Consider the following 57,052-nt stretch of genomic DNA (forward strand, 5'->3'; position numbering starts at 1 on the left):
GCTGCTGCCGAAGTAACCGGCACCGGTCTGCCTGATCACAAAGGCCCGCAGTCCCCCCGGCTGCGGGCCTTTTTTGCGCCCTGACCTAGGCGTCCGGCATCCATGAGGCCCGGCGTTTTGAAAAGAACGCATCGATGCCCTCTGCCGCTTCTTCGCTTTCCCAACGCGCAGCAAGGGCCGCAACAGTCCGGTCAATCAGCTCATCATCGATTTCCGGCCCGAGTGTACGCGCAAGATTCTTGGCCGCCGCCACGGCACCGGGTGCGCAGGAAAGATAGGGGGTAACCTCTGCCTCCACTGCATCTGCCAGGCTCCCGGCCGGAACACAGCGCGCCAGGATACCGAGGCCGACGGCTTCCGGCGCACCAAAGACACGGGCCGACATAAACACGCGTCGGGCGCGCCCTTCTCCCATACGGGCCAGCACATAGGGCCCGATGGTCGCCGGGATCAGCCCCAGGCGCGTCTCTGTCAGACCCAGCTTGGCCGTCTCCACGCCGATGGCCACGTCACAGACGCAGGCCATACCGACGCCCCCACCGAATGCATTGCCCTGCAGCGCACCTATCAGAGGCTTTGGCAGCGTGTTCAGCGCCTGGAGCATTACTGCCAGTCTGCGCGCCTCTGCCGAACGTGTCGCTGCATCCATCGACATCTGATCGCGCATCCAGCCCAGATCGCCACCGGCACAGAACGACGCCCCTGCCCCGGTCAGAACCACGACACGAACATCATCATCCGCACCCAGCGCGGCGGCGGCATCGGTCAGTTCACCGATCATCTGTGCCGACAGCGCATTGTGTTTTTCCGGCCGGTTCAGGGTCAGGGTTGCCACGCCACGCGCATCGGTGGTGATCTCAATCGTCTGCGGCATATGCCTCACTCCGACAGAATGGCATCTTTGGGCTGGCCGCGCATCGCCCGTGCCATGTCAGCCGCCGTTTCGATCGCATCAATGTCCAGCCCGGTTTCATAGCCCAGCGCTGCGAGATGGCGCGCGACACTTTCACTCGCAACGTTGCCCGCAGCCCCTGGCGCAAAGGGGCACCCCCCAAGACCGCCGGCAGCAGCATCAAAAACCCGAAGCCCCAGGCTCAGTGACGCGTCTATATTTTCCATCGCCCGGCCGCGCGTGTCGTGATAATGCCCCGCCAGACGGCCCGCCGGGACAACATCACGTACCGCCAGGAGCATCCGCGCAATGGTATCCGGGGTGCCTGCACCGGTTGTATCGCCCAGGCTCACCTCATAGCAGCCCATCGCAAATAGCTGATCAGCCACCCGGGCGACATCCTGCGGGGCCACCGGCCCGTCATAGGGGCATTCCACAACGCAGGACACATAGCCCCGGACGGGCAGATCAATGTGCCGCGCTTCTTCGAGAATGGGGGCAAAGCGTTCAATGCTTTCTGCAATCGTCGCGTTGATATTTGCCTTTGAAAACCCCTCGGACGCCGATGCAAAGACGGCAATCTCGTCAGCCCCTGCATCCCGGGCGTCGCTGTAGCCGCGCATATTCGGTGTGAGTGCGGCATAACGGACGCCGGGTGCCCTTTTTATACCTGCAAACACTTCGGCCGATCCGGCCATCTGCGGCACCTTCGAGGGCGACACAAAGGCCCCCGCCTCGATACGCGCGAACCCGGCCGCAGTCAGCTGATTGACCAGCGCCACCTTTTCGGCAACGGGGATTTCACGTTCCTCATTCTGCAGACCATCACGTGGTCCGACCTCGAATATCTCGCATGGTCCAAGGCTCATCGTCTCGTCTCCCCCTCTGGCCGCAGCCCGTCATCTGACAGGCCAGGGCGCATAAAAATCCTTCGCATAGATACCATCACCTGATGGCAGAGACGCGCGAAAACTCTCTCGGTCCGTCACCCGGTCATACCATGCGCTCAGCGCGGGGTGATCGTCGGTAAGGACAAAATGCCTGGCCATATAGACAGCCTGCGCCACCGAGATATCCGCCGCCGAAAACCCGCCTGTTAACAGGTAGTCCCGCGCACCCAGCGGATCATCCAGACGCGCCTCGATCGCATCATAGCATTTCCCGAGGCGCGCGGCTTCCAGTTTCATCACAACCGGGCTGCGCATGTGGTCCTCGTAGAGCGCCACATGCTGCTGGGTCAGCGCTGCAGTGTGCTGGCTCACCGTTTCGGCAAAATTCATCCACACAAGCCAGGGCATCCGCTCAGGCGTACCCGGCATGCGCCCCAAACGCTCCGGGCTGAACCGCTCACACAGGTATTCTGCGATCGCGCCCGTCTCAAACATCCGTTCTCCGTCGATTTCAAGCGCGGGAACGCGACCAGCAGGGGAAAGGTTCAGAAACTCGGGCGCGCGCAGGGTCCGGTCAAAGGGATAGCTGCGCAGCTGAAATGGTATGTCCAGTTCGTGCAACAGCCACAGGCTGCGCATCGACCGGGTCTGCGGACAATGGTGCAGCGTGATCATTCCGTTTCCTCTTCGGGGGCCAGACGGATCAGCGCGGCGCCTGCCTCGACCTGATCACCCGCGCTTACAAGCACCTCTGCAACAACACCATCGCGAGCGGCCAGCAACGCGTGTTCCATCTTCATGGCTTCCAGCACTGCCAGCCGGTCTCCCTTGCGCACCTCCTGTCCCGCCTCGGCGGTCACGGCGCGGACAACGCCCGGCATCGGCGCATCGATCAGATTGCCATCCCCGGCAGCACTGCTGTCTCGCTGCAGAGGGTCTGTCCATGCATAGGTGATCCCGAAGGCATCAAATACAGTAACCATATCCGGGCCTACGAAAGCAGGCGGCACGGTCCTGCCACCGGCCATCCAGCGACCACCCCTGCGCTCCAGCCTGATAAACTCGTCATCAGCGCGCCAGGTCTGTTCCAGCGGCCCGGTCACCGTGACCTCCAGAGAAAGCTCTTCGCCATTGCGCGTCAGCGTCACCCGTCGCCGCAGAGGGGCCCAGAGCGCAAAACCCGCATCCGCTGGTAAATCGACGATCTCCAGCACCGCCATACCTGCTGCAATGCGGTGCAGTGCTGTCTCTTCAGGTGGCGCTGTCAACGCCCTGAGGTCCCTTTCGATCAGGCCCGTGTCTACCTCGCCTGCCGCAAATCCATCATGGCGCGCCAGCGCGCCCAGGAACGCCAGATTTGTGACCGTGCCTGCAACCTGTGTCAGCGCCAGACCCTGTGCCAGCTGCGCGAGCGCTGCAGCGCGCGTGGGGCCGTGCACAATGACCTTGGCGATCATAGGATCATACCAGGGGCTGATCACATCGCCGCTGCGGACACCGCTGTCGGCCCGGACCGCCGGAGGGAAAGAAAGATGCCTCAGCGTGCCGGTCGCAGGCAGAAACCCGGCCGGAACATCCTCGGCATAGAGCCGCGCCTCGAAAGCGTGCCCAGAGAGGTTCAGATCTTCCTGACGTGCCGGCAGGGCCTCGCCAGAGGCGACACGCAGCTGCCATTCCACCAGATCAACACCCGTGACAGCCTCGGTCACCGGATGCTCCACCTGAAGGCGTGTGTTCATTTCCATGAACCAGAACCCGTCAGGCCGCAGACCGTCCGAGCCATCGACGATAAACTCGACCGTTCCTGCGCCGCTGTAGCCGATGGCCTCGGCCGCACGCACCGCGGCGGCCCCCATCGCTTCGCGCACGTCCGGGGTCATGCCCGGCGCCGGGGCCTCCTCGATCACTTTCTGATGGCGGCGCTGCAGCGAACAGTCGCGTTCAAACAGATGCACCGCGCGCATCCCGTCGCCAAAGACCTGCACTTCGATATGACGCGGCGAGGTGACAAATTTCTCGACCAGCACATCCGCATTGCCAAAGGCACCCCGCGCCTCGGCACGCGCCGAGGCCAGCGCATCGGCAAAACCCGCCGCGTCCTCCACCAGCCGCATACCCTTGCCGCCGCCACCCGCCACGGCCTTGATCAGCACCGGATAACCAATCTTTTCCGCCTCGCGCGCCAGCAAAGCATCGTCCTGATCGGCACCGTGATATCCCGGCACGACCGGCACTCCGGCTTCGACCATCAGCGCTTTGGCCGCATCTTTGAGACCCATGGCTCGTATGGCCCTCGCAGACGGTCCGATAAATGCCAGACCCGCGGCCTCAACCGCCTGCACAAAATCGGGGTTTTCGCTCAGAAATCCATAGCCGGGATGAATGGCCTGCGCGCCGGTGTCCAGTGCGGCCCGGATAACAGCCTCGCCACGCAGATAGCTGTCCGCAGGCGCCGACCCACCAATGTGCACCGCTTCGTCTGCCATCTCCACATGTTTCGCCCCGACATCCGCATCAGAGTAAACCGCGACGGTCCCGACACCGAGGCGCCTTGCTGTTTCAATCACACGGCAGGCAATTTCACCACGGTTGGCGATCAGAATTCTCTCAAACATCCCGCGTCCTCCGAACCTTCGCGGCCTCAGCCGCAGATGCCGGCTTTTTCAGGTCCCGGATGCTGCGATGAGCACGGGCAACGATCGGGTGCAAACTCCGGAAATCCAGCGCCATCATTACATCCGAAAGACGCCGAAACGCGTCTCCTCAATCGGTGCGTTCAGCGCCGCCGAGAGCGAAAGCGCCAGCACATCGCGCGAGCGGCGCGGATCGATGATGCCGTCATCCCAGAGCCGCGCCGAGGCATAAAGCGGATGGCTCTGCTCTTCGAACTGATCGATGGTCGGCTGGCGGAAAGCCGCTTCCGCCTCTTCGCTCCAGGCCTCTCCCTTGCGCTCCATAGCTTCACGCCGGACTGTCGCCAGCACGCCTGCCGCCTGCGGACCGCCCATCACCGATATGCGGCTGTTGGGCCATGTCCACATGAACCGCGGACTATATGCGCGCCCGGCCATTCCGTAATTTCCTGCACCGAACGAGCCGCCCACAAGCATGGTAATTTTCGGCACGCTGGTCGAGGCTACAGCCGTGACCATTTTGGCGCCGTGCCGGGCGATCCCCTCATTGGAATATTTCCGCCCCACCATAAATCCTGTGATATTCTGCAGGAAAATCAGCGGGATACGGCGCTGGGAACAGAGCTCGACAAAATGCGTGCCCTTCTGCGCCGATTCAGAGAACAGTACGCCGTTGTTGGCCACGATACCCACCGGGCAGCCCCTGATATGCGCAAATCCAGTCACCAGTGTCTCACCGAACCGCGCCTTGAACTCGTCAAAGCGCGAGCCGTCGATCAGGCGCGCGATGACCTCGCGGATGTCATAGGGCGTGCGCAGATCCGCCGGCACCACCCCCAGCAGCTCAGCCGGGTCGTAAGCAGGATCCTCGGGCGTGGCCCAGTTAACCGTCTGTGGCTTTTGGTGATTGAGCGCGCGCACAGCCTGTCGGGCCAGCGCCAGCGCATGGGTATCATCCTCTGCCAGGTAGTCCGCCACCCCGCTCAGTCGGGTGTGCACATCACCGCCACCAAGGTCCTCGGCGCTGACGACCTCGCCCGTGGCTTCCTTGACCAGCGGCGGGCCTGCCAAAAAAATAGTACCTTGATTTTTAACAATAATTGATACATCCGACATGGCCGGGACATAGGCCCCACCTGCAGTACAGGACCCCATAACAACCGCGATCTGCGCAATACCCGCAGCACTCATCCGCGCCTGATTGTAAAAGATACGCCCAAAGTGATCGCGGTCGGGAAACACTTCGTCCTGGTTGGGCAGGTTCGCCCCACCGCTGTCCACCAGATAGATACAGGGGAGCCTGTTTTCGGCGGCAATTTCCTGGGCGCGCAGGTGCTTTTTCACGGTCAGCGGATAATAGGTGCCGCCTTTTACAGTGGCGTCATTGCACACCACCATGACGTCTACGCCCGCAACCCGGCCCACGCCGGCGATCACGCCAGCACAGGGTGCGTCGCCGCCATACAGACCGTGCGCCGCTGTCGCACCAATCTCAAGGAAGGGGCTGCCCGGGTCCAGCAGTTCCGACACCCGGTCGCGTGGCAGCAGTTTGCCACGGCTTACGTGCCTCGCACGCGACCGCTCTCCGCCGCCGAGAGCCGCGGCCGAGGCGGCGGCGGAGACCTCTTCCAGCGCGGCCAGGTGCGCTTTTTCATTGGCCAGAAAACTCTCGGATGTGGTCAGAACAGAGGATGACAGCTTCATGTTCTGGGCTCCTCAGTCCCGACGGACCGCCCGTCGTCAGGCAGGCGCCTGCCGAACCTGTCCGCAGAATACCGGTAGGCGGGCCCATCCGGGCGGGCACATATAACCGTAATCCACACGCCGTCGCCCGAGCCTGGACGGGCCAGACAATCGGTCCGCTGTGCGCCGGCCCCGGCGGTGCTGAGATATTCCGCTGCAAAGGTTTCGATCACATCCGTCTCCGTGATTGTCGCAGCGATCCAGCCCATCCGGAACCCCCAGCCCGCAAAGGCAACCGCGAGGCAGGCCAGCGGCGCAAACCAGAGCCACCGGGGCACCGGGTCAGCTCCTGCCCCATATCATGTCATTGCCGCCATCAGCTCGCGGCCTACCAGCATCCGGCGGATTTCAGAGGTACCCGCGCCAATCTCCATCAGCTTGGCATCCCGGAAAAGACGGCTGACCGGGCTGTCACTCAGAAAACCCGCGCCGCCCATGGCCTGTACGGCCTGATGGGCCTGTTTCATGGCTTCTTCTGATGCATAGAGACAGCAGGCGGCCGCGTCCTGGCGGGTCACATCCCCCCGGTCGCAGGCTTTGGCCACCTCGTACACATACGCCCGGGCAGAATTCATTGCCGTATACATGTCGGCGATCTTGCCCTGCATCAGCTGAAAGCTCCCGATCGGCTGACCGAACTGTTTGCGCTCTGCCATGTACGGCATGATCGCATCGAGGCAGGCCGCCATGATACCGGTGCCGATGCCAGCCAGCACCACACGCTCATAGTCCAGGCCCGACATCAGAACGGCAACACCGCGGCCCTCTTCGCCCAGCACATTCTCGAAAGGAACCTCGACGTCATCAAAAATCAGCTCAGCCGTATTCGATCCGCGCATCCCAAGCTTGTCAAAATGCGGACTTGTCGAGAAACCGGTCATCTGCTTTTCGATCAGGAAGGCGGTTATCCCTCTGGACCCGCCGTCCGGATCGGTTTTGGCGTAGACAACGAGCGTGTCAGCATCCGGCCCGTTGGTGATCCAGTATTTGTTGCCGTTCAGACGGTAGTGATCATTGCGTTTCTCGGCCCGCAGTTTCATCGAAACCACGTCAGATCCCGCACCAGCCTCTGACATTGCCAGCGCGCCGACGTTCCGGCCCGAAATCAGCCCGGGCAGATATTTTTCTTTCTGCTCGTGGGTGCCGTTCAGCTTGATCTGGTTCACACACAGATTGGAATGTGCGCCATATGACAGAGATACAGAGGCACTGGCCCGCGCGATTTCCTCAATCGCGACGGTATGTGCCAGATACGACATCCCCGCACCGCCGTACTCTTCATCAACGGTGATCCCGAGAAGGCCCAGATCGCCCATCTCTGTCCAGAGCTCAGCCGGAAAGCTGTTGGAACTGTCGATGTCGGCCGCCATCGGCGCCACGCGGTCCTGCGCCCAGCGATGCACCATTTCGCGCAGCGCATTGACGTCCTCGCCCAGATCAAACTGCATCGTTGCGTTGAACATGCGGCACGGCTCCCTTCCTGCGGCTTCTGTTACCGAAATTTATTGAACACTTGTTCATATACTAAATGCAAGCGCGCAGATGGGTCAAGCCGCAGCGCAGCAAGCCCGGGCGCAATGTTGAGACCGGATACAGAGGCATCCGACAGGTATGGCACCAGATCGGTCCGACCCGAAGGGCTCAGGCCGCATCCTGCCAGACCGCGCCAACTTCTGACCGGATGATCCGGGCGATCAGATCGCAGTCTTCCAGAGAAAAGGTGAGTGGCACCCGCATATCAACAACGCCGGCAAGCACGCGGTCGCTGGCTGGCATCGGCTGCGATGGTGCGTAACGCCAGCTGTCGTACCGGCTGGTGAATGCCTGAGGTTCGGGCGCCCCGAACCACTTGAGCTCGACGCCGCGCGCCGCGCAGCGCGCGATCACTTCCTTTACGGCCTCGCCCGACCAGTCCAGCAGCAGAAACTGTATCGAAGAGCCCACGATCGTTTCATCAGCAGGACGCTCGATCACGGTCAGGCCCGGCGTGCCACGCAGGCCCGTCTCGAGCCTGTAGTAGCGTTCATTCCAGCGCCGGCACTGTGTCGGCAGGTCGGCCAGCTGCGGGCGCAGAATGGCGGCGCGCAGGTTGTCCATCCGGCCCGAAATGTTGGGCGTTTCATAGCGGATGTTTTCGAAGGCTTCCTTCGGAGGGGCCGCAAGATGGCGCTCGTACAGCATGTAGGAGCCAGACATGATCACAGCGCGGGCCGCGAGTTCTGCATCATCAGTGACCAGAAAACCGCCCTCGCCCGAATTTATATGTTTGTAGGTCTGGCAGGAATAGCACCCGGCCGCACCGACCCGCCCTGACGGCACATCTTTCCACGCGGCTCCCATCGTGTGGGCGCAGTCCTCTATGACGGAAATGCCAGCAGCATCACAGATCTGCATCAGCCGGTCCATATCACAGATATGCCCGCGCATGTGGCTGAGAAGCAGGTAAGACGCCTGTCCGGATTTTTCCAACAGGTCATCGAGATCAATCGTCAGGTCCTCGGTCACACCCACGAAAACCGGCACCGCCCCAACGGCAGCAATCGCCCCCGGAACCGGTGCCAGCGTAAATGCATTCGACAGAACCCTGTCACCCGGCACCACACCGGCGGCGCGCAGCGCTGTTGCCATTGCGTATCCGCCCGAGGCAACAGCCACGCAGTATCTGGCGCCGACCAGTGCGGCAAATTCCTGTTCCAGCAAGGCGGTCTGACTGAGCTCACCGGGCACGGTGTTGTACCGGTGCAGCCGTCCGTGGCGCATAACCTCGACAGCCGCGTCGATACCTGCCTCGGGGATCGGCTCCTGCTGGGTAAAACTGCCTTTGAAAACGTCTGTCATCTGAGCCTCCGCGCGCTACCGGAACTGTGGGGGGAAGAATGCCGGCCGGTCAAGACAGCAAACGCGACGCCAGCGCCGGCAGATCAGAATACCGCTCAAGCAGCGCTTCCGGCTCAAGCGCCGCCATGTCCTCGCCCGCCGGACCAAAGGTCACAAGAACGCTGGGCACACCCGCTGCGCGCGCCGTATTCCGGTCTGTATCGGAATCGCCGATCAGAATGCAGCGCGCCGGGTCACCACCTGCGCGCCGTGCGGCCTCGAACAGGGGTTCGGGGTCAGGTTTGCGAACAGGCAGCGTGTCGGCACCGACGAGGGAGGCAAAAGCATCACGCACCCCCAGACGCTGCATCAGCGTCTCGGCCAGCCCCTCGGGTTTGTTGGTGCAGATACCGACCCCGAAACCCATGGCGCCAAGCTCTGCCACAGCGTCCATCGCACCGGGATACATCTGTGTGTAAACATCAATCGCGCCGGCATACGCCTCGAGCAGAACGGGATAATAACGGTCAATCGTCGCCTCGTCTTCACCGCGCCCCAGCCGCTCCATGCCAAGACGAAGCATCGCCCGCCCGCCCCGCAGGGCAGTTCCCGCGTCTGTCGCCGGGTTCAGCAGGTCGCCCGCGCCCATATCGCGGAAACACACATTGGCTGCTGCAATCAGATCTCCGCTTGTATCCGCGAGCGTCCCGTCGAGATCGAAAATAACTGTTTTCATTCATCTATCCTTGTGCTCCGCGACGGGTCCCCGGCGAAAAGGCGCACACTATGTTGCAACACGCAACCATCTTTGATCCTGGCGCGCTTGCGCCGCGCGTTTCAGCGGATAAACAGGCGCCAGACAGAATACAAAGAGAAACCGCATGAAAACTGCTCTGATCATCCTCGCCGCGGGCAAGGGCACAAGGATGAATTCCGACCTGCCGAAAGTTCTGCACCCGCTCGCGGCCGCACCGTTGCTGGCCCACGCAATGCGTGCAGGCGCGGCACTTGAGCCGGAACGTACGGTCGTGGTCGCCGGCCACGGCGCAGCACTGGTTCGCAAGGCGGCGCTGGAGTATGACGCGACGGTGAGTGTCGTGGAGCAGACTGAACAGCTGGGCACAGCGCATGCCGCGGCACAGGCCCGCGATGCACTCGCTGGTTTTGATGGTACCGCCATCGTCCTGTTCGGAGACACGCCCTTTGTTCGGCCCGAAACGCTCAGGGCAATGACCGATGCCCGGGCGCAGGGCAATGACGTGGTCATACTGGGTTTCGAAGCCGCCGACCCGGGTCGCTACGGGCGGCTGGTCATGTCGGGCGGCAGCCTGGAGCGGATTGTTGAATACAAGGACGCCTCAGAGGCGGAACGCCGGATCAGCCTGTGCAACAGCGGTGTTCTGGCCTGCGATGCCACACTCCTCTTCGAGCTCATTGACGCCACAGGAAACGACAACGCCTCGGGCGAGTACTATCTGACAGATGTCGTCGGTCTTGCCCGCGCGCGTGGCTTGTCCGCAACTGCCGTAACCTGCGACGAATCCGAAACACTCGGCATCAACACCCGCGCGGAACTGGCAGGTGCCGAGGCCGCGTTTCAGACCCGCGCGCGCGCCGCAGCCTTTGAGAACGGCGTCACGATGCCCGCGCCGGATACAGTACACTTTGCAATCGACACGGAAATAGGCCGCGATACGGTCATTGAGCCGAACGTTGTTTTCGGTCCCGGCGTCACGGTGGAAAGCGGTGCCTGCATCCGGGCTTTCTCGCACCTTGAGGGGTGCCATGTTGCGCGCGGCGGCACCGTTGGTCCCTACGCACGACTGCGCCCGGGCGCAGAACTGGCAGAGGACGTGCGCATCGGAAACTTTGTCGAGGTCAAGAACGCGCAGATCGGATGTGGCACCAAGGTAAATCACCTGAGTTACATCGGTGATGCGACGCTTGGCTCCGCCACAAACGTAGGCGCAGGCACGATCACCTGTAATTATGACGGCGTGATGAAGCATCACACCCACATCGGGAACAATGTCTTTATCGGATCGAACACGATGCTTGTGGCACCGGTACATGTGGGCGATCACGCGATGACCGGCAGTGGATCGGTCATTACATCTGACGTCGAACCCGAGGCGCTGGCGCTGGCGCGCGCGCCGCAGGTCGAAAAACCCGGCATGGCAACAAAATTGTTGCAGATGTTAAAGGCCAGAAAGGCCCAACAACAAAGAGGCAGCTGAAAATGTGTGGTATTGTAGGGGTCCTTGGGGGACATGAAGTCGCGCCGATCCTCGTTGAGGCGCTGAAAAGGCTCGAGTATCGCGGCTATGACAGCGCCGGTATCGCGACCGTCAGCGATGGCGTACTGGACCGCCGCCGCGCGGTTGGCAAACTGATCAATCTGTCGGATCTGCTGGTTCATAACCCGCTGTCGGGAAAGTCCGGTATCGGCCATACCCGCTGGGCCACACACGGCGAGCCCTCGGTTACGAACGCGCATCCGCACCAGTCGGGCCCGGTTGCCGTTGTGCACAACGGGATCATCGAGAATTTCCGGGAACTCAGAGCGGAACTGGCAGATCACGGTCTGCAATGTGTGTCTGAAACAGACACCGAAACCGTGAGCCTTCTGGCGCAATACTACCTCGGTCAGGGTCTCAGCCCGTCGGACGCAGCACACCGCACACTGGACCGGCTCGAAGGGGCCTTTGCCCTCGCCTTTCTCTTCTCGGGGGAGGATGATCTGATGATCGGCGCCCGCAAGGGGTCGCCGCTGGCCATCGGTCATGGCGACGGCGAAATGTATCTCGGCTCTGACGCTATTGCGCTGGCCCCGATGACAGACCGGATCACCTATCTGGAAGAGGGAGACCGGGTCTTTCTGACGCGCACGTCCCTGCAGATTACAGACAGCGCCGGGAACCCGGTCGAGCGGCCCGTACAGACCATTCAGGCGGATGCGACGCGTATCGACAAGGCAGGCCACAAGCATTTCATGTCCAAGGAAATCGCTGAACAGCCTTCGGTCATTGCCGGGGCGCTGAGCCACTATATCGCATCAGACGGCAGCATCAGCCTGCCCGGCGGCGGGATGGATTTCACAAAAACCGACCGGCTGACACTGGTGGCCTGCGGCACGGCCTATCTCGCCTGTCTGTCTGCCAAGCACTGGTTCGAGGAACTGGCCCGTCTGCCTGTGGACGTCGATGTGGCCTCGGAATTCCGCTACCGCGAACCCCCGATCCCGGCCAATACAGCCGCACTTTTTGTCAGCCAGTCGGGAGAGACAGCCGACACACTTGCTGCACTGCGGTTCTGCCAGGGCAAGGTGTCAAAAATCCTGTCAGTGGTCAATGTACCCGAGAGCTCGATCGCACGGGAAAGCGACGTTGTGCTGCCGATCTATGCGGGCGTCGAGGTTGGTGTGGCCTCGACCAAAGCGTTCACCTGCCAGCTGGTTGTCCTGCTGCTGATGGCCCTCAAAGCCGCCCAGGACCGGGGCACAATCGACGCGAAAACCTTCAAAGAACATATCGCTGCACTGCGCGGCGTGCCGGGTATCATCAGCCAGGCGCTTGAGATTGAGGCTGAAACCCGGCGCACTGCCGAGGACATCTCTGAAGCCCGGGATGTACTTTTCCTGGGGCGCGGTCAGATGTTCCCACTGGCGATGGAAGGCGCGTTGAAACTTAAGGAAATCAGCTACATACACGCCGAGGGCTACGCTTCGGGAGAACTGAAGCACGGCCCTATCGCGCTGGTTGACCAGTACGTCCCGGTTGTTGTGATGGCCCCCCGCGACAGGCTGTTCGACAAAACGGTCAGCAATATGCAGGAGGTTATGGCGCGCAAGGGGCGTGTGATCCTGATCTCTGACCGCAAAGGCATCGAGGAAGCTGGCGAAGGAACCTTTGCCACCATCGAACTGCCAACAGTGCCGGAGCTGGTGACGCCAATTCTCTATGCGATCCCTGCGCAGTTGCTTGCCTATCATACGGCCGTCGCAAAGGGCACGGATGTGGACCAGCCGCGAAACCTCGCGAAGTCCGTCACAGTGGAATAAAAGCGCGGCGGTCAGCCGCCGCGGCGTACTGAAAGTGTCACCAGAGCGGTCAGCGGCACCTCCAGAGCGCGCATGGCCGCGAGTGAAATCCGGCTGCCTGCCGTGTCGGGTCCGCCTATCGGGATGAGCGTTACCGCCACAGACGTACCCGAAGCAGTGCTGGTCACGACGCCCGGCGTTTCGGCAGCAACCAGAGGCGTTTTCAGCCAGAACCCCTGCTCCGCAGGAGCGCCAAGCGAAGCGACGGTCTGTCCGAGGACAGCTCCCGACCTGGACACCCGACGCGCGGCAGCCCTTTCCGCCTCTGAGGTGCGGTCAATACTGTCAGCAGTCTGTGCGCCGCCGGCAGGAATCGGTCCACCCGAAGCGGCCCCGTTGGCACCCGGGTTTTCCGTCTGCGGCTGATCCGTCAGACCGCTGCCCCCCAATTCGAGATTGATCCTCTGTTCAAGCGTGCGCAATTCAGCACAGCCGGCCACCAGAGACATCATCATCAGACACGCCAGAGCCCGTTCCGGGCGAAGAGTGAAAATCGTTCGCTGCATGAACTGTTCATACCGTCCTGTCACAAGGCCCACAATGCGGAATACCCTTGCCGCCGGTTAACGCAGCCCTTACCACTTAGGCTATGAGTGCACCGCTGATCGATCCCTTCGCACGCGCGATTACCTACCTGCGTGTTTCCGTCACCGACAGGTGTGATTTCCGCTGCGTCTACTGCATGTCGGAAAACATGACATTCCTGCCGAAAAAGGAACTGCTCACGCTCGAAGAGCTGGACCGGATGTGTTCCACCTTTGTGAGCCTCGGCGTGGAAAAGCTGCGGATTACAGGCGGTGAGCCGCTGGTGCGCAAAGGCATCATGACCTTCTTTGAAAGCATGTCGCGCCACCTCGACAGCGGGCAGCTCAAAGAGCTGACACTGACGACAAACGGCAGTCAGCTGGAACGCTTTGCCAAGGATCTCTATGCCGCCGGGGTACGGCGCGTGAATGTATCGCTGGATACGCTGGACGAACAGAAGTTTGCTGATATCACGCGCTGGGGTCGCCTGCCCCAGGTGCTGCGCGGCATTGATGCTGCCCAGTCAGCGGGCCTGCGGGTCAAGCTGAATGCCGTCGCGCTCAGGGGTTTCAACGAACCGGAGCTGCCATTCATTACCGAATGGTGCGCCGAACGTGATATGGATCTGACTTGGATCGAGGTCATGCCGATGGGAGACATCGGCAACGAGGACCGGCTGGGACAGTACTGGTCTCTGAAAGACGTGCGCGCGCGCTACGCAGAGCACTATACGGTGACGGATCTTGCCGAACGCACCGGCGGGCCCGCGCGCTATGTGCGCCTTGAAGAGACCGGGCAGAAGATCGGCTTTATCACACCGCTGAGCCACAATTTCTGCGAAAGCTGCAACCGGGTACGCATCACCTGCACCGGTGAGATTTACATGTGTCTGGGCCAGGAGGACATGGCAGACCTGCGCGCTCCTCTCCGGGCACACCCCGATGACAATGGTCCTCTCGAAGAGGCGATCCGCGCTGCGATCGCCCTGAAACCAAAGGGGCATGATTTCGACTATTCGCGCCAGCGGGCCGATGGCCGGATGTCCCGCCACATGAGCCATACCGGCGGCTGAACCGGCACATGCGCACCCCATTGCTTTTCAGAGTATACGTGGCCGCCACCGCGTTGCTGACACCGTTTGTGGCATGGTTTGAAGTACGCAGACTGCGCCGCGCCGGCTTCCCGGCCATGCGCGCCCACGAAAAGCTGGGTAATGCCAGTGCTCCACGTACAGGCAGCGGACCACTGATATGGTTTCACACAGCATCAGTGGGTGAAAGCCCATCGGTTCTGTCGCTGATCCACAGCATGGGCCGGATGCTGCCGCGCGCGCAGTTCCTGATCACATCAGGCACACCTGCGTCTGCCCGTGTCGTGTCAGAACGCATGCCACCACGATCTGTGCACCAGTTCTCTCCGGTTGACGCGTCAGGACCGGTGCGGCGATTTCTGGCGCACTGGCGGCCATCTGCTGCCATTTTCGCAGAAAGCGAGCTGCAGCCGCTGATGCTGTGCAGGACCCGGGCGCGCGGCACGGCCATGGCGCTGGTAAATGCCGGGTTGAGCAGCAACTCCGCAAAATTCTGGTCCGGACGCCCGGAAACGGCGGCCTTTATTCTGGACGTATTCGATCTGATCCTCACCCGGGATGATGAAATGGCGGGGAAGATGGTGGACATGAATGCGCCGGTCGAGCGGGTCGCACGGGGGATCGACTTCAGGTTCCTTTCTGATCCGCTGCCCAGTGATCCGGCAGTCACAGCCCGGATACGGGCAGCCCTCAGGGGCAGGCCCGTCTGGGTTGCCGCGTCCACTCACCGCGGAGAAGAAGAGATAATCCTCGCCGCCCATCAGGCATTGCTGAAGCAGCATCCGGACCTGATGCTGATCCTCGTACCACACGATCATAAACGTTCAGACGACATCGCCGCACAGATCACATCTGCAGGCATTGCATTCGCAACCCACTCCAGGAACGAAAAACCCGGTGATGGTCACAGCGCCTATCTGGCGGATACGCCGGGTGAGACAGGCAGCTGGTACGCACTGACGGAAATCGTATTCCTGGGAGGCTCACTGGTGCCTGAGGGCGGGACGAACCCGTTTGAAGTCGCCCAGGCGGGTGCCGCGGTTCTCTCAGGGCGCCATGTCACAGAATTTGAAGAGGTTTTCGCCGATATGACCACACGCGGCGCCGCTGTTTTCACAACGGACGCCGAAGACCTGGCTGGCGAAGTTCACGAAATGCTCAGCAACACACCCTACCGGGCCCAGGCGGTGTCAGCCGCCGAAGACTTTGTACGTGGCCGGCAGGATCAGCTGGATCAGATTGCCCGCAGGCTCATCCGTGCTCTTGATCTGGAGCAGACGCACTGACGCAGGCCACCAGTGCTCCGCTGTTTGCGCACCACCGCATTCCGGGTTCCGAAAACTCTCCGTTTCCGCCACCGGCCACCAGACTGAAAGTGAAATCAGCGCGTCAGGCAGCCGGCATCCGCTGCTCTACAATCTCTGCCCACCAGCTGCATCCGGCGGGAATCGCGTCGTCGTTGAAATTGTATTCCGGGTGATGCAGGCGTGCGCTCGGGCCGTTGCCCATCAGAATATATGCTCCGGGGCGTTCCTCGAGCATAAAGGCAAAGTCCTCGCCGCCCATCACCAGTTCTGCGTCTGCACAGTCGCCTGAAACACGCCGGGCGACATCGGCGGCGAACTCGGTCTGCTCGGGATGGTTCACGGTTACCGGATAATTGCGCACATAATTGATACGGCCTGTGGCTCCGAAGTTTTCGGAAATGCCTTCGACCAGTTTTGTCAGACGCGTCTCGACCAGATCGCGCACGTCTTTGCTCATGGTGCGCGCTGTTCCTTTCATTGTCACTTTCTGGGGGATGACATTGAAGGCGTTGGACGAGGTTTCAAAGGATGTGATCGACATGACCAGCTGTTCAACAGGATCGGTGTTCCTGCTGGCAATCGACTGAGCGGCGACGACAATATGGCTGGCCACGACGGTCGGGTCGATCGTCTGGTGCGGGAATGCGGCGTGTCCGCCCCTGCCCACTATTTCGATCTCGAAAATATCTGTGGCGGCAAAGAACGGCCCGGTCCGGATGGCAAACTGCCCGGTCTCCATACCCGGCCAGTTGTGCATCCCATAGACTTCCTGGATACCAAAGCGTTCCATCATACCGTCTTCACACATTTCGCGGCCACCGCCGCCACCCTCTTCAGCCGGCTGAAAGATGACTGCAACCGACCCGTTGAAATTGCGCGTCTCGGCCAGATACTGCGCGGCCCCCAGCAGCATCGCCGTGTGGCCGTCGTGCCCGCAGGCGTGCATCTTCCCCGGCTCGCGGGAAACATAATCGACACCCGTCTGTTCGGTTATCGGCAGTGCATCCATATCTGCGCGCAGACCGACAACTTTGCCGGAAGTGTCCGATTTCCCGCGGATCACCCCGACCACACCGGTGCGGCCAATGCCGGTCACGACCTCATCACACCCAAAGGCCCGCAGTTTTTCCGCCACCAGCGCCGCTGTCCGGTGCGTATCAAACAGCAGTTCCGGGTGTTCGTGCATGTCCCGGCGCCAGGCAGTGATATCCTGGTGCAGTTCGGCAAAACGGTTCTTTACAGGCATGATATCGGCTCCAGCGGGTTCTGGCCGGGCAGTTCCCGGCGCTTCTCCGTACGGTTGTATTATACCTGACCCGGGCTGCAAGAGCCGCTGTCCTGAAGGGCTTCACAAATGATTGCAATGGCCGCACAGGGCATCACAGGGCCGGTCCGAGCTCCATCCGGCTGCCATCACTGAACCGCGCGAACCTGAACCGTGACAGATTGTGATCCACATGCGCGCCTGTTGCCAGAGCCGCCAGAATGCGCCCCATGGCCGGACCAATACCAAATCCATGCCCGCTCATGCCTGTACCGACAACCAGCCCCGGCAGCATCTCAATGCGGTCAACAACCGGAACAACATCAGGCATAGTATCGATCATACCGGCCCAGGCATGCGTCAGGTCAAATGCCGGCAGGTCGGGAAACAGGGCGGCGAAGCTCGTCTGCAGCTCGCGGAGTTTACGGGCGTTCGGAGACGGGTTCAGAATGCGGCAGTCCTCAAACGGGCTGCGATCACCGCCATCCCAGCGCCGCGCAGTCCCCCAGGCATCCGGATAGCCACGTGGCGCACCGGGCAGAAAACGCGTGCCCAGTGGATCAGCCTTCAGTTGCCGCAGAAATTTCGGAAAGGCACGAAAGGCATCCCATCCCAGAAAGAGTTCGTGAAAACCGCCCGCAGCAAGCGTATAGCCGCCATCCTGCCGGTACCTGAATGCGAGCCCCCTGTCTGCCACGCCGCCTGGCGTCACCTGCGGCAGTGCGCCTGTCGATGCCACTGTTGAGCGAACGGAGAGCTGTGGCAGCGACACACCGTGGTTTCTCAGGAAAAGCGACGACCACGCGCCGCCTGCAAGGATCACCGAGGAGGCACGGACAGCACCGGCCTCGGTGACGACGCCGCTTACCCGGCCCGCAGAAACATCCAGGCAGCGCACCGCACAATTCTCGCGCAGCACAGCGCCCTCCCGCACTGCAATGCCTGCCAGGGCGGGAACCGCCTTCCATGGCTCGGCGCGCATATCCGACGCCGTGTGAAGCGCACCGGCATATTGTCGGGCCATGCCTGGGACAAGTGCGGCTGTCTCCGATGCCGTCAGGATACGGGTATCCACTCCGTTGTCGCGTGCGTGCGGCAACCAGGCCTCGTATTTTGCAAGTTCTTCACTGGTCCGCGCCAGATAGGTCACACCGCCCGTTTTCAGGCCGATGTTCTCATTGGTTTCCCCGGACAGTTCGCGCCACAGGCGGCCGGCTTCTACCATGACAGGCAACTCATCCGGGTCACGCCCCTGCTGCCGGATCCAGCCCCAGTTGCGTCCTGACTGCTCGGCCGCGATGCGCCCTTTTTCCAGCAGGACCACATGATGACCGGCGCGGGCCAGAAAAAGAGCGGCCGAAACCCCTATGACACCGCCACCTATAACGACAACATCCGTACTTTCCGGCAGATCAGCCTGAAACGTGAGGGGCGAGGTCACTGTGATCGGAATACCGGGCATACAGCCTTTATCGCTCAGTCACAGAGCGTCCCGATCAGACGTTCCATAAAACGATGACCCGCCTGAAACTGTTCCTTGGTGATGAATTCGTTGGGCTGATGCGCCTGTGCAATATCGCCGGGCCCGCATATGACAGCCGAATATCCCGCTTCCTGAAACTGGCCGGCCTCTGTGCCATAGCTGACGACGTGGCTCGCATTATCGCCGGTAATACGGCGGACCAGTTCCTCTGCCGCGCCCGCCTCTTCAGGTGCCAGTGCCGGAACGTCAAAGCGGGGCGTCACATGAATGCGTGTCTCGGGCACAACTGCCTGCATCATCGCCTCGACCTCTGCCACGCGGTCGCGGTAGCGTTTTTCCCATATCGCCTTGTCCTCGCCGGGCACAACGCGAAAATCCATTGCAAAGCGGCAGTCCTTGGCGGTGATATTGTGCGCGGTACCGCCCTGGATCATGCCGACATGGGCGGTTGTGTACGGCGGATCAAACGCACTTGCCAGCACACCGGGTTCGGCATCGCGGTTGGCTGCATTGATGTCATTGGCCCAGTCAATCAGCTTTGCCCCGTACATTACCGCATTTACGCCCCGGTCGAGAATGGAGCTGTGCACCTCAAAACCCTGCACATGCGTGTCAAAGCCGGTACCGCCCTTGTGGCCCGAAACAGCCTGCATCATCGAGGGTTCGCCAACAATCACGGCGGCGCCTTTCGGCAGGACAGGCTGCATCGCCTCGATCATCGGGGGCGCACCGGTGCATCCGATTTCCTCGTCAAAACTCAGTGCAAGCTGCAGGGGTCGTTTCAACGGCGCATATTGTGCTTCGACCAGAGCCCAGACCGCCAGGGCATCAAATCCCTTCATGTCGCAGGTGCCGCGCCCTGCATAGCGGTCTTCAAATTCCACCACTTCAAAAGGGTCGGTGTCCCAGGGCTGACCCTCCACAGGAACAACATCCGTATGGCCGGACAGAACGATTGCCCCTTCTTCCCAGGGGCCCACATGCGCGAAAAGCGCGGCCTTCGGCTCGTCGGGTTTGTTGTAGCGGTGAGACGTGATCCCATGGCTGCCGAGGTATTCCTCGACCCAGTCGATCAGAGGCAGATTGGTATCCCGGCTCACAGTGGGGAAGCTCACCAGTTTCTGCATGATCTCCAGCGGTGACAGACGATCGGTCATACGGTCAGTACCCGCTGTCGGTTTCCAGGACAAAATGGCCCGGCTCAACTTCGCTGTACACCGATGGTTCGGGCACATAGCCCGCCGGATGGATCGGAGAGGGAATGGGCTTGAAGTTCAGGTCACTCTCGTCTTTGCGCTGGCGCGGGTCTGCAATGGGCACCGCCTTCATGAGTGCCTGAGTATAGGGGTGTCGCGGATTTTCAAAGACGCTCGAACGCGGGCCCAGCTCGACGATACGACCAAGATACATCACGCCAACGTGGTGACTGACCCGTTCGACAACGGCCATATCGTGGCTGATGAACAGAAACGACAGGCCCAGTTCAGCCTGCAGCTCCATCATCAGGTTGAGCACCTGCGCCTGAACTGAAACATCCAGCGCCGAGACGGCCTCGTCTGCGATGATGAGCTTTGGGTTCAGCGCCAGGGCGCGCGCGATGGCAACACGCTGGCGCTGTCCTCCGGACAGTTCGTGCGGAAAGCGGCGCATAAAGCTGCGCGGCAGTTCAACGCGGTCAAAGAGCATCGCCACCCGGTCTGTAACGTCCTGCCCGGTCAGCGTGCCAAAGTTATGGATCGGTTCCGCCACCTGTTCGGCCAGCTGCATCTGGGGATTGAGCGATGCGAAGGGATCCTGAAAGATCATCTGCATATCCAGACGCGCCCGGCGCAGACCTTTCTGATCCAGTGCCATAACGTCCGTGCCGTCCAGGTTCACTTCGCCGGAAAGCGGATCCACCAGCCGCAACACCGAGCGTCCGGCGGAGGATTTGCCGCAACCGGATTCGCCCACCAGGCTGAGGGTCTGGCCCCTGTTGATCGTAAACGAAAGGTCCTCGACCGCGTGTACATTCGCAACGGTGCGGCGGAAGAAACCGCCTTTGACCGGAAAACGTGTTGTCAGGTTTTTTACGGTCAGCAGAACCTCGTCCGTACCCGGTATGGGCAGGATTTCGGACTGATCGCGGCCCAGCAGTTTCATCGGTTCGGGCGCGGATTTCCCGCGCATCTCGCCCAGTTTGGGCACGGCAGCCAGCAGCGCCTTAGTATAAGGATGCTGCGGGTTTTCGAATATCGTGGCGACCGGGCCTTCCTCGACTTTGTTGCCGCGGAACATTACGACGACGCGATCCGCCATCTGTGCAACGACCGCCATATCATGGGTGATGAACATCACCGCCGTCCCGGTTTCCCGCTTGAGCCGGTCCATCAGCGCCAGAATTTCGGCCTGGATCGTCACATCAAGCGCGGTCGTCGGCTCATCCGCGATCAGCAGGCGCGGCTTGCACGCGAGCGCCATGGCGATCACTACACGCTGCCGCATACCACCTGACAACTCATGCGGATATTGCTTCAGACGCCGCTCAGGTTCCGGAATCCGGACCTCACGCAACAGTTCCAGCGCCCGCGCCTCGGCTTCGGTCCTGTTCATGTTCTTGTGCAGGCGCAGACCTTCGGTCAGCTGACGGCCCACCGTAAAGACAGGGTTCAGCGCCGTCATCGGTTCCTGAAAGATCATCCCGATTTCATTGCCGCGGATTGTCCGCATCAGTTCGGGGTCAGTGCCTGCCAGATCAATCGTCCCGCCGCTGCTGCGGTCAAAGAGAAGCTCGCCGCCGGCAATCTCGCCACCACCGAATTCCACAAGCCGCATAAGAGACAGAGAGGACACCGATTTGCCGGACCCGCTCTCGCCCACCACGCAGACCGTTTCGCCTGGATTGATCTCGAAAGAAACGTCCTCAACGCCGACGACGGGGCCGTCCTTGGTCTGGAACTCCACACGGAGACCCCTGATTTCGGCGATGGGCCGGGGCTCTCTGCCCGGCTGTGTCTGATCCAGCATACATGACCCTGTTGTTCCCTGCAGCGACGCTAAGGCCATGCAGCAGGCACTGTCAAACCCTGGCTGCGTCTTTCCATCACGTCAGCCATCACAAGGCTTGCTTTTTCCGCAAAACATGCTTCGATGAGGCCACGCATCCGGGGGGATCGGCTGAATTTCTGCACGACATGGCAGACTTAGCTCCCGTAACCCGCTGGAAATGATAGCGAAAAACAGCAGCTTGATCACCCGGGCTGTTCAAACGGCATTTAAATGTCCAACACGGAGTAAAACATGAAACTCAGAACCTTACTGATGGGCGCCATCGCGACCACAGCCCTCGCACCGGCAGTCCTCGCGGATGGCCATAAAGGCGAGCGGGGCCGCGACGGCGAGGTCAAGATCATCTACTGGCAGGCGCCCTCGATCCTGAACCCGTATCTGTCGGGTGGCACCAAGGATCTCGAGTCGGCCTCGCTGGTGATCGAACCTCTTGGACGATACGACGAAAACGGCGCGCTCGTGCCCTTCCTTGCCGAAGCCATCCCGACCGTGGAAAACGGCGGTGTTGCCGCTGATCTGACATCGATCACATGGAAGCTCAAAGAAGGCCTTCTGTGGTCAGACGGCAGCGCCGTGACCTCGGCAGATGTGAAATTCACAGCGGACTACTGCATGCATCCCGAAGGCGGTTGCGCCCAGGGCGCCAAGTTCGACGGTGTTGAAAACGTCGAGATCGTCGATGACCTGACAGTGAAAGTCACCTTCAACCAGCCACAGCCCAATCCTTACGGGCCGTTCATGGGTGGGCAGTCACCGATTATTCAGGCCGCACAGTTTGCCGATTGCTTGGGCGCAAAAGCACCTGAGTGTACCGAAGCAAACTTCAACCCCATTGGCACAGGCCCGTTCGTGGTCACTGACTTCCGTCCGAATGACGTGATCCAGATGGTTGCCAACGAAAATTTCCGCGAACCGGGCAAGCCTGCTTTTGCGTCACTGACGTTCAAAGGCGGCGGCGATGCGACAGCAGCCGGCCGGTCCGTGATGGAAACAGGCGAGTACGACTATGCCTGGAACATGCAGCTGGCACCCGACGTTCTGGCGAAGATGGCCGAAGGTGGCAAAGGCACACCGATCGCAGCCTTTGGTACGCTGGTGGAGCGTCTGGAAATGAACCTGACGAACCCGTCGCCGGATCTGCCTGCCGAGACACGCTCGACAGTTGCCGAACCTCATCCGTTCCTGTCTGACATCAACGTGCGCAAGGCACTTTCGATGGCAATTGACCGCCCGCTGCTGGTCGAAATCGGGTACGGCCAGGCCGGTCGCCCGACATGTAACCTCGTACCCGCGCCTGCGCTTTATGCCTCTGACAACACTGAATGCCTGACACAGGACATTGATGGCGCGAACGCTCTGCTTGACGAAGCCGGCTGGGTCGACAGCGATGGCGACGGCGTGCGTGACAAGGATGGCGTGAAACTGTCAATCCTGTATCAGACATCCACAAACGCTGTGCGCCAGGACTTTCAGGCTCTGATCAAAGAGTGGTGGAGCATGATCGGTGTCGAAACCGAACTGCGTAACCTGGACGCATCTGTGTTCTTCGGCGGTGACCCGGGCTCACCCGACACTTTCCAGAAGTTCTATGCGGACGTGGAAATGTACGCCAACAACTTTGACGGTACGGACCCGCAGGCCTATCTCTCGGCCTATCGCTGCGGCAACGAACCCAAGCCTTCCAGCCAGTGGCAGGGTGAGAACATCAACCGCTTCTGCGACCCTGAATATGACGCCCTGCTCGACGAGCTGGCACGGACAGGCGAGCTGGACAAGCGCGGCGAGATCGCCAAAAAGCTGAACGATATGCTGACAAAAGACAGCTACACAATCGTTCCGCTGGTGGACCGTGGCCGTGTGTCTGCAGCCTCTAACACACTGGGTGGTGTGATCCTGAACACCTGGGATTCCGAGCTGTGGAACGTGGCTGACTGGTACCGCATCGGAAACTGATGAAACTGAGGCAGGGCGCGGGCATTCCGCGCCCTGACCTTTTTCAGCCGGGGAATATGCCAGTGTGCATCCGGCGGCATCGGAACAATAATAAAAACCTCCCGACAAGGCGGAGCGCATGCTGACTTTCACCATCCGCAGACTGGTTCTCTCGATCCCGACACTGCTGTTTATCAGCCTTGTCATTTTTCTCCTGCTGCAACTGGCGCCGGGCGATCCGATGGCGCAGGTGCCGCTCACTGTCCCTCCTGAAGTCAAACAGAAGATGCGTGAGGCGCTTGGTCTCGGCGCTCCCATCCACGTCCAGTACTGGAAATGGCTGGTTCAGTTTTTCTGGGTGGAACCACAGGTGCTTGTGGATCACTGGTTCGGCACGGCATTCTCCGAGGGCAAGCTGAGGGTCATTTCCTGGCAGACGCGTTCGCCTGTGATGGACATCGTTATCCAGCGTATGCCGCAGACGCTCTGGGTTGTCGGCATGTCCTACATCGTCGGCATCCTGATCGCCCTGCCCATCGGAATTTACTCTGCCTACCGGCAGTATTCCCTCTTTGACCAGGCCGGCACATTCATCTCGATGATCGGCTTTTCAATCCCGCCCTTTTTCTCTGGCGTTCTGGTGATCGTGATCTTCTCGGTCAATCTGGGATGGTTCCCGTCAATCTATGACACCACACACGTGGTCACCGACTGGGCCAGTTTCAAAATCCAGCTGCAGCAGATGATCATGCCGGTGATGGTGCTGGCGCTCCAGACAACAGCGCAGATCAGCCGTTTCATGCGGGCCTCAATGCTCGATAATCTCAACCAGGACTATGTGCGCACCGCCCGCGCCAAAGGTCTGAAAGAAAGCGTCGTTGTACTGGTACATGTCCTGCGCAACTCGATGATCCCGATTGTTACCGTCATCGCCTTGGGCATCCCGTCGATCTTCGGCGGTGCCATCATTACCGAAACACTGTTCAAGGTGAACGGCATCGGTCAACTGCTGCTGACGGCACTGTTTGCCAATGACCTGCCAATGGTCATGACACTGACCTTCATCTTTGCCATCCTGATCGTGGTCTTCAACCTGATCGCTGACGTGCTTTACGGCATTCTGGACCCGAGGATCCGCTATGACTGATCAGAACGCTGAAATCGAGACATTCGGCGCGCTTCAGGACAAGGAGCCGCAGAAGGAACCGCAAAGCCAGTGGCGCGAGGTCTGGGACCAGTTCCGCAAGCACAAGGGTGCGATGATCGGCGGCGGCTTTTTGCTGGCGATCACGCTTTTCGTGCTGATCGGTCCCTGGGTCTGGCAGATCGATGCCAAGAAGCTGGACATCCGCAACAAGGACCTGCGCCCGATCTATACGGCGCTCTGGGACAGCGATGCCAGGGTGCTCTGGGCGCGACCCCTGGGGACGGACAACCTCGGGCGCGATATCATGGCAACGCTCATTGCAGGGGGACGTGCCTCGCTGGCCGTCGGCTGGACGGCCATGATCCTGTCGCTGTTTATCGGGACGGCCGTTGGCGTCTGTGCGGGCTACTTCAAGCGCCTGGATGGCGTTCTGATGCGGATCACCGACCTTTTCCTCTCGCTGCCGATCCTGCCTCTGCTGCTCGTCGCGGTGACGCTGTTTCGTCAACCTCTGCGCGCGGCGTTCGGGCCCGAAGGAGGCATGTTCATCCTGATCGTCGGCGTCATCGGTATCACGTCCTGGATGCCCACGGCCCGTATTGTGCGTGGCGAAATTCTCGCCCTCAAGGAACGGGAGTTTATCCTCGCTGCACGGTCGATCGGGACAACACCGTTCCTGATTATCCGGCGCCACCTGCTGCCGAACGTCGTGTCACCCATCATGGTCTCCGCGACGCTTGGTCTTGCGACAGCGATTATCACCGAAAGCGCGCTGAGCTTTCTGGGCGTGGGCTTCCCGTCGGACTTCCCGACCTGGGGCAAACTGCTTTCAGACGCGGTGCCACGGATGGAAGAGTTCCCGGAACGCGTCATGTTGCCGGGTATTCTGATCTCGCTCACGGTTCTGTCGGTGAACTACCTGGGTGACGGTCTCCGCGACGCACTCGATCCCCGGATACGCGGCAGATAAGCCGCGCGTCCGGTCCGGATCCCGCCGGTTCTGACAGCATGCCAAATCAGCCTGATGTACCGGGCCTGGGACGGCGGGCGGGGCGCATTTGGCGAAAGCCAAACAGCGTCGTCCGGCCGTCTGCACAGCGCAAAACCGGAACACCCGCGCAGGCTTCCGAAAAGCGCGGGCGTTATTCGACGCTCGCTCTGAGCCGGCGGATAAGCCACCAGACCAGCAATACTACAGGAACCGTTACCAGCGCCGTCAGCATACCTTTGCTGAGCCCTGTGGCCTGTGTGAGGGGGTACAGAAGGTATCCGGCCAGCGAAACCGCGTAGTAGCTGATCGCCACAACGGACAGGCCCTCAACTGTGCGTTGCAGCCGCAACTGCAGATCCGATCTGCGGTCCATACTTTCCAGCAGCGCCTGGTTCTGTGCGGACCTTTCCACATCAACCCGTGTTCTGAGCAGATTGGACGCACGGATAGACCGGCTCGACATGGCATCAAGCCGGCGTTCTGCTGACGTCACTGTCCGCATCGCCGGTGCGTACCGCCGCATCATGAATTCGGCAAAATGCTGGCGGCTGCGAAACCGTACCTCACGCAGCGCTTCAATGCGCTGATTGACCAGTGCCTCATAGGCCCCGGTCGCGCCGAAACGGAACGAGGACTGCGCCGACAGGGTTTCAAGCTCTGCTGATATACTCAGCAGGGAATTCAGCGTCTCCTCGGCACTGGCCGTCTCGCTGGTCATATCGCTCATCAGCCCGGTCAGTTTCGTGTCGAGATCGTTCAGCTTTGGCTGCAGCGCCCGCACCCGCGCGAACCCGAGCATCGACATCGATTTATATGTCTCAATCTCGCACAGACGCTGAACGATCCGCCCGATGCGCCGTCTGCCCGTGCCGGCATCCGCAAAGACAGCAAACCGCAGATGTCCGTTCACATCGATGCGGAAATCACCCGCCACGGTCGCTGCGTTGTCGAGTACGTTGGACACAGCGAGGCTCTCGGAAACAAACCAGCCAGAGACCGCACGCTCGATTTCTGTTTCATCGTCCGGTCGCGGTACGATGTGCAGCATAGCAGACGTCACGCGCTGGCCGGGTGCCTTGTCCAGCCAGTCTGCCGGAAAAACGTCAAAGGACGCAGGATCAAAAGCCCGCTCTGCGCCCTCTTCAAGAAACGCGGTGTAGGTGACAAACTCGGTATGCTGCTCCCATTTGATCCAGTGCTTGCCGATCTGGCCATAGTAGTGGGTCGCACCGGGCTGGGGGTGCGGCGCCCCATGCCGGTCCAGCAGGTCGGTCAGGTGCTGCAGATCCTGCGCCCGGTCACGACTGACGGCGTCATTCGGTTGCTTGATAGCCACATAGACTGCCGAACACGGGGCTTCCATGGATGGAAACGGCCGGGCATGCAGTTCGTTTGCAAGCTTATAGCGTAACGGGTGGTCTGTGATCGGTGACATGGGCAAGCTCCGTATAGAAAGAGGGATAGCGCCAGCCCTCACAAAGTCAACGAAATTCGCCAATCAGATCAAATGCTTAACTGAATGCAACGGTATACCGGCGCCGTCATGGCGGGCGCATTCAGGCAGGTCGCTGTCACAGCAGACCAAACAGGAGCATCCGGGAACAAAAAACGCGCCGCATTTCTGCGGCGCGCTTTGGCTGAAAATCTGTCCGGGGATCAGTCGATCATGGGCAGCAGTTTATCCAGGCTCGCCTTGGCGTCGCCATAGAACATCCGCGTATTGTCCTTGAAGAACAGCGGGTTTTCGATGCCCGAGTACCCGGTACCCTGCCCGCGTTTGGACACGAACACCTGCTTGGCTTTCCAGCATTCCAGCACCGGCATACCGGCAATCGGGCTGTTGGGGTCATCCTGCGCGGCCGGGTTCACGATGTCATTGGAGCCAATCACAATAGCAACATCCGTCTCAGGGAAGTCGTCGTTGATCTCATCCATTTCCATCACGATGTCATAAGGCACCTTGGCCTCGGCCAGCAGCACGTTCATATGGCCGGGCAGACGCCCCGCAACCGGGTGGATGGCAAAACGTACGTTTTTGCCTTTGGCACGCAGTTTGCGGACCAGTTCGGCCACGCCCTGTTGTGCCTGAGCAACCGCCATGCCGTATCCCGGGATGATGATGACGCTGTCGGCCTCGTTGAGCGCCGCAGCGACGCCGTCTGCCTCAATCGCGATCTGTTCGCCCTCAACAGCCATCTGCTCTCCTGCTGGGCCGCCAAAGCCGCCGAGGATCACCGAGACAAAGGACCGGTTCATCGCCTTACACATGATGTAGGACAGGATCGCACCTGACGAGCCCACAAGCGCGCCAACAACGATCAGCAGATCGTTGCCGAGGCTGAAACCGATGGCCGCTGCCGCCCAGCCCGAATAGCTGTTGAGCATAGACACCACGACGGGCATGTCTGCGCCACCGATCCCCATGATCAGATGATACCCGATAAACAGCGCCAGCAGCGTCAGCAGCACCAGTGTCCAGCTGCCCGATCCGCCCAGATACATCGCGGCAAAGAGCAGCGAGAATCCCGCAGCAGCGATGTTCAGGAGGTGTCCGCCCGGCAGTTTCGTCGCCGAGGAATCCACGCGGCCGGCCAGTTTACCATAGGCAATCACCGACCCGGTGAACGTGACTGCACCGATCCAGATGCCCAGCACCAGCTCGACCTTGAGAATATTGATCTCCACAGTGGTCTTTTTCGCGATCAGCTGACCAAAAGAGGACAGCCCGTCATAGACTTCCCTGGGCAGACCAATGGCTGTATACCCGTCTGCAGCAACGGCCCCAAGCTCGAGCAGGTTCTGCTCGAACAGGTCAGACATATTGTTGATCATAATATCCGCGTTAAAGCCGACAAAGACCGCCGCCAGGCCCACAAGGCTGTGCATGATGGCCACAAGCTCTGGCATCTGCGTCATCTGAACTTTTGTGGCCAGCTGATAGCCGACAGCCGCACCCAGCGCGATCAGGATGACCGAGACGATCCCAAGGCCCTGCCCCGGGCCGATCAGCGTGGCCAGAACGGCAATTGCCATACCGGCGATGCCGTACCAGACCGCGCGTTTTGCGCTTTCCTGCCCGGACAGGCCACCAAGACTGAGGATGAAGAGAACAGCCGCTACCGCGTAGGCGGCGATCGTAAATCCGAATTCCATTGTCCCCAACCCCTTATGATTTCTGGAACATGGCGAGCATGCGCCGTGTCACGAGGAAGCCGCCAAAGATATTCACCGACGCCATAAAGACCGCCAGTGCTGCGAGCAGCGTGATCAGCAGCGAACTTGACCCGATCTGGATCAGCGCGCCGAGGATGATGATCGAGGAGATCGCGTTGGTCACCGCCATCAGCGGCGTGTGCAGTGAATGCGCCACATTCCAGATCACCTGGAAGCCGATGAACACGGACAGAATAAACACGATAAAGTGCTGCATAAAGCTCGCGGGGGCCACAAGGCCGACCGCCAGCAACAACCCACCACCGACAGCCAGCAAACCGACCTGGTTGCGTGTCTGCGTCTGGAATTCCGCGATTTCCTTTGCCCGTTTCTCTTCCGCCGTCAGCTCTTTGGGCGCTTCCTTTTTGGGAGCAGCTGCAATCGCTGCGACCTTCGGGGGCGGCGGTGGAAAGGTTACCTCTTTGGCATGCGCGATGGTCGCACCGCGGATTACGTCGTCTTCCATGTCGTGGTTGATGACGCCGTCTTTTTCCGGTGTCAGGTCCGACATCAGATGGCGGATGTTCGTGGCATAGAGGCTGGACGCCTGGGTCGCCATCCGGCTGGGGAAATCTGTATAACCGATGATTGTAACGCCGTTATCGGTGACAATTTTCTCGTCAGCCACTGTCAGTTTGCAGTTGCCACCTTTTTCAGCAGCAAGGTCGACAATCACCGATCCGGGCTTCATGGATTTCACCATATCCTCGGTCCAGAGCTCCGGTGCTTCACGGTTCGGGATCAGTGCTGTGGTGATCACAATGTCCACTTCGGGTGCAAGTTCGCGGAATTTCGCGAGCTGTGCCTCACGGAATTCCGGTGAGGAAACAGAAGCATAGCCACCCGTGCTTGCGCCATCCTGCTGCTCTTCCTCGAAATCAAGATAGACGAACTCGGCGCCCATGGATTCGACCTGTTCAGCCACTTCGGGCCGCACGTCAAAGGCATAGGTAATCGCGCCCAGCGAGGTGGATGTTCCGATGGCCGCGAGACCCGCGACCCCTGCCCCGACGACCAGAACCTTTGCCGGCGGCACCTTGCCTGCCGCTGTAATCTGCCCGGTGAAGAAGCGTCCAAAGTTGTTGCCCGCCTCGATGACTGCCCGGTATCCGGCGATATTCGCCATGGACGACAGCGCATCCATCTTTTGCGCCCGGCTGATCCGCGGGATCATTTCCATCGCGATGACCGTGGCACCCTTTTTGGCTGCCGCTTTCATTTTCGCCTCGTCAGCGACAGGGCTGAAGAACGAGATCAGGGTCTGGCCATCCCGCAGACGCTTCATCTCGGCATCTGAAGGCGCCCGCACCTTGGCCACAACATCCGCCGCTTTCCAGAGCGCCGCCGCAGTTTTGACCACCTCGACGCCGGCCGCCCTGTAATCGGCATCAGCAAAACCGGCAAGCGCGCCTGCGCCTGTCTCGATGACGCATTCATGGCCGAGTTTCTGAAGTTGCGTGGCGCTGTCCGGCGTCATGGCGACGCGGGCTTCACCCTCAAAGCTCTCTTTTGGTGTCCCGATCTTCAATGGAAGCTCCCCCGTTAATTTACGTTTTGAGCAAAATGGTGCACAGAGTTGCGATGTCCACTACCGTTTCGGGACGCAAGGTACAAGCATGCGAAACTCTGTGAACGCTCACAGATGCTCAGAAATCAGACCCATCTGCGTGTTTTTTCAGCGTATCTGGCAAAATCGGCACGGAACTTCCGGCGAAGCCGGTCTTCTTCGGGCACGATAAAGCGCCGTTCCAGAATCCAGACCAGCACCGGCACCAGCACCAGCGAGAGGATCGCATCCCAGTACAGGCACAGCCCGGCCAGGATCATCACATCCGCCAGATAAATCGGGTTTCTGGACCGTTTGAAAATACCACTTTGTATCAGCGTCTCCGCTTCCTGGTGGGGGATGATCGTCGTGCGGTGTTTGCGGAATTCCATCGCTGCCAGCAGCGCCAGGACAATTCCGCCCCCCACCAGCAGCCCGGCAAGCAGCATGGTGACCGGATGCGCAAGGCTCAGGCCCAGCGTCAGGATATGCCCCTGCCACCATGCACAGGCGGCAAAAGCAACCAGCCAGACCGGCGGCAGGTCGAACCATTTCATGATGCGTCAACACCCATGGGCTGCCAGAGTTCGATCGGGTTACCATCAGGATCATGCAGTCTGGCGAACCGGCCATTCGGATACTCTGTTTTGTCGATCTCCACAGAAATGCCCGCCTCCTGCAGCTGCGCGGCCATCGCATCAAGATCATCGACACGGAAATTGATCATAAAAGCCTGGTCGCGCCGGCCAAAGTATTCTGTATCCGCCGCAAAGGGCGCAAAGACTGTCGGGCCTTCCGCCTGAGACCAGACCTGCTGGTCATAGTCCCGCGGCACGGGGTTTATGCCGAGATGGGTTTCATACCACGCCGCCAGTTCATCCGGATTCCCGGACCGGAAAAAGACGCCGCCAATACCTGTCACCTGTGCCATAGATCTCGCTTCCACCTTCTTTGTCGCACAGCTGTCGCGCTGGCTCAACATCCGCCTTGCCCGCAGAGCCCGTGACAGCCCATAGTTCATCAGACAGTCAGGGAGAATCCGATGACGCTCAGGGGAAAACATGCGCTGGTCACCGGCGGCGGCACCGGTATCGGCCTCGCGATTGCCCGCACACTGGCTGAAAACGGCTGCGCCGTGACCATTACCGGGCGGCGCCAGTCCGTTCTTGACCAGGTGTCAGGCCAGGGTATCACCGGCATGGCGATGGACGTACGCGACGAGGCCGATGTGACCGGCAAAATCGCTGCCGCCGTCGAGGCGCACGGCCCCGTTCAGATCTGTGTTGCGAATGCCGGTATTGCCGAGGGGCGTGCCCTGCACAAGACGGACATGGAATTCTGGCGGAACATGATGTCCACCAATCTGGATGGCGCCTTTCTGACGATCCGCGAAAGCCTTGGCTCCATGCGTACAACGGACTGGGGCCGCGTGATCGCGGTGTCGTCCATCGCAGGTGTGCGCGGTCTGCAGGGGGCGTCGTGCTATACCGCCAGCAAACACGGGCTGATCGGTCTGATACGCGCCCTCAGCGAGGATTACGCGGGCAGGCCCTATACCTTTAACGCTCTCTGTCCCGCTTATGTGGATACCCCTATTGTGACCCGCAACACGGCATCGATTGCAGAAAGGGCCGGTGTGTCCGAGGACAAAGCACTGGCGATGATGGTTTCTGCCAACCGCCACGGCCGGCTGATCGCACCCGAAGAGGTCGCCGCTGCGGCGCTCTGGCTGGTGTCGGAAGGATCTCAGAGCGTGAACGGCCAGGCGATCGAAATCGCAGGCGGTCAGATCTGATCAGGCTCAGGCGACCTGCGCTGCCCGCGGCGTTCCACTTTCGGCCCAGGCATGCACCGCTTCGCCAAAAGCCGCGAAAAGCGGTCGGGACACCGGGTCTTCTGCTGCGCGGTACTCGGGGTGCCATTGCACAGAGAGCGTGAATCCGGGGGCACCGTCAATATAGATGGCCTCAGGTGTGCCATCGGGTGCTGTTCCGTCAATGACGACGCGGGGCCCGGATGTTTTGATCCCCTGACCGTGCAGGGTGTTGGTCATCACCTCGGGTGCGCCCATCAGCCGGTGAAACACGCCGTCATGCGTGAAACTTACGGCATGACGGTGCTCAAACTTTTCCTCAATCGTTCCGTCCGGCGGCATCCGGTGGTTCATCCGCCCGGGCAGATCGCGGATTTCGGGATAGAGTGACCCGCCCATCGCGACGTTGACCTCCTGGAACCCCCGGCAAACGCCCAGAAATGGCAGGCCACGCTCCACACAGGCCCGGATCAGCGGCAGTGCCACCGCATCGCGGCTGCGGTCAAATTCGCCGTGCGCTGATGTGGGGTCCTCGCCGTACTCCTCGGGATGGACATTCGGGCGACCCCCGGTAAACAGAAACCCATCACACCGCGCCATGAGATCCTCGACTGTCACAAATCGCGGATCCGTAGGTATCAGCATCGGCAGGCACCCGGACACTTCCGAAATTGCCTCCGAGTTCATCGTTCCGCCCGCATGCACGGGGTACTGGTCATTCATCAGGTAGTAATTACCGATTATACCAACAACGGGTCGCGCCATCCATGGTCCCTTTTCCTGTTTCCGCGTTTATAGGACAGAAAAGTTACGGAAAACAGACACGCGGACGCGCAAGCCACTGTGCACAGATGCAAAAGCCGCTTTTATCGGCGCTGTTTCACGCCTCGCCGGTCAGACCGGCCGCTTCTATGCCTGCCAGTCCGGCAATGACATCATTGTCCGAAGTATCACCGGTCACACCAACGGCGCCGATTATGGCGCCTTTTCGGTCGCGCAGCAGGATACCGCCCGGCACCGGAACGACACTGCCCCCGAACACACCATTCATCGCGTTGAGGAAATACGCCTGGTTTTCCGCGCGTGCCATCTGCGCCGACCCCGGGATGCCGAGCATGATCGACCCATAGGCCTTGCCATGTGCAATCCCGAAACGTCCCGGCGACGCGCCATCCTCGCGCTCAAACGCCTGTAGATGGCCGCCGGCATCAAGCACAACAACCGACAGAGGTTTGAACTCCATCTCCCGGCCTTTTTCCAGTGTCTTGCGGATGATTGTCCGCGCTTTTCTCAGTGAAATACCCATCGTCCCGTCCCTGTTTTATTCTGGCCACAAAATTCCCCCGAAGGGTCCCGGGGAGCAGGCAGCCCCCCGGGCTTTTTGTCCGTTACTGTGCCGCTTTCAGCTCAAGCCGCCGCGCATGCAGGACCGGTTCGGTATACCCCGAAGGCTGCTCGCGCCCTTTGAACACCAGATCGCAGGCCGCCTGAAATGCAATACCGTCATAACCTGGCGCCATCGGCACATAAGAGGTGTCTCCGGCATTCTGTTCATCCACAACAGCTGCCATTTTGCGCATGGCGGCCATCACCTGCTGGCCATCCACCACCCCGTGGTGCAGCCAGTTGGCAATATGCTGCGCCGAGATGCGGCATGTCGCACGGTCTTCCATAAGGCCCACATCGTTCATGTCGGGCACCTTTGAGCAACCCACACCCTGATCAACCCAGCGCACCACATAACCCAGTATACCCTGCGCATTGTTTTCAACCTCGCGGATTTTCTGTGCATCGGTCCATTTCTGATATTCTGCCAGCGGGATGTTCAGCACTGTGTCCACATAAGCCCGGCGCCCGCCCGCCCGCAGCTTCTGCTGAACAGCAAACACATCAACCCTGTGGTAATGCAGCGCATGAAGCGTCGCCGCCGTCGGGCTTGGCACCCACGCACAGTTGGCACCGGATTTCGGATGTTCGATCTTCTGCTCCAGCATTGCGGCCATCATGTCAGGCATGGCCCACATGCCCTTGCCGATCTGCGCCTTTCCGCTCAGGCCACACTCGAGCCCGATGTCCACGTTCTGGTTTTCATAGGCCCCGATCCACGCCTTGCGCTTGATAAAGTCCTTGCGGCTGAAAGGACCGGCCTCCATCGAGGTATGGATCTCGTCGCCTGTCCGGTCAAGAAACCCTGTATTGATAAACGCCACGCGTGATTTTGCGGCGCGGATACATTCCTTGAGGTTGACGCTTGTGCGACGCTCTTCGTCCATGATCCCCAGTTTGACCGTGTACTGCGGCAGCCCGAGAACCTGTTCCACATGTGTGAACGTCCGGTCCGCAAACGCCACTTCTTCCGGACCGTGCATTTTGGGTTTTACCACATAGACCGACCCGGTCAGCGAGTTACCACCCTCACGCGCCAGATCATGCATCGCGATCAGCGTGGTGACCATGGCATCCATCAGCCCCTCAAAGATCTCTTTGCCGTCCCGGTCCAGAATTGCGGGATTGGTCATCAGGTGCCCGACGTTGCGCACCAGCATGAGCGCGCGCCCCTTGAGCACCACTTCGGACCCGTCCGGCGCTGTTACGATGCGATCCTCATTCAGACGACGGGTCAGCTGCCGCCCGCCCTTCTCAAAGCTCTCTTCCAGATCGCCCCGCATCAGTCCGAGCCAGTTCGAGTAGGCCTGTACCTTGTCCTCGGCGTCCACACAGGCCACGGAGTCCTCACAGTCCATAATGGCTGAAACCGCGCTTTCGAGCTGAACATCCGCGAGCCCGGCCTGATCCCGGCTGCCGATCACATGCGTGCGGTCAAAGACCAGCTGCACATGCAGGCCGTTGTTGCGCAGCATCACAGTGTCAGGTGCCTTGGGGTGGCCCGTGTAGCCCACAAATTTGTCAGGGTGCTGCAGCGGCTGATCGTCCACCAGAAGCGCACCACCGGAAACGTAGTACCGGTGTGCGTCCGCATGGCTCAAGCTGCTGATCGGAAAGGCCTCGTCCAGAAACACACGGGCCCGGGCAACCACACGCGCGCCGTGGCCCTGGTCATAGCCACCGGGGGCGGGCAAAGTGCCCATCGCATCCGTACCGTAAAATCCGTCATAAAGACTGCCCCAGCGGGCATTTGCGGCATTCAGGGCATAGCGCGCATTTGTGATGGGAACGACAAGCTGTGGGCCGGGAACACTGGCGATCTCTGCGTCCACATTCGCAGTTTCAATTTCGAAGGCGTCGCCTTCCGGCAACAGATAACCGATCTCACGCAGAAATGCACAATAGGCGTTGTGATCATGCGCCTGCCCGGCGCGGTCCCGGTGCCACCCGTCGATCTGTGCCTGAATGGCATCGCGCTTTTTCAGAAGTTCCGCATTTTCCGGACCGAAGTCATGCGCAAGAGCCGACAGACCCTCCCAGAAGGTTTCTGCCTCAACACCGGTGCCGGGCAGCGCCGCAGTCTCGATAAAGGCTGCCAGCTCTGAACTGACCTGCAGCCCGCTGCGGTTCACACGATCTGTCATTCTGTCTCCGTCCGCTCTTTGTATACGATAGCATCCAGCGATCTAGGACAGCCACAGCGTCCGGGCAACCGGAGAATGACGAAAACAGATATGTTTCGGATACTGAGCAACCGCAGGGCATTAACCTGCCGGGGGCTTCCCCCGGAAGTTACGGTCAGCGCGGCGCGCCACTGTTTTCCGGATCCTTCGGGTGCCGGTTGCGGTTTCGGCGACAGGTGTCAGAGCAATAGCGGACCTCTTCCCACACTTTTTCCCACTTCTTGCGCCACGAGAACGGTCTGCCGCAGACCGCACAGGTTTTCTGTGGCAGATCACTTTTCCGGCGCATGCCCATCAGCCGGAAGTGTCCGATACGGCTGCCGGCGATGCGGTTTCGCTACCGCTGTCTCCGGACAGCGCAACAAATGCCACACCGGCTGCAATCAGAAGGCCGATCCAGACACCGCGCAGCATCGGGATGTGGCGGGTTTTCTGGCGTTCAATATTCGTGTCGGGCGCAGACATAAGTCCTCCGTTTACTGATGAAATGTCCGGCAGCACCTTGCAGCGGACTTGTTGCCACCCTAACGTCCCGCTGCGATATCCGTTCCATTCCAGAAGACAGGTTCCCATGCGCGACGCTGCTCCCGACACGATTTATCTCAAAGATTACAGCCCCTTCGGCTATAATGTCAAAGAAGTCGCTCTGACTTTTTTCCTGCATCCGAACCGGACGCGCGTCACGAGCAGGATCATTTTCGAACCTCGTCCCGGTGAAGATCCTGCCTTTTTTCTGCACGGCGAAAACCTGGAGCTGGTTTCTGCCAAGATCAACGGAAAGGCGGTGACGCCGGATGTGACCGCAGAAGGCCTGACATGCGCCGTGCCCGGGGAAGCCTTTGTCTGGGAGGCGGAGGTAGCTATTGACCCGGCCAATAACACCGCACTCGAAGGCCTCTACATGTCAAACGGCATGTACTGCACGCAATGCGAAGCCGAAGGGTTTCGCAAGATCACCTACTATCCGGACCGGCCGGATGTCATGAGCATCTTTACGGTCCGGATACACGGCCCGCATCCGGTCCTGCTGTCAAACGGCAATCCGGTCACGCAGTCAGAGAACTTCGCGGAATGGCATGACCCCTGGCCCAAGCCAGCGTACCTGTTTGCCCTCGTTGCGGGCGAACTGATCAGTCACCCCGGCACCTTTACCACCCGGTCCGGTCGCGAGGTCGCGCTGAACCTCTGGGTGCGCCCCGGCGACGAGGGCAAATGTGCCTTTGGGATGCAGGCCCTCAAAGACAGCATGAAATGGGACGAGGATGTTTACAGCCGCGAATACGACCTGGATATCTTTAACATCGTCGCTGTCGATGATTTCAACATGGGCGCGATGGAGAACAAGGGTCTGAACATATTCAACTCCTCCGCCGTTCTGGCCTCTCCCGAGACCTCGACAGACGGCAATTTCGAACGCATCGAGGCGATCATTGCGCATGAGTATTTCCACAACTGGACGGGCAACCGGATCACCTGTCGTGACTGGTTCCAGCTCTGCCTCAAAGAGGGTCTGACTGTTTACCGCGACAGTCAGTTCACCTCTGATATGCGTTCGGCGCCGGTGAAACGTATCGGCGATGTCATCGACCTGCGCGGGCGTCAGTTTGCCGAGGATCAGGGCCCGCTGGCCCACCCCGTTCGCCCCGAAAGTTTCCAGGAAATCAACAACTTCTATACAGCGACTGTCTATGAAAAAGGCGCCGAGGTTATTGGTATGCTGCGCGCGCTTGTCGGTGCGGAGGCTTACGACAGGGCAGTGCAGCTTTATTTCGACCGGCACGACGGTCAGGCCTGCACGATCGAAGACTGGCTGAAGGCGTTCGAGGACACCACAGGCCGGGACCTGAGCCAGTTTTCCAGATGGTACAGCCAGGCGGGCACCCCGGAAGTCACGGCAGAGGAGAGCTGGGACGCAGGGACCTACACGCTGACCTTCACGCAGACCCTCGCGCCATCCGCTACAACGCCGGACCCGCAACCCCAGGTGATACCGATTGCCACGGGTCTGCTGGATCAGGACGGGGCCGAGTTGGTGCCGACAATAATTCTGGAACTCACTGAAAAAACGCAGAGTTTCTCATTTGAGGGTCTGGCGGAACAGCCTGTACCGTCGGTGCTGCGCGGCTTTTCCGCGCCGGTCGTTCTGAAAAGCAACTTCCCGCAAACACGCCGCGCATTTTTGCTGGCACATGATACTGACCCGTTCAATCGCTGGGAGGCAGGTCGTGATATTGCGCGCGAAAGCCTGCTCAACACGATCCGCACCGGTGCCGCCCCTGATCCGGACTATCTCAATGGTATCCGCACTGTGCTGAGCGATGAGACCCTCGACCCCGCTTACCGCGCCCTGATGCTGGGACTGCCGGGCCAGAATGATCTGGCGACGACGCTGCACAATGAAGGCACAACGCCTGATCCCGATGCGATCTGGTCAGCCACAGATGCGCTGAGGGCCGCGCAGGCGATGCACATGGCTGACCTTCTGCCGGTCCTGGTGGAAGCGCATCAGGTGACGGAGCCCTACCGCCCGGATGCCACGCAATCCGGCAGGCGCGCGCTGGCAAACGGCATGCTGGGTCTGTTGTCGCGGCTCGATGGCGGCGCCCGCGCGGCGCAGCAGTTTGAAACGGCTGACAATATGACCCAGCAGCTTGCCGCACTGGGCGCCCTGCTGCGGACAGGCAACGGCGGTGATGCGCTGGAAGCCTTTGAAAACCAGTGGAAAGATGACCGCCTTGTGATGGACAAATGGTTTGGCCTTCAGGTTGTCATGTCCGATCCGGACAAAACCGGCGAAACGGCCAGCAAGCTGACCGTGCATCCGGATTTTAACTGGAAGAACCCCAACCGTTTCCGGGCAGTGTTCGGTTCGCTGGCGATGCACCATGCAGGTTTCCACGCCGCAGATGGCACCGGATACAAACTGCTTGCGGACTGGCTGATCCGCCTTGATCCGGTGAACCCGCAGACAACTGCCCGGATGTGTTCGGCTTTTCAGACCTGGAAACGCTATGACGGCGGGCGCCAGGCGATAATCGCCGGCGAACTGGACCGGATCCTCGCAACAGATGGTCTGTCCCGTGACACAGGCGAAATGCTGACAAGAATCAGAGGAACTGCATGATGAAACCCGTTTTGCTTATCACCGGAGGCTCCAGCGGCATTGGCGCCGCCTGCGCCGAAATCGCAGCGGACCGCGGATACGACATCGCACTGAACTACCGCAGCAGCCAACAGGCAGCCGAAGCGGTTGCAGATACCTGCCGGGTAGCGGGCGCGGATGTTCTGCTCTGCCAGGGCGATGTAGCGGATCCCGCAGCAATTGCGGCAATCTATGCGCAGATCGACGACCATTTCGGCCGGCTGAACGCTGTCATTAACAATGCCGGCATTGTCGATCAGACGGCGCGTCTGGTGGATATGGATCACGGTCGCCTCGAGCGCATGTTCCAGGTCAATGTGATCGGCGCGATGCTGGTCGCGAAAGAGGCGGTCCTGCGGATGCAGGCGGCCGGTCAGGGCGGCGTCATCGTGAATATTTCGTCTGCCGCGGCCCGCCTCGGATCAGGCAACCAATACGTGGACTACGCCGCCTCAAAGGCAGCAATTGACTGTTTTACCAAAGGTTTGTCCGACGAAGTTGCCGCGGACAACATCCGGATCATGGCAATCCGCCCGGGCCTGATCGAGACCGGATTGCACGCCAAGGGCGGCGAACCCGGGCGTGCCGACCGCCTGGCGCATATGGTGCCGATGAAACGCAAGGGGTCCGCCGAAGAAGTCGCCCTCGCGATTATGTGGCTTGTGTCAGACGAGGCCAGCTATGTCACCGGCTCCACCCTGGACGTCACGGGTGGCCGCTGAGCCCTTTCGTTTCGAGCGACAGGGTCGCAACCGGACCGGTCTTGCCGTCGTTGCAGCAATCTGGATCGCCCTGATCGCGGCAACTGTGGTTCTGGACGCCGCACCCTGGCTCATGGCGGTCCTGGCCCTTTTTACCCTGCCCGCCGCCTGGGAGATCGTCAGAAATCCGCTCGCGACACTGACGCTTGATGGGCGCGGCATGCGCTGGCAATCCGGACGGCGCTCCGCAGATGTCGCGCTTGCAGAGCTGGAGCGCGTCCGTCTTGATACCCGTCTGGACTTTTCCGTTCGGGTCACTCTGATCCTGACCAATGGCGCAAGGGTGCGTCTGCCCTACGAATGCACGCCGCCCCACAAAAGCTTCGAAGAGACACTGAACCAGCGCGGCATCGCAACCGAACGGCACCATTTCTCGCTGATCGGCTGACAAGCTGGTCTGTCGCCGCCGGCTGCGACGGCGTTATTCAGTCGTGCAATAGGGCTGTTGTTTCAGCCATGCAGACATCTCGCTGGTTCTGGACTCTTTGCGCAACGGGCCCCAGTCAGCGGCCACCCCGCGCCAGCGTGAATCGCGTGCATCAATCACGCCGTCCCGCGGCACGGTGACGGCCATGATGCGGATCGCACAGCTGAGGTTTTCAGTGCCGCTCTTCAGTGCCTCGCCGGAACCTGCACGACAGTCATATCCACGGGCGGTCGCAGGAGAGATCTGAAGCAGACCGAACCACTTGCCGTTGCTGCTGACTGCCCGCGGCTTCCATGTGCTTTCATATCGTGCCAGCGACGACAAAAAACCGATCCAGAATGCCTCGCGGTCTTCTGTGTCCGCCTCCGGGTAGGCAGGGCACCAGTCTGCAATGTCTGCTGGTACAGTCGACACCAGCGGCTGCCCGTGCGTTCGCAGAGCATCCAGTGCTGCGGCATTCCACGCCTCCCTCTGCTCTTTGTGTGACCACATCATCGGCGGCAGGCCTTCGTCCTCTTCGACGGGCTCAACGTCAGAGCAGGCGGAAATACTCAGGAGAGCGGAAAGCGACACAGCAAGTAATAATTTCATGGTGCCAGTCTTTGCCGACCGCCCCGCGCAGCGCAAGAGCACAACCAAGCCGAGCGCATTTTCGCCGACAATAACCGCCTTATGCCCCGCATCGTTTACTGATGCAGAACAGTACAGATTGTTGCCGGGTCCTCTGCGCTGAAATACCGGGATATCTCCGCTGCAACGCCTTGTTTCAGTCGGAATGCAGCGTCATGCTGTGGCTGTGTAAAGTTTCCGGAATGAGTAAATGTCGATCCTGTCCCTGTTTCCCGGGCACCGTGTACGCAAGGCCAGTCCGGCCAGCCGTGCTCAGCAGCCTGACCCTGTATCTCCTCTCACGACCGTTCTGCGACGGCGTGACCGGACGCCTGAGGCAAAGACGCCACCTGCCGGCACAACGGACGAACATCCGCTGCAGATCCCCTGCCCGATGCCCTCCGACGAAGACCGAATACGCGACCTGCACCAGCAGCGCGGCCAGTTTCTGGCACGACAGGACCGGTGGCAGGAACTGGCGGACGCCATGCGCACTGCGGATGCAGCACGGGATATGACACCGGGCGGCATGCCTGTCGCAGACCTGCTCAGCTTCGGCGCCCGCGCGGATGTTGTACTGGCCGTCGAACACGCGCTGACCGACAGCCGGCAGGCAGACAATCCAGCGCTGTTGTCGGGGATCGAAGCGCTGGAAGAGATGCTGGCCGAGGATCCCACCTGCCCATGGCGCGCAGCAACGGTCGCTATGGCGCATGTGGATACCGGCTGGTTCTGGCGTGGTACGGGCTGGCAGTCACAGGTGCCCGACCGTAACCTCGAGGCCTTTTCAGCACATTTTGACCGGGCACGCGACATCCTGGACCCTTTTTCTTCGATGCTGACAACCTCGCCACTGCTGAGTTCTGCACATTGCGCGCTTCACGGTCTCGGGGGGCGGCATATCGACATTCTGTCGCGTGATTTCGAACGGCTGATCGATCTGAACCCGATGAACCCCGGGCCACTGCGGTCACTCGGCAACTACTCGTCACCGCGCTGGTTCGGTTCCGGCCAGGTTCTGGAACTCGAAGCGCGGCGCACAGCAGCACGACTGCTCCGGCACTGGGGTGCGGGAGGATACACCTGGGTGATGATGGATGCGCTGGCAGGCGATGATACAGTCTGCGCGCAGCTCGACACCGATTTCTTCATTGAAGGTCTGGGCGATATCCTGGACCGCCGCCCGGATCAGTATACCGCCAACCTGCTGGCGGCCTGGTGCGTAAACACCATCGGGCGTCATCCGGGGCAGGACGAAACGGCCAATGCAGTGCGCCGGAAAATCGCGGCCTGCGCGGGCTGGATTGTGCGCCATCACATGACTGAACTGCATCCGCTGATCTGGGCCCATGCCGCGCGCGGATTTGACAACAACCTGCACGTGGGTTCAGCGCGACGCTTCGCCGCTTCGGGCCGGGAAGATGCACTGAAACTGTTGCGGCATGTCTTTCGCCATGAGATTAATCAGGGAATGCAGATAATATTCACCGCTGAAGGACCTGTTACGAAACAGGGTTAACCACGGCAGGGCAAATAAGGAGAATAAGATGCCGACTATTCCCGCAGATGCCGCGCACTGGGATTCAGGCGACTGGATTGAGTGGCACCGTACGGCCGAGTCTGTGCAAGCCGCCCCCTGCTCTGCGGCCGGTGATACCGAAGCGCGGCTGATGGCGCTCGAAGTCAGTCTTCTGCGCTGCGCGCGTGTGTACTTTCATATGACACAGGAACATCTGCCCGTTTATGACGCAATCGGCCGCGTGCATGGAGCGCTGAACTTTGATGTGCCGCTTGACGGCAGCCGCGGTGAAAACGTCCTGACCGTGGTCCTGCCGCCGATGGGGCCGGACAATGTTGTCACCGTCGACCTGAGCCATCCGTTTGACGCCCTGCTGGTGGTACGTATACGGGATAACTTTACCTCAGACGGCCGGATCTGCGCCCGCAGCGCCCTGAAGGTTTCCCCCGGGGCCGGAACTCTCGAGGTCAGCTGGGCCGCACTGCCGGAAGTTCACTGAAAGCGCGGGACTTGCGGCCCTTCCCCGGCTGGCCTAAGACGCTTTCACGTGTGAACTGAACTGCGGGAACACTCCATCATGCTCGATCTGACCTATGAAACGCCAAAGCCCAGAGTAATTGCCGGGGCAAAAGACGACTGGGAACTGGTGATCGGCATGGAGGTCCACGCACAGGTCACATCGAACGCCAAACTCTTCTCGCCCGCTTCGACCACTTTCGGCGCAGAACCCAACAACAACGTGTCCTTTGTCGATGCGGCCATGCCCGGCATGCTGCCAACAATCAACGAATATTGTGTCGAGCAGGCGGTCCGCACCGGCCTGGGGCTGAAAGCTGCGATCAACCTGACGAGTGCGTTTGACCGCAAAAATTATTTCTACCCCGATCTGCCGCAGGGCTACCAGATTTCCCAGCTCTACCACCCGATCGTCGGCGAAGGCGAAGTGCTGGTGGAAATGGGTGACGGAACAGCCCGGCTGGTGCGCGTCGAGCGTATCCACCTGGAACAGGATGCCGGCAAGTCTATCCACGATATGGACCCGAATATGTCCTTTGTGGACCTGAACCGCACGGGCGTTGCGCTCATGGAAATTGTATCGCGCCCCGACATCCGCGGACCGGAGGAAGCGGCAGCCTATCTGGCCAAACTGCGCCAGATCCTGCGCTATCTGGGAACCTGCGACGGCAATATGCAGTCAGGCTCGATGCGCGCCGACGTGAACGTATCCGTGTGCCGCCCGGGTCAGTACGAAAAGTACCAGGCGACACAGGATTTCAGCCACCTCGGCACCCGTTGCGAAATCAAGAACATGAACTCCATGCGGTTCATTCAGCAGGCCATCGAAGTCGAGGCGCGCCGCCAGATTGCGATTGTCGAAGCAGGTGGTGAGATTGAACAGGAAACGCGCCTGTATGATCCCGACAAAAATGAAACGCGGTCCATGCGGTCCAAGGAAGAAGCCCACGATTATCGCTATTTCCCGGATCCGGATCTGCTGCCGCTGGAAATCGAACAGGCCTGGGTTGACGATATTCAGGCCAGTCTGCCCGAGTTGCCGGATGCAAAAAAGGCCCGTTTTATCAAGGATTTCGGCCTGAGTGACTATGATGCTTCTGTGCTCACGGCAGATCTCGACAGCGCCGGATATTTCGAAGCGGTTGCTCAGGGGCGCGACGGCAAGTCAGCGGCCAACTGGGTGATCAACGAACTCTTCGGCCGTCTGAAAAAAAACGACCGTGATATTACCGACAGCCCGGTAAGCCCGGCACAGCTGGGCGGCATCATTGATCTGATCGCATCCGACGCAATTTCGGGCAAAATCGCCAAGGACCTGTTCGAGATCGTCTATACCGAAGGCGGCGATCCGGCAGAAATTGTCGAAGCCCGTGGGATGAAACAGGTCACGGATACCGGCGCAATCGAAGCCGCTGTTGATGAAATTATCGCGGCCAATCCGGAACAGGTCGCCAAGGCACAGGAAAACCCGAAACTGGCCGGATGGTTCGTGGGTCAGGTGATGAAAGCTACGGGCGGCAAGGCCAACCCCAAAGCGGTCAACCAGCTGGTGGCGCAGAAACTTAAAGGGTAATCAGGCGGCTGGTGCGAAAATCCGCAGAACTGCGGAGCCGAGCAGCAGGCCATAGCCGATCCTGAGGCAGAGCTCGTCGGCCCGGCGCCAGCTTGCCACGCGCACGGCAGCATCCTGTTCGAGCTCCTGAGCGATCACGTCCAGCGCGCTGCTGTCACCCTGGTCGCGGCGCGACCTGACGAGCGCTTCGATACGTGTCAGTGTCTTTTTGTTGAAATTCAGTGAGAAAGCAGGCACCGCGAGGAGACCGATACCCAGCGCGCTGGCAGTGTTCAGAACCGTCGGATGGCTGACCGCAACGCCGGCGCAGGCGATCAGATCACCGCACACACTTCGTCTCCGGTGGTTTCTTCGGCTTCGACTTCAAAAGGCGTGATCTTCAGACGCGCTCCACAGGCGTGGAAATACCGGGAACAAGACTGTATTTCCGGCAAGGCACCGGTCGCAGACTCCATTTTGGAGATATGAGACTGCGACAGACCGGAACGTTCGGCCAGTTCAACCTGTGTCAGGCCGGCCTTTTTGCGCAGCGACCGGAACAATAAAGCCATATCGCGCTTTGCCCGGTTACGGTCCCAGGAGTCCGCGAGTGCGGAGTCCTCGATAAACAGCAGGTTTTTCAGCGAAGTCACAGGATCACTCCCATTCAGTTACATCAAGGTTGCGGTGCCGGATTGTCAGATCACGCGCGGCATCGCAGGCCCCTTTTGCCGCAACCGCACCATGGATCATCAGTACCGGCGGTCCGGAAGCTGCAAGGTCAAGCGACACAGCCAGCTTATGCCCTCTGCATTCCGGAATCATGACCGCACAGACCACATATCCGCCCGCAAGGCGCCCGCAGCGTTCTGAAGCATCAGGGTCATTCGATCTGAACTCCTTTTCGAGCATCAGAATGTTCTCACGGCACGGGATGGACAGGTGCCGTATGCTTTGAACCAAATCGTCCACAAACTCTTCCGGATACTGGATTTCCCGGTTCTGGTATCGCTTATATATATCAGGGTGCATATTAAGTCAAGTATATATGAATTCTGGTAAATATCCGGCCTGCTCTGTTCCGGAAATCCCGGCACCCGCTCTTTTCGCATCAACCGCCGGGATGGTACAGAACAGACATCAGATAAAAACCACGAAAGCAACGCTCATGACATCCGCACCATTCCGATCATCGCTCATGAATATCCGCCCGGAATGGACCGACTATAACGGACACATGAATATGGCATATTACAGCGTCCTCTTCGACGAGGCCGCAGACGAGATCTATCCCGATATCGGTTTCGGGCCCGCGTACCAGAAAACCGGATTCACGACATATACGGCAGAATTCCACATCTGTTATCTGCGTGAGCTGCACGCGGGTGACAAGGTGAACATCACTTTACAATTACTTGATTTTGATGAGAAACGGTTCCACACCTGGCAGGAAATCTGGCATGAGGATGGATGGTGCGCTGCCACCGGCGAAACGCTTGGCCTGCACGTTGACCAGTCCGGACCGCGTGTCGCTCCTATGCCTGCAAGCATTCTGAAACAACTTCAGAAAATGCACGAAGCCCACGCCGTTCTGCCCAGACCAGACCGGGCCGGCAGGCGCATCGGCATTCCGCGCAAGGACTGAGTTCCCGCTCCGCGGGTGGGCCTGCCCGGTGCCTTTCCGCACGGCATCAGTGCTGCTATAAAGACAGCACGGAGACTGTGCCAATGCCACACTATGAATACCGGGTTGTGCCGGCGCCTTTACGCAGATCAAAAACCCGCGCCGGGATCGACACCTCAAGCGCCCGGCTGGCGAATGCTCTGCAGACGCTGATGAACGATATGGGGATGCGCGGCTGGGAGTATCAGCGGGCAGAGGCTATCCCGCAGGGTGATGGCGGATCTGCGCCGGTCGAGGTCATGCTGGTTTTCCGCCGACCGGTGCCTGCTCGCTCTCCACTCGTTCTGCAGGCCGCAGAAAGACTTCCTGCACCACCGGCCCGCAAAGGCCCGGTGCCTGTGCCGCTGCCGCAGGATGACAAAGTGCCGGAGGTGGTCGCCCGGGCGCGAACGGTTGCGCCCGCACCGGTCTACACCAAACCCGCAGGCCCCGACGATGACGCCTCGGGCAGCGAGGGTGCAACCCGTATGTTGCAGGATAACGGCGTAGAGGACTTCAGCGAAGTCTCCGGACTGACCAGCTCTCTGCTTCAGCTTGCAGCAGCAAGAAAAGCTTCTGGATCAAATACCTGACCGACGTTTTTAAACGTCTGCATCAATTGCCAGCGCGTGAATACGCCCGATAAGCTCTGCCCCGAGTGCTGCATGGACAGCCCGGTGGCGCGCGATCCGGGACATGTCCCGGAACTGTTCTGACCGGATCTTAACGTTGAAATGGCTTTCGACACCCTCGGTAAAACCGGCGTGCCCGCGATGACTTTCTGTATCATCCACCACCTCAAGAGTGTCGGGGCTGAATGCCTCACGCAGTCGTTCCTCAATCTCCATACGTTTCGTCATTTTTTTGGCTCAGCCCCCTTCAATCTTTCCGTGCACAGTCTAAACTAAGCGGCCTCGACTCGTATAGGTGCCAAAGATGCGTAAACCCGATCCCTTCGGATTCGACATGTCCGTCTCATCCTCGAAAAAGAAAAACCCGCGGGGACGCAGGGGTATGTCCGGTGCATCCGAGACCTCAACCCGCATCTGTGACCATGAGGGATGCGAGGAACCCGGCAAGTACCGCGCACCGAAAGCACCGGATGTTCTGGATGACTTTTTCTGGTTCTGCCAGGCGCATGTGCGTGAGTACAACCTGAAGTGGAACTTTTTTGACGGAACCACCGAGGCAGAACTCAACGCTCAGATGTCAAAAGACAAGGTCTGGGAACGCAATACCAAACCAATGGGTGACCCGGAGGCACGCGCCTGGGCGCGCCTGGGCATCGAGGATCCGCACCAGGTGCTGGGTGCAAACGCCACGCAAAACCCCGGACGCGGCGCCCAGGCCGGGCGCCGCCTGCCCCCAACGGAACGTCGCGCGCTTGAAATCCTCGAGGCGAAAGACACCTGGACCAAGCCCGAGGTACGCAAAGCCTACAAAGCACTGATCAAGGTATTGCACCCGGATATGAACGGTGGCGACCGCAGCCAGGAAGAACAGCTTCAGGAAGTTGTCTGGGCCTGGGATCAGATCAAAGGCAGCCGCAATTTCAAAGACTGATGGCCTAAGGTTTCAGCACAACTGGACCGGCCCTTTCCCTTGCACCCCGGCGTAATATGTTGCACGAGGTGATCCGGGCGTGATCCAACGCCCCGACCCCAATTCGAAGGACAAAGCCCATGGCCGACGGCGCACTGGATATTGACACGAAACCGACCGAAGAGATCAGCGTACGCGAGGTTTTCGGCATCGACACCGACATGGTGATCAAGGGTTTCGCAGACAGCAGCGACCGGGTCCCGGATCTGGACAGCACGTACAAATTTGACCCCGACACGACGCTCGCGATCCTCGCCGGATTTGCGCACAACCGCCGCGTGATGATTCAGGGCTATCACGGCACGGGCAAATCGACCCACATCGAACAGGTAGCGGCGCGACTGAACTGGCCCGCGGTTCGTGTGAACCTCGACAGCCACATCAGCCGGATCGATCTGATCGGCAAGGACGCCATCAAGCTCAAAGACGGCAAACAGGTTACTGACTTCCAGGAAGGCATCCTGCCCTGGGCGCTGCGCAATCCCACTGCGATTGTCTTTGACGAATACGATGCGGGTCGCGCGGACGTCATGTTCGTGATCCAGCGGGTGCTGGAAGTGGACGGCAAACTGACACTGCTCGACCAGAACAAGGTGATTACGCCTCACCCGTATTTCCGTATTTTTGCGACCGCGAACACCGTTGGCCTGGGTGACACAACCGGCCTGTATCATGGGACACAGCAGATCAACCAGGGTCAGATGGACCGCTGGTCACTGGTGGCGACGCTGAACTATCTCAGCATCGACGCGGAAACCGCCATCGTGCTGAGCAAAAACCCGCACTACAACACGGAAAAAGGCCGCAAGATCGTCAAGCAGATGGTCACCGTCGCGGACCTGACACGCACGGCCTTTATGAACGGCGACCTGTCGACCGTGATGAGCCCCCGGACCGTGATCGCCTGGGCACAGAACGCCGAGATTTTCCGCAACGTGGGCTATGCGTTCCGCCTGTCGTTCCTGAACAAATGCGACGAGCTCGAGCGCCAGACAGTGGCAGAGTTCTACCAGCGTCTGTTTGACGAAGAGCTTCCCGAGAGCGCGGCAAGTGTGAGCCTGGGATAAGCCATGCACATCGGGTTGATCGGCGGTATCGGCCCGGCAGCCACGGTGGTTTACTATCAGCGGCTGACGGCCCTGATGCGCGAACGCGGCAAGAAACTTGACCTGACGATTGTTCAGGCCAGCGCTGATGAGCTGGTAGCGAATAACCTCGCGGACAACCGGACCGCTCAGGCGCAGATATATGCCGAACTGATTGATCGGTTGAAAGCGGCCGGGGCTGACTGTGCAGCAATAACGTCGCTGGGTGGCCACTTCTGCTTTGCAGAGACGCAAGCGATCAGCACGCTGCCCCTTGTCAGCGGTGTGACCCCGCTGGATGACTATTTTTCCGGTCAGGGTATCGGCACAATCGGCTTGCTGGGCACCGGGGTTGTGATGCGGACAAAGCTCTACGGACAACTGGAAGAGACCCGTGCGGTAGCCCCCTCAGATGATCTGGACCGTGTCGCGGACACATATCTGCGCATGGCGCTGAGTGGTCAGTGTACTGACGAGAGCCGCGCGCTGTTTTTTGAAGCTGGCCGGGCGATGACCGACGCGCATGGCGCAGACGCGGTCGTTCTGGCGGGCACGGATCTGGGTCTTGCGTTTGACGGCCACGACCCGGGGTATAAAGTAATAGATGCGCTGGACGTGCATGTGGCCCTGCTGGCCGATCTTGCGTCCGGGGAACGGTCGCTGACCTGATGGGAACGGACATATGAGCAAACCTTCTGACAATCCGGCAGATGCGTTCAAAAAAGCGCTCGGCGAGGCGACCAGGGTTATGGCACATGACCCTGAGCTGACCGTGTCCTATTCGGTGGACCCGGCAGGTGTTTCCGGTGATGCAATGCGTCTGCCGCAGGTCAGTCGCCGGATGACACGCGACGAGGTCATGCTGGCACGCGGAACGGCCGATGCGCTGGCCCTGCACCGCCGGTACCACAACGGGCAGACGCATTCACGCTATCAGCCACAGGGGGATATGGCCCGCGATCTTTACGAGGCGATGGAAACAGCCCGCTGCGAAGCGATGGGCGCGCGGGATATGCCCGGCACGGCCGGCAACATCGACGCCAAGATCAGCCACGAGGCGATGCGTAAGGGCTATGGCCAGGTGTCGCAGGCAGCCGATGTGCCGCTTTCTGTTGCCGCGGGCTATCTGATCCGGCACCTTGCCACGGGCCGGGATCTGCCCGCCGATGCACACAATGTCATGGACCTGTGGCGCGGGTTTATCGAGGATCAGTGCGGCGGCACCCTAGAGAACCTTGACGAGACGCTGAATGATCAGTCGGCTTTTGCAAAGTTTGCCCGGCAGATGATTTCTGATCTGGGGTATGGCGATCAGCTGGGAGATGACCCCGACCAGATTGATGAGGATCAGGAGGACGAGGCCGAAGAAGGCACGGACGAGGATTCCGAACCCGACAGCACGGGCCAGGACGATCAGGACGAGGAAGACTCCGAAGGTTCGCCCGAGCAGAGCCAGGAAGAACAGCAGGACGCAGCCCAGGCACAGGTCTCTATGGATGACATGGCCGATCAGGAGATGGGCGACGAGGCGGAGATGCCGGACGGCGAGGCCCCGATGGAGCCCCCTGCCCCGCAGCCTGCCTCAGAGGCAGATCCGGATTATCTGGTCTATATGTCTGATCATGATGAGGAAATTGGCGCTGAAGAGCTGGCCGAACCGGTGGAACTGGAACGTCTGCGCGCCTACCTCGACCAGCAGCTTGAGCCGCTGAAAGGTGCCGTAAGCCGTCTGGCCAACAAGCTGCAGCGCCGTCTGCAGGCCCAGCAGAACCGGTCCTGGGAGTTTGATCTGGAAGAAGGCATGCTGGACGCCGGGCGTCTGGCGCGTGTTGTGGCCAACCCGACCACCCCGCTGAGCTTTAAGGTCGAGAAAGATACAGAGTTCCGCGACACTGTGGTGACCCTGCTGCTGGACAATTCTGGCTCGATGCGGGGCCGGCCGATTTCCATTGCAGCGATCTGTGCGGACGTTCTTGCCCGCACGCTGGAACGCTGCAACGTAAAGGTCGAGATCCTCGGCTTTACCACCCGGGCGTGGAAAGGCGGGCAGGCACGCGAGGCCTGGCTGAACGAGGGCCGTCCGCAGCAGCCAGGGCGGCTGAACGACCTGCGCCATATCGTCTATAAATCCGCAGATGCGCCCTGGCGGCGCACCCGGCCCAATCTGGGTCTGATGATGAAAGAGGGTCTGCTGAAGGAAAACATCGACGGGGAAGCGCTGGAATGGGCACACCGCCGGATGTTGATGAGGGCAGAAGCACGGAAAATCCTGATGGTGATTTCTGATGGTGCACCGGTGGATGACAGCACATTGTCCGTAAATCCGGCGAACTATCTGGAAAAGCACCTGCGCGATGTGATCGCGATGGTAGAAAAGCGGCGCGCTGTTGAGCTTCTCGCAATCGGGATCGGCCATGATGTGACACGGTACTACGACCGCGCGGTGACCATTACGGACGTCGACCAGCTCGCCGGGGCCATGACAGAGCAGCTTGCAGCACTTTTTGACAGCAACCCCCGGGCTCGGGCGCGCATCATGGGAATGAAACGCGCGGGCTGATCCTGCGCACGCTCCACGGGGATATTCGGGGCCGTAAGAAACAGGGGTGGAGATATGTTCCAGACGTTTGATGTGACTGCACGCCCGGAGCAGGGTCCGCCACGGCTGGCAGCGCTGCGTAAGGCTCTGGCAGCAGAAGGCCTGGATGGTTTTTTTGTTCCCCGCGCTGACGCGCATCAGGGCGAATACGTTGCTGCCCATGATGAACGTCTGGCCTGGCTTACCGGCTTCACCGGCTCGGCCGGATTTTGCATTGCCCTGCAGCAGGTCGCGGGCGTGTTCATTGACGGACGTTACCGCACGCAGGTGAAGTCGCAGGTCGCGGGAGAATACACGCCTGTGCCCTGGCCCGATATCCGGCCTGGAAAATGGCTGTGCGAACAACTGCCCGACGGAGGCGTCGTTGGCTTTGACCCCTGGCTGCACACTGTTGGTCAGATGGAAGCGTTGCGCGAGGACCTTGAAGGCAGCGGTATTGTAATGCGGCCAACGGAAAACCTTGTGGACCGCATCTGGGATGACCAGCCAGCGCCACCGATGGAAAAGGCCCGGATTCATCCGCTGGAATTCGCCGGAGAAAGCCATGCAGACAAACGGACAAGGCTTGCGGCCGGGCTGACCGCGGCCGGGCACCGGTCAGCCGTTATCACACTGCCGGATTCACTTTGCTGGCTGCTCAACATCCGCGGTGCGGATATTCCCCGCAACCCCATCGCTCAGGGCTTTGCCGTCCTGACTGATGCAGGCCTCGTCCATCTGTTTATGGCAGCAGAGAAACTTGACGGTCTGCGCGATCATCTGGGCCCGGAAGTGACAGTGCATGCTCCTGGTCATCTGGTGAATTTCGTCAGTGGGCTGGAAGGTCCGGTCCGGCTGGACAAAGGATCTGTTCCTGTCGCCATCGCTGATGCAGCGGGCGACGCAGCAGTCTGGGGCGATGAACCCTGTGCCCTGCCGAAAGCCCGCAAGAATGCAGCTGAGGTTGCAGGTTCCGCCGAGGCGCATCTGCGCGATGGTGCCGCGGTTGCTGAACTTCTTGCCTGGCTTGACGCACAGGCCCCCGGAACACTGACCGAAACCCAGGTGGTTTCACAACTTGAGGCACTGCGCCGCAATGATAATGCGCTGCAGGACATCAGCTTTGAAACCATCGCGGGCACCGGGCCTCACGGTGCGATCATGCACTACCGGGTAACCGAAGAGACAGATGCAACCCTCGAAGACGGCCACCTGATTGTGCTCGACAGTGGTGGGCAATACCTCGATGGGACGACGGATATCACCCGCACCATCGCCATCGGCGCGCCACCCGAGGAGGCGGCGGTTGCTTTCACGCGCGTGCTGCAGGGGATGATCGCGATGAGCCGCCTGCGCTGGCCCGCCGGGCTGGCCGGACGCGACATCGAGGCCATCGGACGGATGCCGCTCTGGCTCGCCGGCCAGGATTTTGACCACGGGCTCGGGCACGGCGTTGGTGCCTATCTGAGCGTTCACGAAGGACCGCAGCGTCTGAGCCGTATCAGCCATGTTCCAATTGAACCTGGCATGATCCTGTCCAATGAGCCGGGGTATTACCGCGAAGGCGCGTTCGGCATCCGTATCGAAAATCTGATCGTGGCGCAGGAAGCGCCTGCGCTGCCTGGCGGGGACGATCACCGCGCCATGCTCAACTGGCGGACCCTGACATTTGCCCCGATCGACAGGCGGCTTCTGGTCGTATCGCTGCTGACACCCGCTGAACGCGACTGGCTCAACAGCTACCACGCTGAAGTTGCAGAAAAGATCGGCCCGCGCCTATCGCCCGACGCCAAAACGTGGTTGGATGTCGCAACCGCGCCGGTCTGAGCAGGGATTTCCGTCACTCTCCGTCGACAGAGCGCGTTACAACATCGTCCGACGCACCAGGGGAGGCACCGTCATGGCCGCACATATCACAATCCGCAAAGCCGGAGGCACCTGGTCCGTCCGTGCCGGCGGCGCCGTTCTGGGTGAAAGCGACAACGCGCTGGAACTGGTCGAGGGCGATTACCCGCCGGTTATTTACTTTCCACGCGACGACATCGCGATGGCCTTTCTCGACAGTTCCGAAAAGTCGACCCACTGTCCCTATAAGGGTGATGCGACCTACTTTTCGGTGGTTACCAAGAGCACGACGCTGAAGGACGTTGCCTGGTCATACGAAAATCCGCTTGATGCCGTATCACGTATCAGGGAACACTTGGCGTTTTACACGAATGGTGACGTGACGGTGGAACAGATCTGATCTCTGATCAGGAGTGTTCCTCAGCGGCTGTCGCCGCCAGTGCCCGGTTGTAGACCTTGAGAGCGTCCACATAAAAAACTGCACCCAGCAACTGCGGCGGCGTGGCATCGGCGCTCAGCGTAACCACCGGAATAAAGGTTTGCCCGGTCTCAAAGATCGGCATCGCTGCTTCCAGCGTGGCAGTGGCATCAATATAGATGCCCTCTCCGATCATTTCCCAGCAGGCCTCTTCGCTGGCCGCGCGCGGATCATCGGGCCGCCGCATCACACTGCCCACCCGGAACATCGCCAGCAGATAGGCCTGTGGCCCGGCAGCCAGATGAATGCCCCGCCTTTCCAGCTGGGTCAGGAAAAAGCTGCGATCAACCAGTCGTGATGCGAGCGCCGTGGACATCGACACCGCGACCATCACCGCGAGCCCGGTCTGCCAGTCCCCCGTCAGTTCAAAGACAATCAGCGTCGTCGATATCGGGGCGCCCAGAACAGCCGCGGCAACAGCCCCCATCCCGGCAAGAGCATAAAGCGTATAAGAGCCTGATACATCTGGGAATATACCGGTCGCAATCAACCCGAAACTCAGGCCCGTGAGCGCGCCAACCATCAGCGACGGAGAAAACACACCGCCGCCCATCCTGCCCGCCATTGTAATTGCCACTGCAACCGTTTTGAGAATGGCGAAAACGATGGCATCCCACAGACCAAGCTGCCCTGTCAGAGCCAGCGACGTGGTCTCATATCCGACGCCGATGATATGCGGGAACCAGATGGCGATACCGCCCAGCATCGCACCAGCCACCGCCGGACGCAGCCAGCCCGGGATTGACAGGCGGTTCTGCATGACCGTACCGAAATCGTCAGACCAGAAGATCGCCTTCATCAGAGCAACTGCGACGAGCCCTGACATCAGACCCAGCAACAGAAACGCCGGCATTTCCTGGTAGAACTGCACCTCGCCGGTGGTTGCCAGCGTAAACTCTGTCACGCCGCCGAATTCGAGTCGGTTGATTACTGTGCCGGCAGCACTTGCGATCACGATCGGCGCAAAAGCGTGCACCGCGAAATGCCGCAGTACCACCTCGAGCGCAAAAAGAGCGCCGGCAATCGGGGCATTAAAGCTCGCCGAAACCGCCGCCGCGACGGCACATCCCAATAGATCACGCCCGGTAATTCCATCGGCATGCATGCGTCGGTTCACCCAGGTGGAAATCACCGCCGCAAGGTGAACAACAGGCCCTTCCCGGCCGCTCGACCCGCCGGTCCCAAGGGTGATCATAGAGGCCAGCGCCGATGCCAGCCCGGCGCGCGTTTCGACCCGGCCATCGTGCATTGCCGCGCCATGAATCACGTCTGCAACAGATCTGGCACGGCCGTCGTTGGTGAACCTGTTCAGAATGAGGCCGACCACCAGACCGCCGCAAATCGGAATAATCAGGATCATGTACCATGGCAGAGACTGTGCAAAACTATGCAACAGACGGACATCCTCTGTACCGTAAAGAAAAGTCTGTAACGCATTGATCCCTTTTCGGAAAAACAACGCGGCAAAACCCGCCGCCACACCAACTGCAAGTGCGATAAACCAGAACTGGATCTGACCTGGCCCCTGTTTGCGCAAAACATCCAGCCCGTGACGACAGGACGTGACCGCGCGGTCCAGCTGCCGGGATATCAGTGAGCTGTCTGGCCGGGGCATGCTGATCTCAGATCCTTTTTTGCGTTGCCCGGCGCACTGGCCGGTATGACAGCTAGCCTGCCAGCAGTGCCCGCGCGGCACCGCGAGCCTCTTCGGTTATCGTATCGCCCGACAGCATCCGCGCGATCTCGTCAACACGGTCCGCACCGGGCAGCGGGGTAACTGTTGACGTCGTCATCCCTGCGTGCACGCGTTTTTCCACGCGCCAGTGATGCGCCCCGAGGGCCGCAACCTGTGGCGAATGCGTTACGACCAGCACCTGCCCGCCCTGAGCAAGGTCAGCAAGCCGCCGTCCGACAGCATCCGCGGTGGCACCACCGACACCACGGTCAATTTCATCAAAGATAATCGTCAGGCCACTCTGTCCACTGGTAAGGCAGACCTTGAGAGCCAGCAGAAACCGGCTGAGTTCACCACCGGACGCGATCCGGTTGAGAGGCCCTGCCGGTGCGCCAGGGTTGGTAGCCACACAAAATGCCACGCTGTCACGCCCGTCTGGTCCGGGTGCTTCATCCGTGATGACCGTCTCGAAAACGGCACGTTCCATCCGCAGAGGCGCCAGTTCCTTTCCGACGGCCCTGTCGAGGCCTTTTGCTGCTTTCTCGCGGGCAGTGCGCAACGCGTCCGAGGCCGACTGATACCGTGCCTCGCATTCAGACAGGGCCCGACGCAGGTCTGCGAGTTCGGCGTCCCCTGCATCCAGCGCCTGCAGCCGCGCGCGCAGAGTTTCGCCGAAACCTGCAAGATCATCAGGTTGCACATCGTGTTTACGGGCCAGCGCCCGGATCGCGAACAGACGCTCTTCTGTTTCTTCGAGGTCGGTCGGGTTAAAGGAGAGATCGTCAATGGCTGCGGTAATTCCGCCGGTGGCTTCATCCAGTTCAACCAGGGCGCGGGACAAAGCCGCCAGTGGAGCTTCCAGACGACCCTCTGCGTGGGTTGCGGCACCTTCCAGCCAGCGCAGCGCTTCTCCAAGGGCAGCCTCAGCGCCCTGGTTGCCCAGCAGTTCATAGGCGCGCACCACGTCATTGCGGATCTTCTCTGCCCCCTGCATCAGGCGGCGCTGCGCATCCAGTGCCGCTTCTTCGCCTGCTTCAGGCGTCAGGGCATCCAGTTCGGCGACGGCGTGACGCAGAAAATCTTCCTCTTCACGAATGCCGGCGATGGCCGTCTCTGCGGCGGCCAGGGCTTTTGCCGCACGTCCTTTTTCTGTCCAAGCCGCGCGGGTTACAGCTTTATGGGCATCCAGCCCACCAAACTCGTCCAGAATTGCGCGATGTCCTTTCTGGTCCAGCAGCCCGCGGTCATCATGCTGGCCATGGAGCTCAACAAGTGTAGCCGACAGCTGCCGCAGAACGTCGCCGGAGCAGCGCCGGTCGTTGACCCAGGCAGTTTTCCGGCCATCCTGGCTGTTGACCCGCCGCAGGATCAGTTCATCCGAAACCGGCAGACCTGCGTCTTCGAGAACAGCGCGCGCGGGGTGGTCGTCTCCGAGGTCAAACCATGCCGTGACTTCCCCCTGTGCCGCGCCGCTGCGCACGAGATCAGCACGCCCCCGCCAGCCCAGAACAAAGCCCAGTGAATCCAGAAGGATAGACTTGCCCGCCCCGGTCTCGCCGGTCAGCACGTTCAGACCTGGCTGGAAGGCAAGCTCCAGC

The 57,052-nt window shown here is 60.4% G+C and carries 54 protein-coding genes (2 of these 54 only partly in view); 23 read left to right on the top strand and 31 right to left on the bottom strand.

Features of this window, described 5'->3' with window-relative positions:
* Positions 1-16, top strand: partial view of a fasciclin domain-containing protein gene (locus Q0792_RS14465; RefSeq protein ID WP_298842153.1) — the final stretch only. The gene continues 479 nt to the left of window position 1, outside the view; the window shows 16 of its 495 coding nt (coding positions 480-495); its start codon lies off the left edge, out of view; it ends in the stop codon at positions 14-16.
* 69 nt (positions 17-85) lie between these two features.
* Here Q0792_RS14465 and Q0792_RS14470 read toward each other — a convergent pair whose 3' ends face one another.
* The 9 genes from Q0792_RS14470 to Q0792_RS14510 form a co-directional block, all read right to left on the bottom strand.
* A complete protein-coding gene (locus Q0792_RS14470) occupies positions 86-874 on the bottom strand; it encodes a crotonase/enoyl-CoA hydratase family protein (RefSeq protein WP_298842156.1) in 789 nt (262 codons plus the stop codon).
* Positions 875-879: 5 nt separating this feature from the next.
* Positions 880-1,761, bottom strand: a complete 882-nt coding sequence (locus Q0792_RS14475; RefSeq protein WP_298842159.1) for a hydroxymethylglutaryl-CoA lyase — start codon at positions 1,759-1,761, stop codon at positions 880-882.
* 30 nt (positions 1,762-1,791) lie between these two features.
* Complete coding sequence (locus tag Q0792_RS14480) at positions 1,792-2,457, bottom strand: glutathione S-transferase family protein (RefSeq protein ID WP_298842162.1); 666 nt, start codon at positions 2,455-2,457, stop codon at positions 1,792-1,794.
* Positions 2,454-4,397: a biotin carboxylase N-terminal domain-containing protein gene (locus tag Q0792_RS14485; protein ID WP_298842165.1), complete on the bottom strand. Its 1,944-nt coding sequence runs from the start codon at positions 4,395-4,397 to the stop codon at positions 2,454-2,456. The genes Q0792_RS14480 and Q0792_RS14485 overlap by 4 nt, the downstream gene beginning before the upstream one ends.
* A gap of 117 nt (positions 4,398-4,514) precedes the next feature.
* Entirely contained in the window at positions 4,515-6,119 is a 1,605-nt protein-coding gene (locus Q0792_RS14490; protein WP_298842168.1) for a carboxyl transferase domain-containing protein, read from the bottom strand.
* Positions 6,116-6,436, bottom strand: a complete 321-nt coding sequence (locus tag Q0792_RS14495; RefSeq protein ID WP_298842171.1) for a hypothetical protein — start codon at positions 6,434-6,436, stop codon at positions 6,116-6,118. The genes Q0792_RS14490 and Q0792_RS14495 overlap by 4 nt, the downstream gene beginning before the upstream one ends.
* A 21-nt stretch (positions 6,437-6,457) precedes the next feature.
* Positions 6,458-7,621 (bottom strand): isovaleryl-CoA dehydrogenase, encoded by a 1,164-nt coding sequence (locus Q0792_RS14500; RefSeq protein ID WP_298842174.1) that lies wholly within the window; start codon positions 7,619-7,621, stop codon positions 6,458-6,460.
* A gap of 178 nt (positions 7,622-7,799) precedes the next feature.
* Positions 7,800-8,996: an aminotransferase class I/II-fold pyridoxal phosphate-dependent enzyme gene (locus Q0792_RS14505; RefSeq protein WP_298842177.1), complete on the bottom strand. Its 1,197-nt coding sequence runs from the start codon at positions 8,994-8,996 to the stop codon at positions 7,800-7,802.
* Positions 8,997-9,045: 49 nt separating this feature from the next.
* Positions 9,046-9,711 (bottom strand): HAD-IA family hydrolase, encoded by a 666-nt coding sequence (locus Q0792_RS14510; RefSeq protein WP_298842180.1) that lies wholly within the window; start codon positions 9,709-9,711, stop codon positions 9,046-9,048.
* 145 nt (positions 9,712-9,856) lie between these two features.
* Between Q0792_RS14510 and glmU the strand changes: the two genes are divergently transcribed.
* Positions 9,857-11,212, top strand: coding sequence for a bifunctional UDP-N-acetylglucosamine diphosphorylase/glucosamine-1-phosphate N-acetyltransferase GlmU (gene glmU, locus Q0792_RS14515; protein ID WP_298842183.1), 1,356 nt, complete (start codon positions 9,857-9,859; stop codon positions 11,210-11,212).
* 2 nt (positions 11,213-11,214) lie between these two features.
* Positions 11,215-13,035, top strand: coding sequence for a glutamine--fructose-6-phosphate transaminase (isomerizing) (glmS, locus tag Q0792_RS14520; protein ID WP_298842186.1), 1,821 nt, complete (start codon positions 11,215-11,217; stop codon positions 13,033-13,035).
* Positions 13,036-13,046: 11 nt separating this feature from the next.
* Here glmS and Q0792_RS14525 read toward each other — a convergent pair whose 3' ends face one another.
* Entirely contained in the window at positions 13,047-13,580 is a 534-nt protein-coding gene (locus tag Q0792_RS14525; RefSeq protein ID WP_298842189.1) for a hypothetical protein, read from the bottom strand.
* A gap of 83 nt (positions 13,581-13,663) precedes the next feature.
* On the opposite strand from Q0792_RS14525, the gene moaA reads away from it, so the two are divergent.
* Together moaA and Q0792_RS14535 are read left to right on the top strand one after the other, a co-directional pair.
* The gene (gene moaA / locus Q0792_RS14530; RefSeq protein WP_298842192.1) at positions 13,664-14,671 is read left to right on the top strand and encodes a GTP 3',8-cyclase MoaA; all 1,008 of its coding nucleotides are present in this window, start codon (positions 13,664-13,666) and stop codon (positions 14,669-14,671) included.
* 8 nt (positions 14,672-14,679) lie between these two features.
* Positions 14,680-15,975: a glycosyltransferase N-terminal domain-containing protein gene (locus Q0792_RS14535; RefSeq protein ID WP_298842194.1), complete on the top strand. Its 1,296-nt coding sequence runs from the start codon at positions 14,680-14,682 to the stop codon at positions 15,973-15,975.
* Between the two features lie 103 nt (positions 15,976-16,078).
* Here the strand turns inward: Q0792_RS14535 and Q0792_RS14540 are convergent, their stop codons facing one another.
* The 4 genes from Q0792_RS14540 to Q0792_RS14555 all read right to left on the bottom strand — a co-directional run bounded on the left by Q0792_RS14540 (position 16,079) and on the right by Q0792_RS14555 (position 21,749).
* Positions 16,079-17,242, bottom strand: a complete 1,164-nt coding sequence (locus Q0792_RS14540; RefSeq protein WP_298842197.1) for a M20 aminoacylase family protein — start codon at positions 17,240-17,242, stop codon at positions 16,079-16,081.
* Between the two features lie 133 nt (positions 17,243-17,375).
* Positions 17,376-18,722, bottom strand: coding sequence for an FAD-binding oxidoreductase (locus Q0792_RS14545; protein WP_298842200.1), 1,347 nt, complete (start codon positions 18,720-18,722; stop codon positions 17,376-17,378).
* A gap of 14 nt (positions 18,723-18,736) precedes the next feature.
* Positions 18,737-19,900 (bottom strand): acetylornithine deacetylase, encoded by a 1,164-nt coding sequence (gene argE / locus Q0792_RS14550; RefSeq protein WP_298842203.1) that lies wholly within the window; start codon positions 19,898-19,900, stop codon positions 18,737-18,739.
* A 4-nt stretch (positions 19,901-19,904) separates the two neighbouring features.
* On the bottom strand, positions 19,905-21,749 hold the full coding sequence (locus Q0792_RS14555; RefSeq protein WP_298842205.1) for an ABC transporter ATP-binding protein: 1,845 nt from the start codon (positions 21,747-21,749) through the stop codon (positions 19,905-19,907).
* Positions 21,750-22,022: 273 nt separating this feature from the next.
* On the opposite strand from Q0792_RS14555, the gene Q0792_RS14560 reads away from it, so the two are divergent.
* The 3 genes from Q0792_RS14560 to Q0792_RS14570 all read left to right on the top strand — a co-directional run bounded on the left by Q0792_RS14560 (position 22,023) and on the right by Q0792_RS14570 (position 25,840).
* Positions 22,023-23,744 carry a peptide ABC transporter substrate-binding protein gene (locus Q0792_RS14560; RefSeq protein WP_298842208.1) on the top strand — a complete coding sequence of 574 codons (1,722 nt, stop codon included), beginning with the start codon at positions 22,023-22,025 and terminating at the stop codon, positions 23,742-23,744.
* A 118-nt stretch (positions 23,745-23,862) separates the two neighbouring features.
* Positions 23,863-24,870 (top strand): ABC transporter permease, encoded by a 1,008-nt coding sequence (locus tag Q0792_RS14565; protein WP_298842211.1) that lies wholly within the window; start codon positions 23,863-23,865, stop codon positions 24,868-24,870.
* Positions 24,863-25,840: an ABC transporter permease gene (locus Q0792_RS14570; protein WP_298842213.1), complete on the top strand. Its 978-nt coding sequence runs from the start codon at positions 24,863-24,865 to the stop codon at positions 25,838-25,840. Before Q0792_RS14565 ends, Q0792_RS14570 begins: the two co-directional genes overlap by 8 nt.
* Positions 25,841-26,012: 172 nt before the next feature.
* On the opposite strand, the gene Q0792_RS14575 is transcribed toward Q0792_RS14570, so the two are convergent.
* The 5 genes from Q0792_RS14575 to Q0792_RS14595 form a co-directional block, all read right to left on the bottom strand.
* Positions 26,013-27,296, bottom strand: a complete 1,284-nt coding sequence (locus Q0792_RS14575; protein ID WP_298842216.1) for a DUF3422 family protein — start codon at positions 27,294-27,296, stop codon at positions 26,013-26,015.
* Positions 27,297-27,517: 221 nt separating this feature from the next.
* Complete coding sequence (locus tag Q0792_RS14580; protein ID WP_298842219.1) at positions 27,518-29,014, bottom strand: NAD(P)(+) transhydrogenase (Re/Si-specific) subunit beta; 1,497 nt, start codon at positions 29,012-29,014, stop codon at positions 27,518-27,520.
* A 13-nt stretch (positions 29,015-29,027) separates the two neighbouring features.
* On the bottom strand, positions 29,028-30,602 hold the full coding sequence (locus tag Q0792_RS14585) for a Re/Si-specific NAD(P)(+) transhydrogenase subunit alpha (RefSeq protein WP_298842222.1): 1,575 nt from the start codon (positions 30,600-30,602) through the stop codon (positions 29,028-29,030).
* A 125-nt stretch (positions 30,603-30,727) separates the two neighbouring features.
* The gene (locus Q0792_RS14590; protein WP_298842226.1) at positions 30,728-31,177 is read right to left on the bottom strand and encodes an isoprenylcysteine carboxylmethyltransferase family protein; all 450 of its coding nucleotides are present in this window, start codon (positions 31,175-31,177) and stop codon (positions 30,728-30,730) included.
* The gene (locus tag Q0792_RS14595; protein WP_298842229.1) at positions 31,174-31,551 is read right to left on the bottom strand and encodes a VOC family protein; all 378 of its coding nucleotides are present in this window, start codon (positions 31,549-31,551) and stop codon (positions 31,174-31,176) included. The genes Q0792_RS14590 and Q0792_RS14595 overlap by 4 nt, the downstream gene beginning before the upstream one ends.
* A gap of 111 nt (positions 31,552-31,662) precedes the next feature.
* Between Q0792_RS14595 and Q0792_RS14600 the strand changes: the two genes are divergently transcribed.
* On the top strand, positions 31,663-32,415 hold the full coding sequence (locus Q0792_RS14600) for an SDR family NAD(P)-dependent oxidoreductase (RefSeq protein WP_298842232.1): 753 nt from the start codon (positions 31,663-31,665) through the stop codon (positions 32,413-32,415).
* A gap of 6 nt (positions 32,416-32,421) precedes the next feature.
* Here Q0792_RS14600 and Q0792_RS14605 read toward each other — a convergent pair whose 3' ends face one another.
* From Q0792_RS14605 to Q0792_RS14625, 5 genes are all read right to left on the bottom strand, one after another.
* Entirely contained in the window at positions 32,422-33,198 is a 777-nt protein-coding gene (locus Q0792_RS14605; RefSeq protein WP_298842235.1) for a gamma-glutamyl-gamma-aminobutyrate hydrolase family protein, read from the bottom strand.
* 115 nt (positions 33,199-33,313) lie between these two features.
* The gene (locus Q0792_RS14610) at positions 33,314-33,739 is read right to left on the bottom strand and encodes a heme-binding protein (protein ID WP_298842238.1); all 426 of its coding nucleotides are present in this window, start codon (positions 33,737-33,739) and stop codon (positions 33,314-33,316) included.
* A gap of 82 nt (positions 33,740-33,821) precedes the next feature.
* The gene (locus Q0792_RS14615) at positions 33,822-35,963 is read right to left on the bottom strand and encodes a malate synthase G (RefSeq protein WP_298842241.1); all 2,142 of its coding nucleotides are present in this window, start codon (positions 35,961-35,963) and stop codon (positions 33,822-33,824) included.
* A 154-nt stretch (positions 35,964-36,117) separates the two neighbouring features.
* The gene (locus Q0792_RS14620) at positions 36,118-36,297 is read right to left on the bottom strand and encodes a DUF2256 domain-containing protein (RefSeq protein ID WP_367276778.1); all 180 of its coding nucleotides are present in this window, start codon (positions 36,295-36,297) and stop codon (positions 36,118-36,120) included.
* Positions 36,297-36,467, bottom strand: coding sequence for a hypothetical protein (locus Q0792_RS14625; protein WP_298842245.1), 171 nt, complete (start codon positions 36,465-36,467; stop codon positions 36,297-36,299). The genes Q0792_RS14620 and Q0792_RS14625 overlap by 1 nt, the downstream gene beginning before the upstream one ends.
* Before the next feature lie 106 nt (positions 36,468-36,573).
* Here Q0792_RS14625 and pepN point away from each other — a divergent pair, with 106 nt between their 5' ends.
* From pepN to Q0792_RS14640, 3 genes are read left to right on the top strand one after another with little or no spacing between them, the layout of a single operon-like run.
* Positions 36,574-39,126 carry an aminopeptidase N gene (pepN, locus tag Q0792_RS14630; protein WP_298842247.1) on the top strand — a complete coding sequence of 851 codons (2,553 nt, stop codon included), beginning with the start codon at positions 36,574-36,576 and terminating at the stop codon, positions 39,124-39,126.
* Positions 39,123-39,866, top strand: coding sequence for an SDR family oxidoreductase (locus Q0792_RS14635; protein WP_298842250.1), 744 nt, complete (start codon positions 39,123-39,125; stop codon positions 39,864-39,866). Before pepN ends, Q0792_RS14635 begins: the two co-directional genes overlap by 4 nt.
* The gene (locus Q0792_RS14640; RefSeq protein ID WP_298842253.1) at positions 39,826-40,293 is read left to right on the top strand and encodes a hypothetical protein; all 468 of its coding nucleotides are present in this window, start codon (positions 39,826-39,828) and stop codon (positions 40,291-40,293) included. Before Q0792_RS14635 ends, Q0792_RS14640 begins: the two co-directional genes overlap by 41 nt.
* 33 nt (positions 40,294-40,326) lie before the next feature.
* Here Q0792_RS14640 and Q0792_RS14645 read toward each other — a convergent pair whose 3' ends face one another.
* Complete coding sequence (locus Q0792_RS14645) at positions 40,327-40,923, bottom strand: transglycosylase SLT domain-containing protein (protein WP_298842256.1); 597 nt, start codon at positions 40,921-40,923, stop codon at positions 40,327-40,329.
* 229 nt (positions 40,924-41,152) lie between these two features.
* On the opposite strand from Q0792_RS14645, the gene Q0792_RS14650 reads away from it, so the two are divergent.
* The 3 genes from Q0792_RS14650 to gatB all read left to right on the top strand — a co-directional run bounded on the left by Q0792_RS14650 (position 41,153) and on the right by gatB (position 44,549).
* Positions 41,153-42,460 carry a hypothetical protein gene (locus Q0792_RS14650; protein ID WP_298842259.1) on the top strand — a complete coding sequence of 436 codons (1,308 nt, stop codon included), beginning with the start codon at positions 41,153-41,155 and terminating at the stop codon, positions 42,458-42,460.
* Positions 42,461-42,488: 28 nt separating this feature from the next.
* Positions 42,489-42,959 (top strand): hypothetical protein, encoded by a 471-nt coding sequence (locus Q0792_RS14655; RefSeq protein WP_298842262.1) that lies wholly within the window; start codon positions 42,489-42,491, stop codon positions 42,957-42,959.
* A gap of 78 nt (positions 42,960-43,037) precedes the next feature.
* The gene (gatB, locus tag Q0792_RS14660; RefSeq protein WP_298842265.1) at positions 43,038-44,549 is read left to right on the top strand and encodes an Asp-tRNA(Asn)/Glu-tRNA(Gln) amidotransferase subunit GatB; all 1,512 of its coding nucleotides are present in this window, start codon (positions 43,038-43,040) and stop codon (positions 44,547-44,549) included.
* On the opposite strand, the gene Q0792_RS14665 is transcribed toward gatB, so the two are convergent.
* Genes Q0792_RS14665 through Q0792_RS14675 form a run of 3 tightly spaced genes read right to left on the bottom strand, consistent with a single transcriptional unit; the run spans position 44,550 to position 45,500 of the window.
* Positions 44,550-44,879, bottom strand: a complete 330-nt coding sequence (locus Q0792_RS14665) for a hypothetical protein (RefSeq protein WP_298842268.1) — start codon at positions 44,877-44,879, stop codon at positions 44,550-44,552. It abuts the gene before it with no gap.
* Complete coding sequence (locus tag Q0792_RS14670; RefSeq protein ID WP_298842270.1) at positions 44,864-45,181, bottom strand: helix-turn-helix transcriptional regulator; 318 nt, start codon at positions 45,179-45,181, stop codon at positions 44,864-44,866. Before Q0792_RS14670 ends, Q0792_RS14665 begins: the two co-directional genes overlap by 16 nt.
* A gap of 4 nt (positions 45,182-45,185) precedes the next feature.
* Positions 45,186-45,500 carry a hypothetical protein gene (locus Q0792_RS14675; protein ID WP_298842273.1) on the bottom strand — a complete coding sequence of 105 codons (315 nt, stop codon included), beginning with the start codon at positions 45,498-45,500 and terminating at the stop codon, positions 45,186-45,188.
* 196 nt (positions 45,501-45,696) lie between these two features.
* Between Q0792_RS14675 and Q0792_RS14680 the strand changes: the two genes are divergently transcribed.
* Both Q0792_RS14680 and Q0792_RS14685 read left to right on the top strand, forming a co-directional pair.
* Entirely contained in the window at positions 45,697-46,173 is a 477-nt protein-coding gene (locus tag Q0792_RS14680; protein ID WP_298842275.1) for a thioesterase family protein, read from the top strand.
* A gap of 83 nt (positions 46,174-46,256) precedes the next feature.
* A complete protein-coding gene (locus tag Q0792_RS14685) occupies positions 46,257-46,784 on the top strand; it encodes a DUF4177 domain-containing protein (protein WP_298842280.1) in 528 nt (175 codons plus the stop codon).
* A gap of 9 nt (positions 46,785-46,793) precedes the next feature.
* Here Q0792_RS14685 and Q0792_RS14690 read toward each other — a convergent pair whose 3' ends face one another.
* Complete coding sequence (locus Q0792_RS14690) at positions 46,794-47,051, bottom strand: BolA family transcriptional regulator (RefSeq protein WP_298842282.1); 258 nt, start codon at positions 47,049-47,051, stop codon at positions 46,794-46,796.
* Between the two features lie 76 nt (positions 47,052-47,127).
* On the opposite strand from Q0792_RS14690, the gene Q0792_RS14695 reads away from it, so the two are divergent.
* From Q0792_RS14695 to Q0792_RS14720, 6 genes are all read left to right on the top strand, one after another.
* On the top strand, positions 47,128-47,754 hold the full coding sequence (locus Q0792_RS14695; RefSeq protein WP_298842285.1) for a J domain-containing protein: 627 nt from the start codon (positions 47,128-47,130) through the stop codon (positions 47,752-47,754).
* 119 nt (positions 47,755-47,873) lie between these two features.
* Complete coding sequence (gene cobS / locus Q0792_RS14700) at positions 47,874-48,860, top strand: cobaltochelatase subunit CobS (RefSeq protein WP_298842289.1); 987 nt, start codon at positions 47,874-47,876, stop codon at positions 48,858-48,860.
* Positions 48,861-48,863: 3 nt separating this feature from the next.
* Positions 48,864-49,547 (top strand): aspartate/glutamate racemase family protein, encoded by a 684-nt coding sequence (locus tag Q0792_RS14705; RefSeq protein WP_298842292.1) that lies wholly within the window; start codon positions 48,864-48,866, stop codon positions 49,545-49,547.
* Between the two features lie 13 nt (positions 49,548-49,560).
* Positions 49,561-51,438: a cobaltochelatase subunit CobT gene (cobT, locus tag Q0792_RS14710; RefSeq protein WP_298842294.1), complete on the top strand. Its 1,878-nt coding sequence runs from the start codon at positions 49,561-49,563 to the stop codon at positions 51,436-51,438.
* 54 nt (positions 51,439-51,492) lie between these two features.
* Positions 51,493-53,283: an aminopeptidase P family protein gene (locus Q0792_RS14715; RefSeq protein WP_298842297.1), complete on the top strand. Its 1,791-nt coding sequence runs from the start codon at positions 51,493-51,495 to the stop codon at positions 53,281-53,283.
* A 73-nt stretch (positions 53,284-53,356) separates the two neighbouring features.
* Positions 53,357-53,701: a DUF427 domain-containing protein gene (locus tag Q0792_RS14720; protein WP_298842300.1), complete on the top strand. Its 345-nt coding sequence runs from the start codon at positions 53,357-53,359 to the stop codon at positions 53,699-53,701.
* Between the two features lie 7 nt (positions 53,702-53,708).
* Here the strand turns inward: Q0792_RS14720 and Q0792_RS14725 are convergent, their stop codons facing one another.
* A complete protein-coding gene (locus Q0792_RS14725; RefSeq protein WP_298842303.1) occupies positions 53,709-55,394 on the bottom strand; it encodes a chloride channel protein in 1,686 nt (561 codons plus the stop codon).
* A 52-nt stretch (positions 55,395-55,446) separates the two neighbouring features.
* On the bottom strand, positions 55,447-57,052 hold the 3' portion of the coding sequence (gene recN / locus Q0792_RS14730; RefSeq protein ID WP_298842306.1) for a DNA repair protein RecN. 44 nt of this gene lie beyond the right edge of the window; the window shows 1,606 of its 1,650 coding nt (coding positions 45-1,650); its start codon lies off the right edge, out of view; its stop codon occupies positions 55,447-55,449.

The sequence above is a fragment of the uncultured Roseobacter sp. genome (assembly GCF_947495025.1).
Lineage (GTDB): Bacteria > Pseudomonadota > Alphaproteobacteria > Rhodobacterales > Rhodobacteraceae > Roseobacter.

Excerpts from the sequence above, each read along its gene's own strand:
- Q0792_RS14470 (WP_298842156.1), bottom strand. The coding sequence starts at position 874 with ATGCCGCAGACGATTGAGATCACCACCGATGCGCGTGGCGTGGCAACC.
- Q0792_RS14475 (WP_298842159.1), bottom strand. The coding sequence starts at position 1,761 with ATGAGCCTTGGACCATGCGAGATATTCGAGGTCGGACCACGTGATGGT.
- Q0792_RS14480 (WP_298842162.1), bottom strand. The coding sequence starts at position 2,457 with ATGATCACGCTGCACCATTGTCCGCAGACCCGGTCGATGCGCAGCCTG.
- Q0792_RS14485 (WP_298842165.1), bottom strand. The coding sequence starts at position 4,397 with ATGTTTGAGAGAATTCTGATCGCCAACCGTGGTGAAATTGCCTGCCGT.
- Q0792_RS14490 (WP_298842168.1), bottom strand. The coding sequence starts at position 6,119 with ATGAAGCTGTCATCCTCTGTTCTGACCACATCCGAGAGTTTTCTGGCC.
- Q0792_RS14500 (WP_298842174.1), bottom strand. The coding sequence starts at position 7,621 with ATGTTCAACGCAACGATGCAGTTTGATCTGGGCGAGGACGTCAATGCG.
- Q0792_RS14505 (WP_298842177.1), bottom strand. The coding sequence starts at position 8,996 with ATGACAGACGTTTTCAAAGGCAGTTTTACCCAGCAGGAGCCGATCCCC.
- Q0792_RS14510 (WP_298842180.1), bottom strand. The coding sequence starts at position 9,711 with ATGAAAACAGTTATTTTCGATCTCGACGGGACGCTCGCGGATACAAGC.
- glmU (WP_298842183.1), top strand. The coding sequence starts at position 9,857 with ATGAAAACTGCTCTGATCATCCTCGCCGCGGGCAAGGGCACAAGGATG.
- glmS (WP_298842186.1), top strand. The coding sequence starts at position 11,215 with ATGTGTGGTATTGTAGGGGTCCTTGGGGGACATGAAGTCGCGCCGATC.
- Q0792_RS14525 (WP_298842189.1), bottom strand. The coding sequence starts at position 13,580 with ATGCAGCGAACGATTTTCACTCTTCGCCCGGAACGGGCTCTGGCGTGT.
- moaA (WP_298842192.1), top strand. The coding sequence starts at position 13,664 with ATGAGTGCACCGCTGATCGATCCCTTCGCACGCGCGATTACCTACCTG.
- Q0792_RS14535 (WP_298842194.1), top strand. The coding sequence starts at position 14,680 with ATGCGCACCCCATTGCTTTTCAGAGTATACGTGGCCGCCACCGCGTTG.
- Q0792_RS14540 (WP_298842197.1), bottom strand. The coding sequence starts at position 17,242 with ATGCCTGTAAAGAACCGTTTTGCCGAACTGCACCAGGATATCACTGCC.
- Q0792_RS14545 (WP_298842200.1), bottom strand. The coding sequence starts at position 18,722 with ATGCCCGGTATTCCGATCACAGTGACCTCGCCCCTCACGTTTCAGGCT.
- argE (WP_298842203.1), bottom strand. The coding sequence starts at position 19,900 with ATGACCGATCGTCTGTCACCGCTGGAGATCATGCAGAAACTGGTGAGC.
- Q0792_RS14555 (WP_298842205.1), bottom strand. The coding sequence starts at position 21,749 with ATGCTGGATCAGACACAGCCGGGCAGAGAGCCCCGGCCCATCGCCGAA.
- Q0792_RS14560 (WP_298842208.1), top strand. The coding sequence starts at position 22,023 with ATGAAACTCAGAACCTTACTGATGGGCGCCATCGCGACCACAGCCCTC.
- Q0792_RS14565 (WP_298842211.1), top strand. The coding sequence starts at position 23,863 with ATGCTGACTTTCACCATCCGCAGACTGGTTCTCTCGATCCCGACACTG.
- Q0792_RS14570 (WP_298842213.1), top strand. The coding sequence starts at position 24,863 with ATGACTGATCAGAACGCTGAAATCGAGACATTCGGCGCGCTTCAGGAC.
- Q0792_RS14575 (WP_298842216.1), bottom strand. The coding sequence starts at position 27,296 with ATGTCACCGATCACAGACCACCCGTTACGCTATAAGCTTGCAAACGAA.
- Q0792_RS14580 (WP_298842219.1), bottom strand. The coding sequence starts at position 29,014 with ATGGAATTCGGATTTACGATCGCCGCCTACGCGGTAGCGGCTGTTCTC.
- Q0792_RS14590 (WP_298842226.1), bottom strand. The coding sequence starts at position 31,177 with ATGAAATGGTTCGACCTGCCGCCGGTCTGGCTGGTTGCTTTTGCCGCC.
- Q0792_RS14595 (WP_298842229.1), bottom strand. The coding sequence starts at position 31,551 with ATGGCACAGGTGACAGGTATTGGCGGCGTCTTTTTCCGGTCCGGGAAT.
- Q0792_RS14600 (WP_298842232.1), top strand. The coding sequence starts at position 31,663 with ATGACGCTCAGGGGAAAACATGCGCTGGTCACCGGCGGCGGCACCGGT.
- Q0792_RS14605 (WP_298842235.1), bottom strand. The coding sequence starts at position 33,198 with ATGGCGCGACCCGTTGTTGGTATAATCGGTAATTACTACCTGATGAAT.
- Q0792_RS14610 (WP_298842238.1), bottom strand. The coding sequence starts at position 33,739 with ATGGGTATTTCACTGAGAAAAGCGCGGACAATCATCCGCAAGACACTG.
- Q0792_RS14615 (WP_298842241.1), bottom strand. The coding sequence starts at position 35,963 with ATGACAGATCGTGTGAACCGCAGCGGGCTGCAGGTCAGTTCAGAGCTG.
- Q0792_RS14620 (WP_367276778.1), bottom strand. The coding sequence starts at position 36,297 with ATGGGCATGCGCCGGAAAAGTGATCTGCCACAGAAAACCTGTGCGGTC.
- Q0792_RS14625 (WP_298842245.1), bottom strand. The coding sequence starts at position 36,467 with ATGTCTGCGCCCGACACGAATATTGAACGCCAGAAAACCCGCCACATC.
- pepN (WP_298842247.1), top strand. The coding sequence starts at position 36,574 with ATGCGCGACGCTGCTCCCGACACGATTTATCTCAAAGATTACAGCCCC.
- Q0792_RS14635 (WP_298842250.1), top strand. The coding sequence starts at position 39,123 with ATGATGAAACCCGTTTTGCTTATCACCGGAGGCTCCAGCGGCATTGGC.
- Q0792_RS14640 (WP_298842253.1), top strand. The coding sequence starts at position 39,826 with ATGTCACCGGCTCCACCCTGGACGTCACGGGTGGCCGCTGAGCCCTTT.
- Q0792_RS14645 (WP_298842256.1), bottom strand. The coding sequence starts at position 40,923 with ATGAAATTATTACTTGCTGTGTCGCTTTCCGCTCTCCTGAGTATTTCC.
- Q0792_RS14650 (WP_298842259.1), top strand. The coding sequence starts at position 41,153 with ATGTCGATCCTGTCCCTGTTTCCCGGGCACCGTGTACGCAAGGCCAGT.
- Q0792_RS14655 (WP_298842262.1), top strand. The coding sequence starts at position 42,489 with ATGCCGACTATTCCCGCAGATGCCGCGCACTGGGATTCAGGCGACTGG.
- gatB (WP_298842265.1), top strand. The coding sequence starts at position 43,038 with ATGCTCGATCTGACCTATGAAACGCCAAAGCCCAGAGTAATTGCCGGG.
- Q0792_RS14680 (WP_298842275.1), top strand. The coding sequence starts at position 45,697 with ATGACATCCGCACCATTCCGATCATCGCTCATGAATATCCGCCCGGAA.
- Q0792_RS14685 (WP_298842280.1), top strand. The coding sequence starts at position 46,257 with ATGCCACACTATGAATACCGGGTTGTGCCGGCGCCTTTACGCAGATCA.
- Q0792_RS14690 (WP_298842282.1), bottom strand. The coding sequence starts at position 47,051 with ATGACGAAACGTATGGAGATTGAGGAACGACTGCGTGAGGCATTCAGC.
- Q0792_RS14695 (WP_298842285.1), top strand. The coding sequence starts at position 47,128 with ATGCGTAAACCCGATCCCTTCGGATTCGACATGTCCGTCTCATCCTCG.
- cobS (WP_298842289.1), top strand. The coding sequence starts at position 47,874 with ATGGCCGACGGCGCACTGGATATTGACACGAAACCGACCGAAGAGATC.
- Q0792_RS14705 (WP_298842292.1), top strand. The coding sequence starts at position 48,864 with ATGCACATCGGGTTGATCGGCGGTATCGGCCCGGCAGCCACGGTGGTT.
- cobT (WP_298842294.1), top strand. The coding sequence starts at position 49,561 with ATGAGCAAACCTTCTGACAATCCGGCAGATGCGTTCAAAAAAGCGCTC.
- Q0792_RS14715 (WP_298842297.1), top strand. The coding sequence starts at position 51,493 with ATGTTCCAGACGTTTGATGTGACTGCACGCCCGGAGCAGGGTCCGCCA.
- Q0792_RS14720 (WP_298842300.1), top strand. The coding sequence starts at position 53,357 with ATGGCCGCACATATCACAATCCGCAAAGCCGGAGGCACCTGGTCCGTC.
- Q0792_RS14725 (WP_298842303.1), bottom strand. The coding sequence starts at position 55,394 with ATGCCCCGGCCAGACAGCTCACTGATATCCCGGCAGCTGGACCGCGCG.